Source organism: Spirosoma luteolum (assembly GCF_054778875.1).
In genome coordinates, this window is the sequence record NZ_BAAGZE010000005.1 from 171177 (window position 1) to 228847 (window position 57671).

Here is a 57671-nt window from a genome sequence, read left to right on the forward strand (position 1 = left end):
CCTACACCGAAAAGAAACCCATACCCGAACTGCCGGCCAACAAAACCACGCCCTTTACCCCCAAGCGGCTCCCCCGCCCCGACGACCCGGTCGATACGAAGCGGGGCGATCTGGCCGGTGCCATGGCCAAAGCCGAGGTCACCCTGCGCCCCAAATACACCACCCCGACTCAGACCCACAACGCCATGGAGCCCCACGCGACGCTGGCCATGTGGGAAGGCGACAAGTTAACGCTCTACACCGCCACGCAGGGCATTTTTCCGACCCGCGAGCGTGTCGCCAAATACTTTGCCCTGCCGCCCGAGCAGGTGCGCGTGGTGGCCCAGTACGTAGGGGGTGGGTTTGGCAGTAAAGGGGCCGTCTGGTCGAACGTAATGCTGGCCGCCATGGCCGCGCGTTTCGTCAAGCGGCCCGTGAAACTCGAGCTTCGGCGTAGCGACATGTTCGGTATGGTGGGCGCGCGATCGGCCACGGTGCAGGAGCTGGAGGTGGGCGCATCCCGCGATGGACAGCTGTCGGCACTGGCGCACCGTTCGCTGGTACAAACCTCCGTGTTCGACGATTTTGCCGAGCCGGTGGGCACGCTGAGCCGCATGCTCTACACCAGCCCCAACCAGGAGGTAACCCACCGGTCGGTGCGGGCCAACATCGGCACCACGGCCCCCATGCGCGCACCGGGCGAAGCACCGGGCATGTTCGGGCTCGAGTGCACGATGGACGAACTGGCCTATGCCCTCAACATGGACCCGGTGGCCCTGCGGATCAGGAATTACACCGATATGGATCAGCAGAAAGAGCTGCCCTACTCCAGCAAGTCGCTCAAGGCGTGTTACGAGCAGGCAGCCGAACGCTTTGGCTGGTCGAAACGAAACCCCGCGCCCCGCTCAAACCGCCAGGGCAAGTGGCTCGTGGGCAGCGGGATGGCCACGGCAATCTACCCCATGAACCGCGATGAAGCCACGGCCAAAGTCACGCTCAACGCCGACGGAACCCTGGTGGTCAGCACCGGTACGCAGGACATCGGCACCGGCTCGTTTACGATCATGACCCAGCTGGCGGGCGATGTGTTTGGCATTCACCCCGACCAGGTGACGCTGCAGGCCGGCGACACGACTCAGCCCAAAACGCCCGTGTCGGGGGGCTCGCGCACCACAGCCTCGACCGGATCGGCCGTCGTACAGGCCGCCGAAGCCGTCTTGCTGAAAGCCAAACAGCTGGCCCTCAACGACACCAAATCGCCCCTCCACGGCGCGAAGGAAAAAGAAATCGAGATCGGGAAAGGCAAGCTGTTTCTGAAAGACAAGCCCGCCAAAGGCGAAACGCTGGTGGCCCTGCTCAAGCGCAACGGCGGCAAGCCCCTCACCGCCACAACCAGTTCGAAACCGGGCGAAGAAAAGGAGAAATACTCGATGTATGCCCACGGCGCGCAGTTTGCCGAAGTAAAAGTCAACGAAGGCACGGGCGAGATACGCGTCACGAAGCTAACGGGTGCTTATGCCGCCGGTCGGATCGTGAATGCCAAAACGGCCCGCAGTCAGGTTATTGGCGGTATCGTGTGGGGGGTCAGTATGGCCCTGCTCGAAGACACCGTGTTCGACGATCGTACCAACCGCATCATGAACGCCAGCCTGGGCGAATACCATGTACCGGTCAATGCCGACATACCCGACATCGACGTGATTTTTGTGGAAGAAACCGACGAGCATGTGAACCCGGCCGGCGCCAAAGGCATAGGCGAAATTGGTATTACGGGGTCGGTAGCCGCCATTGCCAACGCCATCTACCACGCCACCGGCCGGCGCGTGCGGTCGCTGCCCATCACGGTCGACAAAGTGCTGTCGCTGGAAGCCTGATCCGTAACAACTGGTGACAACCGAACCGATCAACCGGCAACGGCGATCGGTTCGGTTGTTTATGCCGGTTAGGGCCGGGGCCATTCAATCACCTAATTGGTGCCACAACGCCACAGATCGTATCTTCACGGCATTTCCCGAGCCTGTACCGGGGGGTGTAACCGGATCGGACACCCCGTTGGCAGCAGCGTCGGCTCAGCGATCGGAGCCAACGGCGGGACCTCCCTATTCAGCGTTACAACTTATTCTGCATGATCCTCCTCGTCGACGACAGGCCCGAGAACCTGCTTCCGTTAAAGAAAATCCTCACCCTCCACCACTTTAACGTCGACACGGCCGGATCGGGCGAAGAAGCCCTGAGGAAGGTTCTGAAAACCGATTACTCGGTGATAATTCTGGACGTGCAGATGCCCGACATGGATGGCTTCGAGGTAGCCAGCGCCATCGCCGGATTCAGCCGCGCCAAGTACACCTCGATCGTTTTCCTGTCGGCCGTCAACACCGAGAAGCGGTTCATTACCAAAGGGTATACCTCGGGCGGCATCGACTACATGACCAAACCCGTCGACCCCGATATTCTGGTGCTGAAAGTGAAAACCCTGCATCGGCTCTACGAACAGCAGCAGGCACTCATCGCTACCCAGGAATCGCTGCGGCAGGAGGTCGAGGTGCGCAAGCAGGCCCAGGAAGCGCTGGCCGAACGCATGGGCGAACTACAAACCCTACTGGCCGCTCTGCCCCAGGCGGCTTTCAGCACCACGCCCGATGGCCGCATCGAATACGTAAACGAATACTGGCACCGCTTTGCGGCCAACCCGACCGGGTTTCCAACGGCTCACCCCGACGATGTCTCGTATGAAGACCATTGGGCCACCGCCCGCCGGGAAGGCCATGATTTTCAGAGCGAGGTGCGCCTGCGGCAGCCCGACGGTCAGTACCGGTTCTACCTGCTGCGTATTCAGCCCATCCGGCAGCAGGGTACGGTCGTGCGCTGGATCGGCACCTTCACCGACATCCACGCGCAGAAGGAAGCAGCCGACCTGCTGGAGCAGCAGGTTGAGCTGCGGACCAACGAACTGCTGCTGAAAAATACCGAGCTGGAACGGACCAACCACGAGCTGCAGCAGTTTACGTGGGTGGTGTCGCACGACCTGAAAGAGCCCCTGCGGAAAATCCAGCTGCTCAACGACATCATCAAACAGAAGTACCTGAACGACAATCCCGATGCCATCGGCTACCTCGACCGCTCCATCCGGTCGTCGGCCCGCATGTCGACGCTCATCAGCGACCTGCTGACGTATTCCCAGCTGTCGGCGCCTGAGCCGTTTCAGCCGACGGACCTGAATGCGCTGCTGACCGAGCTGCTGCTCGACTTCGACGATACCATTCAGCGCACGCAGGCGGTGGTGCAGATCCACGCCCTGCCCCTGATTGATACCATTCCGACGCGCATGCGGCAGGTATTCCAGAACCTGATCAGTAATGCCCTGAAATTTGCCCGACCCGGCACCCCGCCCGTGATTACGATCTCGGGCGAACGGGTAGGTACCAAAGCCATTGACGCCCCGGCCCAGGCCGACGGCGACTACTGCCGGATCGAGGTCAGCGACAACGGCATCGGGTTCGACGAGAAATTCCTTACCCGTATCTTTGTGATTTTTCAGCGGCTCCACAGCCGCGAACAGTACGAAGGAACCGGTATCGGCCTGGCCATTGCCCGCAAGAACATCGACAAACACAACGGACTGATCTGGGCCCGCAGCCAGGTCAACGAAGGTACCTGCTTTATCCTGGTGCTGCCGGTGCACCAGTCGTTTGCCATCAGCGCCAGTGAGCCCTCGGCCGAACCCGAAACCACGGTCGATCAGGCGCTGTAAACGCCCGGTCTCCGCTCCTTCCCGATCCGTCATTCCGCCAAGCTATGCCCAAACAGTCTACCCAATCGGTCATTACGCAGCTCCGAACCGTTTTTACGGTATCGACCGCCCTGCTGGTGATCAGCCTGATTGCTTCATTCTACAGCATTCAGAACCTGATCAGCAGTTCGAAACAAGTTAACCACACCAACGAGGTACTGATCGAGGCCGAGAACATTATCTCGTTTATGAAAGATGCCGAAACCGGGCAGCGCGGGTTTCTGGTAACCCTCGACCCCACGTTTCTGCAGCCCTTCAACGGCGCATACCAGAAAACCCAGATCAGCTTTCGCCGGATCTCGGAACTTACGCTCGACAATCCGACCCAGCAGCGTAATCTGGCCGAAGTAGAGCGGCTGTACGAGGCCAAGTTTGTGCAGATGCAGCGGGTTATCGACCTGGCTAAACGAACGGGCGAATATTCGGTACCGATTCTGGAGCGTAACGCCGAGATGCGGAAGGGCAAAGTCATCATGGACAGTTTGCGGACGGTTATCAACCATATCAAAGCCGAAGAAACGCACCGGCTCAGAACCCGTGAGGCTGCCCAGCAAACCTACATTACCTACACGCCGTTTCTGCTGCTGCTCGCGGCCCTGATTTCGATTCTGATTACGGCTTTCGCTTATTTCCGCATCAAACGCGACCTCGACGAGCGGCTGGTGCAGCAGCTGGCGGCCGAAGCCCGGTACCGTGAAACCACCGAGCGCATCAGGCAGATGGAAGATACCGCCGGGCACCTCGCCAATGGCGAATATGCCGTGCGGGTAACCGATAGCCGCGACGATGAGCTGGGCCGCATTGCCCGGGCCATCAATCACCTGGCCGAATCGCTCGAACACACCTTTACCGATCTGGCCAACGTCGACTGGATAAAAACCGGCTCGGTGCATATCAGCGATGCCATCCGGGGGCAGCGCAACGCCATGACGCTGGGCGAGCAGCTCATCACGGCCATTGCCGAATACCTGCGTGCGCCACTGGGCACCCTCTACCTCCTCGATATCGACGACCGCTATAAGCTGGCTGGTCAGTATGCCGTCCGGCAGGCGCCACCGGTCGTTTACGCCGGTCAGGGTTTGATTGGCCAGGCCATTGCCCAACAAAACGTGCTGGTTATCGATACCCTGCCGCCCGATTACACCAACCGCATCAGCTCGTCGCTGGGCGAGACAATTCCCACGGCGCTGGTGCTGGTGCCGCTGCTGCACGAAGGGCAATGCCTGGGCGTACTGGAGCTGGGCCTGCTGCGTACGCCCGATGCCCACGCCCTGGAGCTGCTCAACACCAACCGCGAAGCCATGGCAATCGGCATCAACGCAGCCCTCGACTACGTGCGGCTGCAGCACCTGCTCGAAGAAACCCAGGCCCAGTCGGAAGAGCTGCAGTCGCAGCATTCGGAACTGGAGAACCTGAATACCGAACTCGAAATGCAGGCGCAGCGGCTGCAGGCCTCCGAGGAGGAACTGCGGGTGCAGCAGGAAGAACTGCAGCAAACCAACGCCGAGCTGGAAGAGCGGGGCCTGCTGCTCGAAGAGAAAAACGATGAGATTCAGAAAAAGGCCGATGAACTGGAGCTGAGCACGCGCTACAAATCGGAGTTCCTGGCCAACATGTCGCATGAGCTGCGCACCCCCCTCAACTCCATTCTGCTGCTGAGCCGCCTGCTGGCCGAGAACAACGAGGCTAACCTGACCACCGATCAGGTCGAATATGCCACCGTCATTCAGGCCTCGGGCAATGGGCTGCTCGGCCTGATCGACGAGATTCTGGACCTTTCGAAAATCGAAGCCGGGCAAATGACGCTCGAATACCTGTCGGTATCGATTCAGGAGATCACCGCCGAGCTGCAGGGACTGTTTGGGCTGATGGCCAAAGAAAAAGGCCTCGACTTTGTGATCGATGTGCAGCCCGACGTGCCGGCTACCCTCGAAACCGACAAAGTACGGCTGGGCCAGGTCCTCAAAAACCTGATTTCCAACGCCCTGAAATTTACGGTGTCGGGCAGCATCACCCTTACCATCAGCCGGCAGACCATCCCGACCGATATGCTTCGGTTCAGCGTTAAAGACACCGGCATCGGCATTCCGGCCGACAAGCAGGCGCTGGTTTTCGAAGCGTTTCAGCAGGCCGACGGATCGACCAAACGGAAATACGGCGGCACGGGCCTGGGCCTATCGATCAGCCGTGAGCTGGCCCGGATTCTGGGGGGTGAAATCAGCCTGGTCAGTCAGGTGGGTCAGGGCAGCGAATTTACCGTTCACCTGCCCGTGACGGCCAGCCCGGCCGGTCAGCCACAACCCACGCCTACGCCTGCCCCCCCGGTTGTACCGGTTGCGCAAGCGCCCGCACCCGCCCCGGCGATCCGCGATAAATACATCAGCCCGGTTATTCCCGATGCTATTCCCGACGATCGCGATACGATCGTCGCCAATGACCGAACCATTCTGATCGTGGAAGACGACGCCCATTTTGCGAAGGCCCTGCTCGACTATGCCCGCAAGAAAGGCTACAAGGGGCTGGTGGCTGTCCGGGGCGACGAAGGGCTGCGTCTGGCCGAACACTTCCGGCCAACGGGTATCCTGCTCGATGTGCAGCTGCCCGTCATGAGCGGCTGGGAAGTGATGGATGCGCTGAAGGCCAACCCCAAAACACGCCCCATTCCGGTGCACATTATGTCGTCGCTGAAACTTAAAAACGAAAGCATGCTGAAAGGGGCCATCGACTTTGTCGATAAACCGATGGCTTTCGAGCAGATGCAGGACGTTTTCAAGAAGATCGAGTATGTCTTGAACCGGGACACCAAAAAGGTGCTCATCATTGAAGATAACCCGCGCCATGCCAAAGCACTGGCCTATTTCCTGGAGAGCTTCAACATCAACTCGGAGCTGCGCAGCGACATGAGCGAAGGGCTCGACGCGCTGAAACGCGAGGAAGTCGACTGCGTGATTCTGGATATGGGGGTGCCCGACGCCAAGGCCTACGCCATACTCGAAGAGGCCAAGAAAAACCCCGGACTCGAAAACCTGCCCATTATTATCTTCACCGGCAAAAGCCTGTCGATGTCGGAGGAGATGAAGATCAAGAAATACGCCGACTCGATTATCGTTAAAACGGCCCACTCCTACCAGCGCATGCTCGACGAGGTATCGCTGTTTCTGCACCTGGTCGAGGAGAACCGGCAGCAGCCCCTTACGCCCGATGCACCCCGTAAGCTGGGCGAGCTGAGTCAGGTGCTGGCCAATAAGACGGTCCTGGTGGCCGACGACGACGTGCGGAATATTTTCTCGCTCTCCAAAGCCCTGGAGCAGTACGACATGACCATCATTGCGGCCCTCGACGGCAAGGAGGCCATGCAGAAACTCCATGAAAACCCCGCCATCGACGTGGTGCTGCTCGATATGATGATGCCCCAGATGGACGGCTACGAAACCGCCCGCAAAATCAGGGAGCAGCCCCGTTTCCGGCAACTGCCGGTTATTGCCGTAACGGCCAAGGCCATGACTGGCGACCGCGAAAAATGCATTCAGGCCGGCGCGTCGGACTACATCACCAAACCCGTCGACATCGATCAGCTGATTTCGCTGCTGCGGGTCTGGCTCTACGACCGCGCCTGACCGCAGCCACCCCACGCACTCTTCTCTCTCTATACAACCGGAAACCGCTCTTATGGCTGCCAAACACCTGCTGATTGTCGACGATGATCCCCGCAATATTTTCGCTCTGAAAGCCCTGCTCAAGTCGCGGGCCTACAGCTGTGCGTCGTGCCAGAGCGCAGCCGAGGCCCTGGCCCTGCTCCAGACAGGGCCGCAGGCCGATGCCATTCTGCTCGATATGATGATGCCCGACATGGACGGCTACGAGGCCATACCGGTACTGCGCGGGCTGCCCGGCTATGCCGACACGCCTATCTTTGCCGTAACGGCGCAGGCCATGGTGGGCGACCGCGAACGCTGCCTGCAGGCCGGCGCCACCGATTATATTGCTAAACCAATCGACGTCGACAGGCTGTTTCAACTCCTGTCGACTATCTGAGTACACCCGTATGATCAATGAACAGGAGCTGGCGTTGCTGCTGACCGACTTGCTGGATGTTCATGGCTATGATTTCACGCATTATTCGCGGGCCTCGCTGACCCGGCGCGTCAACCGGCTGTGGAGTCTCGACAAGTTTCCGAGTTTTGCCGAGCTGCGCTACCGGGTTCGGACCGATACCGATTACCTGAAACGGTTTGTGGAGGGGATCACGGTCAATGTAACCGAGATGTTCCGCGACCCGCTTTTTTACCGGATGCTGCGCACCGACGTGCTGACCATGCTCCAGGCCAAACCCTTTATCCGAATCTGGCACGCTGGCTGCTCGACCGGCGAAGAGGTATTTTCGATGGCTATTCTGCTCAAAGAAGCGGGCCTGCTGACCAGGGCACTGCTCTATGCCACCGATCTGAACACCGAAGTGCTGGAACAGGCCCGCAAAGGTATTTTTCCACTCGGCCCCATGAAGCAGTACTCCGAAAATTACCTGCTCTCGGGTGGCCGGGCCGATTTTTCGGGCTATTACACCGCTCAGTACGGCCACGTCAAGTTCAGCGACGACCTGAGCGAGCGCATGGTCTTTTCGACCCACAACCTCGTTTCCGATCGCTCCTTCAACGAGTTCGACCTGATCCTGTGCCGTAACGTCCTGATTTACTTCGACAAGGAACTGCAGGAGCGGGTACTCAACCTGTTCGACAGCAGCCTGGGTCCCCTGGGCTATCTGGCGCTGGGTTCTAAGGAAACCCTGAAGTTCTCGTCGCTGCAGCTAACCTATAAACAACTCGCTACCGAAAAGATATGGCGGAAAATCGGCTAAGCTCGCCCCGCCGGGTGGTGGTCATTGGCGGCTCAACGGGTAGTATCGAAGTGCTGCTACAGGTGTTACCCGCCCTGCCGGCCCCACTCCCCTGCACCCTGATCATTGTGGTACACCGGCGCAACACGGCCGACTCGACGCTGGCCAGCCTGTTCACGATGCGCTCGGCCGTACCGGTCAACGAAGTCGACGACAAGGATCCCGTCGAAGCGGGTCATATCTACCTCGCCCCCGCCGACTATCACCTCCTGGTTGAAACCGATCATACGTTCTCGCTCGACGATTCGGAAAAAGTCAATTACAGCCGGCCTTCCATCGACGTCACCTTTGAATCGGCCGCAGCCGTCTACGGGCCGGCCCTGACGGGCATTCTGCTCTCGGGCGCCAACGCCGACGGCACCAGAGGACTGGCCATGATTCGGCAGCGGGGTGGCCTCACCCTGGCGCAGCAGCCCGAATCGGCTCAGGTGGGCTTCATGCCGCAACAGGCCATCCGGCAGCAGGTAGTCGACCGGGTGGTGAGCATCGACGAGATCATTGCCGAGCTGATCCGCCCGGTTTAGTCGGCGCCGGACCGCCCGACGGCCCAGACACCCAGTATTGGCCCCGGTAGCAGGGCGTAGAACACCCAGGCCGACGGACCTGTCTGCGCTACCAGCCACGCCATGCCCTGAATAGACAGAACGGTGAGCAGAAAACCAACGCTCGTCACGTAAGTCAGCGTACTGCCCCGGCTGGCCAATGGGGCATGCTGGGCCACCAGTGTCGAAAACTGGGGGGAATCGCCGGCGGCTGCCGCGCCCCATACCAGCAGAAACAGCCCGAATACCGGCGGGGAAACATCCAGCAGCCAGGGCACCAGCACGAGGCAGGCCCCCGACGTCAGCAGCAGCCCCCGCGCCACCCGCCGGCTGCCCACGCGCAGCGCCCCGAACCCGCCCAGCACACACCCCACAGCCCCCGCCCCAATGGTCATAAAGGCCCAGAGCGACACGTTGATGGACTGATCGGGATGCCGGCTGGCGTAGCGGGTCAGCAGCATCGGCAGAAAGGCCCAAAACGTGTACAGCTCCCACATGTGCCCGAAATAGCCGAGCATGGCGGGCCGAAACCCCGATGGCTGCCAGAGCGTACGCAGGGCGTGCGCCTGAAAGCGGGCGCGGGTGTCGGGCACCGGTTTCGACGGCACCAGCAGGACCAGCAGCACCCCACCCGCCAGCGCCAGCCCGCTTACCGACAGCATCAGCGAACGGTAAGGCAGACTGGTGCCGAGGCCGCGCAGCAGATGCGGAAACGCCGTTCCCAGCACCAGCGCCCCCACCAGAAACCCCATAGCCCGCCCCAGCACCGGCCGAAACCAGTCGGCCGCCAGCTTCATGCCGACGGGATACACCCCCGCCAGAAAGAAGCCCGTCAGGAACCGACTCAACAGCACCGGGCCGGCCTGCACCGGTCCCCACAGCCACAGACAGTTGGCCAGAGCCGCCAGCGCGACCGACACCAGAAAAACCCGCGTAGCCGGAAAGCGGTCGGGAATGGTCAGCAGAGCATACACGAGGGTGCCGGCAATGAAGCCGGCCTGCACGGCCGAGGTAATCCAGCTCTGCAGGCCGGGCGCGTGGAGTAGCGGCTGCAGGTCGGGCAGGATGGCGTTGCCGGCAAACCAGAGCGAAGTGCCGGCAAACTGCGCCAGCACGATGATGGGCAAACGCAGTGACGGTTGAAGCGAGGTGGGCATGGCCAAAGATACAGCGCCCCGCCCCAACCGCCCCCACAAAAAATAACCCCCGCCGATCGCCAGATCGACGGGGGGATGCCTAGAAACGACAGGGCGACAGCCTAGCGTTGATCGGCACCAGCGTGGGCCGGCCGGTTTTTGCCGCGGCCGTGGCGCATCTCGCTGCGCATCGACTCAAATTTGGCGAACTGGTCGGGCGTCAGGATGGTCTTTAGCTTCGCCTGAAACTGGTCGGCATTGGCTTTGAGCTGTTTGGCCTGTGCCCGCCGGTCGGTCGCGTTCGCCTGTAGCCCGTCGATCGCCTGTGCCCGTTCGAGGGCTGCGGCATACACTTTCTGCGCGGTAGCCTGATCGAGACTCAGTTCCTTCGTCAGCCGGTCGGTCATCCGGCGGGCGCGGGTGGCCGGGTCAGCGGCCTTATAATCGCCCCGGCGGCCCATGCGGCCGGTCTGAGCCGTGGGGTTCTGGGTTTGCGTGGCCGGCTGCTGCGCCAGAGCCGGAACGGCGAAGAGAGCAAGCATCAGCCCGCCCAAAACAAATGACTTGTTCATAATTCGGGGTTGTTTCAGTTGGGTATAAGACGGTAGTAGCCCCCGAAGGTTTAACCCTTAACCACAACTTAATCCCGACCGTTGGCGGCTCTCTGCAGGCCCTAGCCGATCGTCAGCGTGTGGGCGAAGGGCGTCAGGCCGGTGCTGTAGACGTGGATGCCCTCGGTGCGGAGGCTGCCGAAGTGGGAGCTGTAGGCCTCCCCTTCCAGTCCGCTGATTTTCGCATGCTGCACCACACCTGGTCCCAGCCGAATGGTATCGCTGCCGGCCTGGTAGGTGCCGCCGTCGGCTTCCAGCCAGTAGGTATCGGCCTGCCCCTCTACCGGGCGCAGCCCCGACACGGTACCGCCCCGCCCGAAACAAAACTCCAGCGTAATCCGCACACCTTTTGCCCCATCGACCCGAATGGTGAGCTGATTGCCCGTGTCGAGCGGCTGAACCACTACCTGAACGACCATCCGTTTCAGGTTGCTGACGGGCCGGTGACTGAAATCCATTTTGTTCCAGAACCGGCCGTCGGTGCTGGGCGACAGGCGGTAGTCGCCATCGGCCCGGCGGTAGGCTTTCGGCAGCGGCTGGTAATAAGGCGCTTCGATGACCTGTTCCAGCTGATAGCCCGATCCCACCGCCCGGATGCCCTGGCTGTGGAAATAGCCCGTGCTGAAAAAATCGGTCGAGAGCCGCAGGTAGTGCAGTACAGCCGCGCCGTTGCGGTAGCCCAAAAAGTTGGGGCTGTTCGACCGGCCCGACGCGATGATGATCGGAAAGTCGGCCCCACCAAACAGGGTTGTGGTGCGGGCGTCGCGCCGGATCCGGACGAGATTGGTCTGGGCAAACAGTTTGGTAAACCGCACCGGGGGAGCTTTAGGGGCCGGCGCCGGTTGCCGAAACAGGGGCTCTTCGGCACACACGCTGAGCAGATCGCGCCCAATCAGCGTATCGAATCCATCGATCCCTTCGGCAAATCGGGCAATGGCCGCGTAAGTCGGGTTAGTGTCCCGAATGGCGAGGTACAGAAAAACGTGGTAAAACGCCAGCAGGTTCTGGCTGCTGTAGAGATCCTGCGGCCGGGCTGTGGCAGGGGCTTTGGGAGCCAGTCCCGTTACGTCCCTGTACTGATCCTGCCGGCGCGAGCCCGTCGATACCAGTTCGCCGTTGGGCTCCGAAAGGTAGTACACCAGATCGAGGTTTTTGCGGACGTAGGTCAGCAGCGACGGCATGGGCAACAGCCGGGCCAGGGTCAGCAGCGAGTGGTCGATCACGGCGGAGTAGGTCATACTCCGTTCCAGGTAAGCCCCATCGCGATCCTGATAGATCACTTCATCCAGCCACTCCCGAATCCGGGCTACGTAGCCCGGCCGGGGATACAGCGCGTTGACCCGCGCCAGGGCCGCCGATACTACCCAGCGGTGGTTGGGTGTGTGTACCCCGCCCGTACGGAGCCCCTCGCCCGCCCGCTCGATAAACCGCTTCAGATCGGCCTTGAGGGGCGCCAGCGCGGGCGTCGACAGCCGGCCGAGTATGGTGGCCCCGCTGCACAGGGGTTCCAGAATAAAGGCCGTATCGGGCGGAGAAGCCAGATTGCCGATGTCGAGTGTACCGTCGGGGTGTTGATTGCTGAGCAGCAGGGCCACAATGGCCTGCATGGGTGGCAGCAGGGCCGCCTGCCCCGCGTAGGGCGATTCGGGGGTAGCGTAGGCGGCCGCCAGATTGGCCAGATCGTAGCCCAGCCGGCGCCGGACAACCCCCTGCGCAGCCGGCGGATTTTTCAGCAGTTCGGCCACCTCGGCGGTATTGGCGGCTACCACGGCCGGCCAGTCGAGTGTGGCGGCCGGCCGGCCCGGATGGCTGGCGTGACTCACCAGCGGAGACAGATAGCCCAGGGCCCCCAGGGCCAGGCATTGGTGCAGAAACGTTTTTCGCGAACAGGTATGCATACGTGTAACTATAAACAAGCCCCCGGCCCGGCCGAGTCGACAAGGCCGGGCCGGGGGCGCCGTGTAATGCAGGTCAGGCTAGTAACCCGGGTTCTGCGTCAGCGCCGGGTTGACCGTGAACGCCGACGTCGGAATCGGGAAGATGCGGTGGTTTACATCGGCATCCGTTTTGAAGCCCCATTTCCCTTCGTACTTGCCGAACCGGATCATGTCGTTGCGGTGCCAGGTTTCGGACGCGAACTCCCGGCAGCGCTCGGCATACAGGTCTTCGAGCGTAACGCTGCCCAGAGCAGCCGCCGTGGTGCGGTTGGCCCGCAGCTGATTCACCAGCGACAGGGCCGTGTGTCCGAGCGTGGGTGTAGCCCCCCGCAGTAAAGCCTCGGCTTTCATCAGAATGATGTCGGCATAGCGAAACACCGGCACGTCGTTGTTCTGGTTTCGCGAGGTCGAGCTGTTGTCGGGGTAGAACTTGATGTTGCGATAGCCCATGTTCCAGGCGATCTCATCGTTGCCCACGTCAAAAGTAGCCACATCCTGCCGCAGTTTGATGTCGGGCGTCAGCGTAACCTGGTAGGTATAGGGCGTCGACCCGTCGCTGCCGGTATAAAACTGGTCATACCCTTTCTTGGTCGTCGTTACGGTCAGGGGCGTAGTGCCATCGCTCATAAACTGGGGCCCTGTAAGCCACTGCCCGTTGCGGATATCGCCGGCGTCTTTGGTGAAGTTGGCGTAGAACTCGGGCAGGGTGCTGCGGGGCGCGCTGGGCGTGAAGGGCAGCCCGAATTTCTTGGTAGCCGACCGGGGCACGTCGTAGCGGGCGTGGTACATAAACCCGTTGGTGCCGGGCAGTCCGCCAGCCGCCGGATCGTAGGGGATGGCGAAGATAAACTCCCGCATCTGCGGCCCGTTGTTGGGGTAGAACTGCTGCAGGTAGGTGCTGCGGGGTTCCAGCGCATACTTACCGGAGTTGATCACACTGTCGCAGGCCACCACGGCTTCGTTATAGCGTGGGGTGCCGGTGTAGTACTCGGCATTCAGGTACATCTTGGCCAGCAGCGAATAGGCCAGGTATTTGGTGGCCCGGCCGTAGGTCAGCTGCCCCGTGGTACGGGTCAGACTAGGCAGCACCGTTTTCACTTCCGTCTCGATAAACTTGAACACCTGCGCCCGGGGCAGATTCGGGTGGGGTGTAAAATCGCCGTAGGTCGTGTCGATGGGGATGTTTCCGTACAGGTCCATCATCATGAAATACGCCAGGGCGCGCACCATCCGAAGCTCGGCCAGATTACCCGGCTTGTCGGGCGAGGTGGCCGGAATGGTCTGCCCCAGAATTGAAATGGCCTGGTTGGTGGTGCCGATCACGGTAGAGAGCCAGTACCAGGCCCCGTTGGTATTGCCGTGGTCTTTGGTCCAGTCGTGGTAGTGCAGCATCCGGTAGTTCTGGTTGTCGTACCAGTTGCCTCCGCGCGCCGGCATGATGGCTTCGTCGGTTGAAAGCGACTGCATGAACCAGTAGTCGAGCGAGAAGTTGCCCCGCAGTGCCGCGTAGGGTGGCCCCGACGCCTGAATGAACTGGGCGCTCGTTTGCGGAAACACGTCGGGCGTCAGCGAGGTAGTGATCGGCACGTCGATATCGTGACAGGCCGTGGTGAGGTACATAATCAGCAGCAGAAACGCGCTGGGAATGGCTAGATGTTTCATAGTTATCGGCTCGTAGGCTGGATTCGCGGGTTGGGCAGGTGCTCCCGTTCGGTTGTCGGCCCGACACGGTCGGACAGGACAACCGAATCCCGGAAACCAGCAACTGATTTAGAATGACACGTTTACACCCAACAGAATGGTCCGGGTTTTGGGGTAGAAGTTGTTGGCATCTACGCCCGGCGCAATACCCCCCTGGTTGATCTCGGGGTCGATGCCTTTGTAGTTGGTGATCACGAAGGCATTGTTGACGGAAGCATATACCCGCACCGCCTTCACGTAATCGCCCAGCTTCCTGAAGTTATACCCCAGCGTAGCGTTGTCGAGCCGGACGTAGCTGCCGTCTTCGATGAATCGGCTCGAATACTTGTACGAGTTGACATCGGCCGACGACTCGTTCCCCGCTTCGACCAGAATGTTGGTAAACTGGGCGGTACTCGGCCGGAACAGGTCGGCCCGGGTGGCGTTGAAAATCTTGTTGCCGAACACACCCCGGAAAAACACGTTCAGATCGAGATTGCCGTACCGCAGCGTGTTGGTCCAGCCAACCAGCAGCTTGGGCTGCGGGCTGCCCAGGTACTTGTAATCGGCACCGATCACGGGCGTGGTGGTCAGCTTCCCGCTCCGGTCGTAATACTGCGACACACCTTTCTCGTTTTTGCCGGCATACTCGAGCGTGAAGAACTGGCCCAGGGGTTTGCCGGCTTTCAGAATCTGCAGGGTGCTACCGGTCTGGCCGCCCCCCTCGGGCTGCGTGATCCGCACCGAGTCGCCCCCAACGAAGAGCGGGTTGGTCAGGCTGTTGATCACGTTGACGTTGTGGGCCAGGTTCAGCCCCGTCGACCAGCTGAAATTACCCCGCTGTACGGGCGTAGCACTCAGACTCAGCTCGATACCCCGGTTGCTCATGTCGCCCCCGTTGGCAATGATGCTGCCGACCGGCACCAGCACCGGGTTGACCCGGTACGAATAGATCATGCCGGTGGTTTTCTTGTCATACACCTCGAGGGTACCGCTCAGCCGGCCTTTCAGCAGCGCAAAGTCAATACCGACGTTGGCCGTGGCTGTGCGTTCCCAGCGCAGGTCGGGGTTGGCCGCCTGCGTGGGGCCGAGGGCCGCTATCTGCGTACCGTTGTAGTAATAGGTACCGCGGCTACCCGAAATAAACTGCGCCGTGTAGGCATTGAAGCCGGACGAGTTGCCGGTGACGCCATAGCTGGCCCGCAGTTTCAGGTCGTTGAACACCGACTGTTTCTCCATGAAGCCTTCCTGGCTCACGCGCCAGGCCACCCCGACGGCCGGAAAATAGCCCCACTGGTTGTTGGTGCCGAATACCGAGCTGCCATCGCGCCGGATCGACCCCTGTACCAGGTAGCGGTCTTTGTAGTTGTAGTTCAGACGGGCAAAATCGGAGATCAGCTTCGTTTCCTGATAGATACCGTCGGCGCCGAAGTTGACCCGGTACGACGAAATCGAATAGGGGTTGCTGAGGGCAAAGTTGCTGTAGCCGATGTTGTCGACGGGGAAGTTGGTCGTCGACGACTGGAAGCCATCGCCCGAAACCGACCCCTGGTACGAATACCCCAGTACGGCGTTGAGGCCGTGGTCGCCAAACTGCCGGTTCCAGGTCATGAACGTTTCGAGTACTTTGCGGGTGCTCTGGTAGGTGTTCCGCAGGGCCGATCCGTTCACGCCGAAGTTCAGAATGCTGTGTACGGCCGGTGGATCGGGGTTGTTGTAGAAGTTGGCGCTGTTGTACTGGGTGTAGTAGCTACCGTAAAACTCGCCGTGCAGCGACGTGTTGTTCTGGTACGACAGATTGAGATCGTAGGTCAGGTCGAAAGGAAGCGTTACGTGGGTATTGAATGAACCAACCAGGTTGTTGTAGCGCGTGTTGTCCTGCGCGTTGTTGATCATGGCCACGGGGTTGAAATAACCCGTGTTCTGGAAATTCTCGAAGTAACTGCCGTCGGGGTTGGTAACCGGCGATACGGGCAGGTGATTGATCATCTGCATCAACACGTTGTTGCGCAGGGGCGTGTTGTTGGCGTTGCTGTTGGAGTTGGTGACGTTGAGGCTGAACCGAACGCGATCGTTCAGCGCGCTCTGGTCGACCGCCAGCCGGGCAATTACCCGGCTCAGCGAGCTGCCCAGCAGAATACCCTGCTTGTCGAGGTAGTTGATGCTGGCGCTGTAGGTACTGCGCTCGGTGCCGCCGGCAATGCTCAGGTTGTGGTTGTGCGAAAACGCCGACTGTTTCTCAACGGCATCCTGCCAGTTGGTGTTGGCGCCCTTGTCGTCGATAGGCGACAGCGACTGGTTGTTGCGGCTCAGAAAATCGCGCAGCTGGCCGGCATCCATCATCTTCAGCTTGCTCGATACGTTTTCGATACCGACGTAGCCGCTGTAGCTCACCTGCATCTGCCCCGCCTTGCCGCGCTTGGTGGTCACCATAATGACCCCGTTGGCGGCCCGGTTGCCGTAGATGGCCGTAGCCGCGGCATCTTTCAGCACGTCGATCGAGGCAATATCGTCGGGCGCGATAATTGAAATATCGGCGCCGGGCACCCCGTCGATCACGTAGAACGGCCCCTGCGAGGAATTGATGGTCGAGGCTCCGCGCAGCACAATGGCGGCCGGCGCGTTGGGGTCGCCGTTGGCCGAAATGTTCAGGCCCGGCACCTTACCCTGCAGCAGCTGGCCCACGTCGCTGATGGCGCCCCGGTTCAGCTCGTCGGGCTTGATGGTGCTGATGGCGCTCGTCAGGTTCTTCCGCGACTGCGTACCGTAGCCCACCACCACCACTTCATTCAGCGTTTTGTTGTCGACGCCCAGCGCCAGATCGACCGTGCTGCGGTTGCCCACGGCCACTTCCTGGGTGAGGTAACCGATAAACGAGAAAACGAGGGTAGCCGATCCGTTGTCGTACTGCGTCGGAATGGTGAGCCGGTAGCGGCCCTCACCGTCGGTCACGGTTCCCAGGCGGGTGCCTTTCAGCACCACACTCACGCCGGGCAGGCCGGCCGCCGTGGTGCCATCCGTGATGCGCCCCGTCACGGAGCGGTCGGCCGCAGCAACCGTCGATTCGGTAGCCCCTGCCGGGTCGGTGGTTTCATCGGCCAGCGCCCGGTTGCCGGCGGCCTGCCGGAACAGGGCAATCTGTTTCCCCGATACTTCGTAATCGATGCGCAGGGGGGTCAGCAGGTCGCCGAGGGCTTCCTTGAGCGTTTCGGTACGGGGCGTCAGGGTGATGCGCTGGCCCGCCTGAATTTCGCGCGGGTTGTAGACAAAGCGTACATTGACACTTTTCTCAAGCTGGGTCAGTGCCTGCCTGAGGTTGGTCTGGCCGCCCTTGAGCAGCACGCGCTGGTCAAGAATCTCCTGCCCGATGGCCGGGCGGGCCCAGGAAGTGCTCACCAGCAGGCCCGCAAGCAGCAATTGCGTAACGGATAGGGTCATGAGCCGGGTAAGAGAGAGGTACGTTCGGTAGCGTTTATCCATGAGTCAAACGGTTATTTACTCACAGATGGCGGCCGCTTCGAGCCGATACTCAAAAATGTAGACTTATTTTTATAAATAATTAACCCGGCTACCCAACCAGCACCAATTAATTCAACAGATCATCACATCCCAGGCTGTGAATAATAATCTGCCCGTCAACGATCTCGTAGCTGGCCCGCGAAATCCGGCAGATCAGATTGAGCCGGTCGAACAGCGACTCATCGGTAAACCGCGCCGTGATATAGCAGTGCTGAACCGTGGCCGGGTCGTACAGAATGGGCAGCCCATAAGCCGCTTCGAGCTGGTCGAACACGCGGCCAATGGGTACCTCATCGAAGTCGCTGGCCGCGGGGGTCTGGGGCCGCAACAGCACTGGCTGCTGCACCACCGACTTCACCAGCCGCGACTCCCGATCCATCAGCGTTACCTGCTGGTTGGCCGTCAGCACCACCCCGACCGGTTCTTTCTGCTGGTACTGGCGCGCCAGCTGGATGTCGTGGCGGGTATAGACCGACACGCGGCCCGTGCGCACTTCTACCCGGGGTGCTTCGCCCTCGGTGGTAACCCGAAACGAGGTGCCCAGCACCTGCGTCGACAGCCGGTCGGTATGCACCCAGAAGGGCTGGCGCGGGTTGCGCCTGATCTCGAAAAACGCCTGCCCCACCAGATATACTTCGCGCTGGGTGGCCGCAAACTGCTTCGGCGCCCGCAGCCGGCTGCCCGGATCGAGCGTTACCATGCTGCCATCGGGCAGGGTAAGCCGCTGGGGCGTGTCTCCGTCGTTGCGTACGTCGGTACCCTTGCTGAGCAATACCGGACTCACTTCGGCCAGGCGGGCCGTATCGGCCGGGCGGCTCCAGTACAGGGTCAGGCCAAGGCCGAGCCCCAGCACCAGCAGTACCGAAGCCACTTTCAGATACACAGGCCACGGCCAGCGCAGACGGGTCGATGGGGGGGCCGCGCCGACAATCGACGCCGACAGCTGGGCCAGCTCATCGGGCGATACGCGCAGGTCGCGCTCCTCGAGGGCATACAGAAAGGCCCGGGCCAGCTGGATCCGGCCGGCTGCGTCAGGATGATCGAGCAGCCAGGCCGACCAGAACGCTTCGCTCTGGGGGTTCTGGTGCAGCACCCATTGGCGAAACTGCTCGTCCTGCGCAAACTCTTCGACCGTAAATGCCTGGTAATTGGGATTCATTGGGGTGGAGATTGGTCTATACCTAGATAGCCGGAAATAGGGTTACATACTGTATGCGGCTACCCTTTGTGGGAAATGCCGGGCAATACGAGCGACAGCAGCAGCGCCAGCCCGGCCCAATGCTCGCGAAAACGCCGGAACGCCGATTGCAGCAGATTGGACACCGACTGGGGGTTGACGCTCATGATTTCGGCAATTTCGTCGCGCTCCAGGTTCTGGTAATACCGCAGGTAGATCACCTCGCGCTGACGCCGGGGCATTTTGTTCAGCGCATCGGCAATGCGGTGCGTCGTTTCAACCAGACTCTCCTGCTCGATCAGCAGCGACTCGGGCGAAAACTCGACAAAATAGCCTTCGGTTTCGCGCTCGTCGGCCTCGTCATCCTGCCCGATGTGCTGGCGGTAGCTCTCGCGCAGCACCCGCCGGCGCACGCAACTGAGCAGGTACGCCCGCACACTGTCGGGCATGCTGACCCGGTCGCGCCGGTTCCAGATCTCGATGAACACCTCCTGCACGCAGTCTTTCACAAAGTCCTCATCGCGCACAAACTTGTAGCCGTAGTTCAGCAACGGATTGAAATGGCGATTGAGCAGGCCCGACAGTGCCGATTCGCTGCCGTTTTTCAATTGTTGCCAGAGCTGGCTGTCGGTTAGTGCCGGATGAGAGTGGTGGCGGGGCGTCATGACCGAGTGGGTTTATTCCCGTTAGAAGCGACTACCTGAGTGGGTTTACTTCTTTCGACTGCAGCCCGCCCGCAAAACGGCCCGATTTCTACGCACAAAAAAGGCCGGACCAGCCGCGCCCGCAAAAGACTAACACACTGACTGTCAATTATATTGAAAGAAGAACCTGTCCCTTTCATGGGCGCGCTGGTTTTGAGCCCGACGGATTTCTACCGGACGCGCCCCCAGCCGGAGCGCTGGTCGTTGCGCAGCCCGTAGGCCGACTATACCCTATTGAGTCTGTTGGCAAACTAAACAAGTTCATCAACAAGCGGTTATACGCAGTTAGCACTCCTCTCCCAACGCCATGAAGATCCTCGACACCCTCGCCACCGAATACGATCGCCTGACGGGCGACGCCACCCGCGACAAAGTATTCACCAGCCAGTTTACCTACCCCGACGACGCCACGGCCCAGCTTGCTTTCGACCGGGCCGTCCGCCGGCTGCTCGACCTCAACGCCTGGTCGGACCTGCCGGGGCTGACCACCGCGTTTCAGCGCGTCGACCCGACGGGTGAGCCGCTGCCCACCCCTACCCCGGCCGTGGGCGACTTCGTGCGGATTCAGCTTCCCGGCCCGGTGCCCGCCAACTGGGGGCAGATCACCGTTGTGCGGGTGAGCGACCCGATGGCCGAGTTGACCATCCGGCCCAGCCACGCTCCGGGTAATACGGCGGCCGACGCCCCCATCGCGCACTTCTTCGGCCCCGAATCGACCAGCACCATCCGCGTCACCCGCACCGGACCAACCCTTATGGCCCAACAGATCGGCCTCGACGAACGCATCAACAACCAGGGCGAGCAGGCCGGCGACCGCCCGGTGCTGAACACCCTGGTGGCCGAGGTTGGCTGGGCCTTTTTCCAGCACCTGCAGTGGCAAAAAATCATCGACTACCTCATAGCCCCCGAGCCAGCCGCATAAACGCAACGGGGCGGCCCAGAAAGGAACCGCCCCGTTGTATAATTCTTGCTACCTGCTAATTGCGAGGTTGATATATGGACACTCGGTGGGTTGACGCACAACACCCCATTAGGGTTGATGGATGAGGACGCAACTTCAAACCACGAACGAAACCCCAACCTTTACACCCTCATTGGGTTGGGCTGCCCCGCTCTCCCACGGGACGTGCCTCCTGTCGCCCAGCAGGGTGACAGGCTCGAAACGAACTAGCAACGCTATATTCGGAACGCGAAGCCCCGACCACATCCCCAAAGCTCTAATCCTAGCATCAAGCTACGTGTCTGTTCTACTTTTGGAAGCCAACACAGTAACTCAAGAATTTATATCTTGAACGTCATCTAAATTATTCGATGTGCCTTCTTGGTCATATTTAGAGTATTCGGTTAATTGAATTAATTTGATGTTTTTCCTAAATCTAATTTCTATTGATTGATATAAATTTACTAAAACTGATTTATCCAATTCTTCCTTAGTTCTATTTTGGGAATTATCGTCCCTAATCTCTTGACTAGCAGTACGTAAGTCGATGACTGATGCATACAAATTTAGCAAATCACTAATCTTTCGAAGGGTATAAATAGTAATAGTTTCTTCCTTAATCTCTCTAAAAATTATATTTGGCAAATCAATTTTCTTTAAAATAAATAGCGAATTGCCTATATCATTCCCATAAGGAAGCTTTACAATATTTATATCTTTATAACTTGTTTTAGTAAGATTATCTATGTTATACTTACCTATAAATCCTTCTAAATCGAAACCTATTATTACAATTACATAACTACTATCAATTTTCAACTTATCAACCGCTGAAAAAATATTTTCAGGTTCAAGAATATAGTACTTGTATTTATTTCGAGAAAAACTATATGCGATTACATTCTTTATATTCCCTGAAATACTTTCCGCAAGAATAGTATCATAGTTTAAATGGTGAACTTCTGAATTTTCTGAAAAAGTATCCTTGCTTGCTACCATTCTAGTACCATTGACAAGCAAACTATTAAAATTATCCACTATAATGTTTTTATTGTGAATAGGGCCATAATCTGACAATGTACTTTCAATAATTGACTTTGATTTATTAAAAAATTGCATTACTTTATCCTCTGAAATTGGTTGATTGATATCCGCGCTTTCGTAGGCTACTTCTAATCTAGCTTTTAATTGTGTAATAAAGGTCAAGGGGTATATTTTGTGATGTTCTATACACCATGCTTCTGTAATAAATCCATATTGTAGCTCCTTAATTAAATTTTCATTGTCAATTGCTTCTTTAACTATTATTGAGAAGTAATCTAGTGAATTTATCCATTCTTTTTTTAGTGCTTGATTTTGTGGAATTGGGGGAAATTCGAGCGGATTGCTATATGTAAAATAAGATTGTAAAGTGTATTGTCTTAAAAACAACACAGTAAAATATTTACATATCCATGTTTTCACAGCATCATCCGCCCGAATTCCAGACTGTTCAGGAAATGGATACCTTGAAGCAATCCAAACATAGTTATTATCATACTGATCTCTGAATTTGACGTACTGTTCAAATATCTGAATCATATAATCAGGCAACAGTACGTATTCTGGTGGTTGAGATTGAGTGTACTCAAATAGACGATCAAGGCATTTATATCGTTCTTTATATAAAAGTAGACCACCTAAAGCATAAGTAAATTCTAAAAATCTTTCTTTTGCCTGTCTGTTTTTCTGTACCTCTTCTTTATTTAGAACCTGAATCCTATCATCTATAAATTCTCCATATTCTTGATTGATTGTTCCAATGCTGAAACTATAAAATTTATTTGCATTTTCCCAAAATGCAAGAACCATGTCATCTTGTTCGTACTTTACAGCTATCCTTATATTGTTCCAAAGTGCAGAATAAGTCTCTTCAGATACATCATGTACTGAATATTCGCCCAAGAGCCATACACCCCCCACCGTGAAAAGGTTGAGTCGCTTTGAGTTTTTACTTTTAAAAATAGCTATTTCCTCAGAAGCTTTAGCAACTAACGAATAATAGGCTTTAGGATATATTACAGGTTTAGAATCTTGTTTAATTCTTTCGTTATTAAAAGCATCTTCAAAAATTCTAACTAAAGTATCGATTAGATAGAAATTCTGTTTTTGAAGCGCAAGTGTGAATATGTCCGATAAAGCATTAAAATATCTTATATCATCTGTTAAATCATATTTATTTTTTAAAAAATCAACAAACCTTAAAGGGGTGTAGTATACAAGTATTTTTTCCACAAATAAAAAGAAGGTAATAACTAAATTTAATGACGTAATAAACACAATATAGTCAGCTATTACTTGTACACAATACTTAACATCTTCTTGCAGTTCTAATATCGGAATTATGGATCTAATTGCAATAGAAATTAGTGAAACAATAAGAATTCCCCTAAACCACTTTTTGGGCTTTTCAGAATCAAATAATTCGACAATAACAGCTGAGGCATATTTTTCATCTAGCCTTGCAACAACTTGAAGTAGGATAGGATAAGTTATCCCTAAAATAGATGCAGTAACTCTTATATATAAATCAATATCCATCTTTTCTGGCAGCATGCTTTATTAAACTATAGTTTTCTAAAGTTTGTGAAATAGGCTTAGGTGTTTATGAACGAATGGAACGGCTTCCACAAAGAAAAGTCTTGACAGGCTAATTAAGCATCAATAAATCTCCTTTGAATCTATAATTGCAGATCATGTCATTGAAACTATTTTAAGCACACATTCTCCTAAGATACAAATACCGGAGCGTTTCTCATGTCACAAGAAAGCTGCCTAACTTGTCAAAGTCTGACTATCGAGGACTTTCTTGTGTCACTGGAAAGCTGACTAACGATCCAAAAACCGCCCTGCCGCGGGACGCGCAACCTGTCGCACATCAGTCCACCACTCCATTATTGGCTGTTGTGTGCACCCAACAAGTTAATGTACGCAAAACCGCGACATGATTCCTTTCTGCTAAAAAGCCCCTTTCTACCCCGCAATATCACCTATCCAGCCAGGCACTCCATCCACAAAGAAATGATATTGTCATCATATCGACAAGGCAGTATTTGCTGTATTGACTAAGCGGTGTTTTTCATCACCCGTATAAAGCAAAAAGGGGGCGGCTCCTGCTGGAACCACCCCCCTTTTGTCTTCTTACAAACGCTCCCTGGTTTAGGCCTGCTGGGGCTGATCGGGCTTGTCGGCTGCGTTCTGCCGGAGCTTTTCGAGACCTTTCTTACCGTAGGCCAGCCGCGTGATACCCACGTAGAGCACCGGCACTACGAAGATCGCCAGCGAGGTAGCTGCCAGCATACCGCCCAGTACGGTGCGGCCGATGGTAGCCCGCGCTACGCCCCCCGCACCCGTCGCCAGGGCCAGCGGCACCACGCCCAGAATAAAGGCCAGCGAGGTCATCAGAATGGGCCGCAGCCGGAGCCGCACGGCTTCGATGGTCGATTCGAGCAGGTCTTCGCCCTTGTCGACGCGCTCCTTGGCAAATTCCACAATCAGAATGGCGTTTTTGGCGGCCAGACCAATCAGCGTAATGAGCCCGATCTGCGCGTACACGTTGTTGGTCAGGTACGGGAACAGGATCAGGGCGATAATGGCCCCAAGCGCCCCGATGGGCACCGACAGCAGTACCGAGAACGGCACCGACCAGCTTTCGTAGAGGGCCGCCAGAAACAGGAATACAAACCCGATGCTAAGCGCAAAAATGTAGACCGAGCTGTTGCCGGCGTTGATTTCCTCGCGGCTCAGGCCTGAGAAGTCGTAGGCATAGCCGGCGGGCAGCACCTGATCGGCCACTTCGCGCAGGGCGTCGTTGGCCTGGCTGCTGCTGTAGCCGGGAGCCGCCGTACCGTTCAGCTCGACCGACCGGAACAGATTGAAGTGCGAGATGAGGGGCGCGTTTTCGATCACCGATGTTTTCACCACCGTGGTCATGGGCAGCAGCTGCCCCGCCTGGTTACGCACGTAGAACTGGCTTAGATCGCGGATGTCGGTGCGGTAGGCGGTGTCGGCCTGGGCCACCACGCGGAATTTGCGGCCGTAGATGATAAAGTCGTTGACGTACTGGCTACCCAGGTACGTCTGCATGGTTCGGTACACATCGCTGACCTGAATCCCGAGCTTCTTGGCTTTGTCGCGGTCGACCTCGACGCGGTAGGCGGGCGATTTCGCCGTGAAGTACGAGTAGGCGCGCCCGATCTCGGGGCGTTTCTGCGCGGCCGCCAGGAAGTTCTGCACTACCCCGTCGAAGGCCCGCACATCGTCGTTGGTTTCGCGCTGCTGAATCTCGAAGGTAAAACCCGACGACTGCCCCAGCCCCGGAATGGCCGGCGGTTGCAGCACCTGCACCCGGGCATCGTTGAGCCCGGCAAAGGCTTTTTGCAGCTTCACCACCAGCGAGTCGGCCTGCAGCCCCCGCTCCTTCCGTTCTTCCCAGGGCTTCAGCTGCATGAAAATGGTGCCGCTGTTCGACTTCGAGGCAAACGTGATGGCGTTGAGCCCCCCCAGCGCGGCAAAGTGGTTTACATACGGCTGCTGCTTCAGAATGCCCATCATCTTGTTGAGCACCGCCAGACTGCGGGTCGATGAGGCCGCTTCCGGAATCTCGTAGGTCACAATCAGCCGGCCTTCGTCTTCGGTCGGGATAAAGCCCGTTGGTTTGGCCCGGAACAGCAGCCCCGTGCCGATGTACGCCACGATGAGCCCGACAATGACGAGCGGAGTGGCTTTGATGAGCCGCTGAACGGCGTTCGAATACGAGTTCGTTACCCGCTCGAACCACTGGTTGAACTTGTAGAAAAACTTGTCGAGCCCTTTGGCATTCTCGTCGATGGGATGGGGCTTGAGCAGCAGCGTACAGAGCGCCGGCGTCAGCGACAGGGCCACAAAGGCCGAGATCAGTACCGATACCGCGATGGTGATGGCAAACTGCTGGTAGAGTCGGCCCACGATGCCGGGAATAAAGCCCACCGGCACGAATACGGCCGCCAGAATAAGCGCAATGGCGATAACCGGCGCTGAAATCTCGCGCATGGCCTCGATGGTGGCTTCCCTGGGCGTTTTCCCTTTGTCGATGTTAGCCTGTACGGCCTCCACCACCACAATGGCATCATCGACCACGATACCGATGGCCAGTACGAAGGCAAACAGCGTCAGCGTGTTGATGGTGAACCCGAGCGGAATAAAGAGCGCAAACGTACCGATGATGGATACCGGAATGGCCAGCAGCGTAATCAGCGTGGCGCGCCAGCTTTGCAGAAACAGGAACACCACCAGAATAACCAGCACCAGCGCTTCGAGCAGCGTTTGCACTACCTCGCCAATCGACACCTGAATCACCGATACCGACTCAAACGGCACCACGTATTCGACGTCTTTCGGAAAGGTTTTCTTCAGCGTGTTCATGGCTTCGTAGACCCCCTCGGCCGTGGCCAGAGCGTTACTGCCGGGCAGCTGATAGAGCAGCAGGTAGGATGCCCGCTTGCCATCGACAAACGAGTTGCTGGCGTAGGAGAACTTGCCCAGCTGCACCCGCGCCACATCGTCCAGATACACGAGCGAACCCCGGGCCGGATCGCTCCGCACCACAATTTTCCGGAATTCTTCTTCCTTACTGAGCCGGCTGTTGGTAAAGACCGTGTATTCGAAGGCCTGCGAGGTGGGCTGCGGGGGGCCACCCACCGAACCGCCTGCCACCTGCAGGTTCTGCTCCTGCAGGGCCAGCACCACGTCGTTGGGCGTCAGGCCCAGTTGCGCCAGCTTGTCGGGCTTGAGCCAGATTCGCATGCTGAAATCGTCGGCCCGGCTGAAAATATCACCGACCCCTTTCACCCGCAGCAGGGCGTCGCGGATGTAGATGTTGGCGTAGTTGTCGAGAAACGACACGTTGTGGGTGCCTTTGGGCGAGTAAATGGCCACCAGCATAAAAAGCGACGGGTTGCGTTTCCGCACCGTGACACCCAGCCGGGTTACTTCTTCGGGCAGCTGGGGCGAGGCAATGCCCACCCGGTTCTGCACGTCGAGAGCGGCAATGTTCACGTCGGTGCCCACGTCGAAGGTCACGTTCATGCTCATGCGGCCGTCGTTGGTGGCGTTGGTCTGCACATACGACATGCCGGGCGTACCGTTGACCTGCGTTTCGATGGGCGTAGCCACCGTTTGTTCCACCGTCTGCGCGTCGGCGCCGGTGTAGCTGCTGCTGACCTGCACCACGGGGGGCGTAATGTCGGGGTACTGACTGACCGGCAGGGTCATCAGCGCCAGAATACCCAGGGCCACAATCACAATCGAGGTGACAATGGCCGTTACGGGGCGATTAATAAATATCTCTGCAAACATGCGTCAACGGGTGAATGAGCGAAAGAGAGGAAGAATGAGAAAACGCGGTGCCGGATGGACACCCCTTTATTCGTTTGTCTGTCCGCTCGTTGAACTGTTGGTGACCTTTACCACGGCGCCTTCGCGCACTTTCTGCGTACCTTCTGTCACGACCTGTTCGCCCTCGCGGAGCCCCGCTTTCACCACTACCTTATCGTTGATGCGGGCGCCCAAGGTTACTTTCTTCTGCGAGACTTTGCTGCTGTCGCCCACCACGTAGACGAAGTATTCGCTCATCTGCTCGGTCACGGCCTGGTACGGAATCAGCAGCTGGGGCTCGCGGGTGGCGTTGCGCACGCGCACATTGCCGTTTATGCCCACTTTAAGCAAACCGGCGGGATTGGGAAACGCAATCCGGATGCGCAGCGTACCCGTCTGCGGATCGACGGCCCGGTCGACAATCTTTACCGAGCCGGGGTATTTGTAGGTACCGCCCGCCGGCGTCGTAAACAGAAAGGTGGAGTCGCTGGCGCGGTTCTGCTGTTTCTGGATGGTCAGAAACCGGCTTATCTGCGATTCGTCGACCTGGATATCGGCAGCAATGGGATCGTCGGCCGAGACGGTGTTGAGGGGCACGGCCCCCGGCGCAACGGCCGCCCCCAGCCGCACCTGCGAGATACCGATGGTCCCGTCGAGCGGGGCGTAGATGGTGGTGTATTTCAGGTTGGTCGCCACCTGCCGGATATTGGCCTGCGCGGCTGCCACCTGCATGCGGGCGCCTTCGAGCGTGGCGTTGGCGTTGTCGAGCACCTGCCGGGCAATGGCGTCCTGCTGGGCCAGCGTGTTGTAGCGGTCGGCGTCTTTCTGCGCCCGGTTCAGGTTAGCTTTCTGTACGTTGAGGTTAGCTACGGCCTGATCGTAGGTGGCGCGGTACTGCTGCGGGTCGATGGTGTAGAGCTTCTGCCCTTTCCGCACGCGCTGCCCATCCTGAAAAAAGATTCCCGTAATGTTGCCTGCCACCTGCGGCTGAATTTCCACTTCGCGCAGCGCGGTAATGGTAGCCGGAAATTCGTCGTAGTAGGTGGCGTTGCCCTTCTGCACCGTCACGACCGAAACCGCTGTAGGGGGTGGGGCGGGCTGTTTTTTAGAGTCGTCGCTGCCACCACAGGCAGCCAGCAGCGTCAGGCTGCCAAACATAAGCCACTGATTTGTAGGGATATTCATAACGTTGTTTGTCGCTGCGTTGTAAACGTATCGGTTGTGGAAATAAGGGCGTATTGACCTGCCGCCCCGGCTAGAACCGGATTTCGCCGAGGGCGCGCTGCACGTCGATCTTGCTGATCAGCACCTGATAGAGTGCGTTGAACACGTTGAGCCGCGCGGTGCGCAGGTCGGCTTCGGCTACCGTCACGTCGAGGTAAGCCCGTACGCCCGACCGGTACTGCAGGTTGATGATGCGGTAGGTATCGCGGGCCAGCTGCTCGTTCTCGAGCAGGGCGCGGTAGTTGGCCAGGTTGCCTTTGTAGGCCGACAGCGCCTGCGCATATTCGGCGTCGATGCCACTGCTCAGAGCCGCAAAGTCCCACTGCAGGCGTTTCACCTGGAGTTCGGCAATCCGCAGCTGCTGGATGCGCCGGCCCCCCTGAAAAATCGGCAACGCCACCGACAGCCCGATCAGCGAGTTGGGAAACACCTGATTGAAGAGCTGCCCGAAGGCGTTGTTCTGGTAGAGAAAATTGTAGTTGGCGAAGGCATTCACCGTGGGCAGGTAGGCCCAGCGGTTGTAGCGCACATTGGCGTCGAGCAGCTGTGCCTGGGTCTGGAGCTGCTGGTATTCGATGCGGTTGGAGGGGCTGACCAGCAGCGTGGTATCGATGTCGATGGCGCGCACCATCTGCAGCGTATCGTAGGCTACGGCCAGCTGGCTGTTGGGCGGATACCCCATCAGCTGCTTGAGCGCCTGAATCTTGGCCCCGACCAGATCGCTGTACTGTTTGCGCTGGGCCACAGCATTGTTGAGCGCGATGCGGGCCCGCTGCGGGTCGGTTTTATCGACAATGCCGCCCTGAAACTGGTTGGTGGCATCCTGCAGACTGCGTTGCAGCCGGACAATATCTTCGCCCAGGATATCGGCCTGCCGCTGGGTCAGAATCACGTCGTAATACGCTTTGCTGACATTGACGGCCACGTCGATTTTGGTACCGGCGGTTACCTGAGCCGCCTGCACGCGGTAGGCGTCGGCCGTACGGTTGGCCAGCAGCAGGTCGCGGCTGAAAATACTCTGCGACAGGGAGAATGAAGCGGTAGAGGTGTTCTGGGCGCCCAGCGTGACGGGTCGTTTTTCGCCGGTAGTCGCGTCGGGAATAAGCGTAACGGGCAGTTTCAGGTAGTGCTGGAGGTTATACCCCGCCCCGATCTGCGGGTACCAGCCCGCCAGTGAGCTGCGCACGGTGCGGTCGGCAATTTCCTGGTCGATAACCGACTGCCGGACCAGGGGCTGATGATCGAGGGCAAAGAGCACGCAGTCGGAGAGGTCGGCCCGCCGGCTGAGAGAGTCCACCGGTTTCTGGGCCATTGCCATCCCGCCGAGCAAGGCCCAGAGGAGGGTAAGTATCGTATGTTTCATAACGTGAGCAGGCTGCTGTACGTACCATTCCGGACAGTAGTCAATCAGGTGTACTATCTGTCAACCACGGAGCCTTGCCATTTTGTTCGCAGAATGCCCAAAAACTGTTGCATTCGCCCCCGGCCCCGATCGGCGCCCATTTGCCAAACCGGCTCAATCGCCGTAAATTTCGCCCTATTTACCAGTAACTAGCACTCATGACGGAAGCCACCCGAGAATCCGACGAACGTACTGAACGCTCACTGAACTTCATCGAACAGTTCGTTGAGGAAGACATCGCTGCCGGCAAAAATGGCGGCCGTATCCACACGCGCTTTCCGCCCGAACCCAATGGCTATCTGCACATTGGCCACGCCAAATCGATCTGCCTCAACTTCGGGCTGGCCGATGCCTATGGCGGGCAAACCAACCTCCGTTTCGACGATACCAACCCCGTTACCGAAGACACCGAATACGTCGACTCCATCAAGAACGACGTTCGCTGGCTGGGTTTCGAGTGGGAAAACGAGTTTTACGCGTCGGATTACTTCGACCAGATCTATGGGTTTGCCGAAACGCTGATTCAGAAAGGACTGGCGTATGTCGATGATTCGACGGCCGAGGAAATTGCCGCCCAGAAAGGCACCCCTACTGAACCGGGCCGACTGAACCAGTACCGCGACCGGAGCGTCGACGAAAACCTCGATCTGTTCCGGCGCATGAAAGCGGGCGAATTTCCGGATGGGGCCAAGGTGTTGCGGGCCAAGGTCGACATGGCCTCGCCCAACATGCAGCTGCGCGACCCTATCATCTACCGGATCAAACACGCCCATCACCACCGCACCGGCGACACCTGGTGCATCTACCCCATGTACGACTTTGCCCACGGGCAGTCGGACGCCATCGAGCACATCACCCACTCGCTCTGCACGCTGGAATTTGAGGTGCACCGCCCCCTCTACGACTGGTTCATTCAAAAGCTGGAGCTGTTCCCCACGCGGCAGATCGAGTTTGCCCGGCTCAACCTGACTTACACTGTCATGAGCAAGCGGAAACTCAAGCAGCTGGTCGAAGAAGGCCACGTGTCGGGCTGGGACGATCCGCGCATGCCGACCATTGCCGGGATTCGCCGGCGCGGCTACACACCCGCCAGTATCCGCGAGTTTGCCGACCGCATCGGCATTGCCAAGCGCGACAACCTGATCGACGTGGGGCTGCTGGAGTTCTGTATCCGCGAGGAGCTGAACAAGACCACGCCCCGCGTGATGGCCGTGCTCGACGAGCAGCCGCTTAAACTCGTCATCACCAACTACGAGGAAGGGCGCGAGGAAATCATGCACATCGAGAACAACCCCGAAGACCCCGCTGCCGGCGACCGCCCTGTGCCGTTCAGCCGGGAGGTGTATATCGAGCGCGATGACTTCCTGGAAAATCCGCCGAAGAAATTCTTCCGGCTTTTTCCGGGTGGCATGGTGCGGCTCAAGGGGGCTTACATCGTGAAGTGCGACGAGGTTGTGAAAGACGAAACCGGCACCATCACCGAACTGCGCTGTTCGTATATCCCCGAAAGCCGCAGTGGCTCCGACACCTCGGGCATCAACGTGAAAGGCACCATCCACTGGGTATCGGTGCCCCACGCCGTGGAAGCCGAGGTGCGGCTCTACGACCGGCTGTTCTCCGTCGAGAACCCGGCCGCCGACGAGCGTGCGTTCCGCGACCTGCTGAACCCCGGCTCGCTGCAGACCGTACGGGCCTTTGTCGAACCCGCACTGGTCGAAGCCGCCCGCAGTGGCTCGCTTACCAACGTGCAGTTCATGCGCAAGGGCTACTTCATTCTCGATCCGGACTCGACCGATGCGCGGCCGGTGTTCAACCGTACCGTTACGCTGAAAGACGGCTGGGCCAAAGAGCAGAAGAAAAACTAGGCACGCTTTATCAAAGCGCTGCCAACCGGGCTGGTTGCTGTCTTCCACGAACAGTAGCCAGCCTTTTTTTGGTCCCGGGCCCGAACATTGCCCGCCCCCGGCCGGTTTGCGAAGAGGCTGCGGCCCTCTCCTGACGGATGTATGACTCGACTACTGCCTCTTTCGATACTGGTGACAGGCTGTCTGGCGGCCGCGCTGGTCAGCTGCGCCCCCCGCTACCGGGGTCCCCGAACCAACCATTTTACGGGCAAAAAATTCATCAACCCCGGTCAGCCCGAACGTTCGGCGGGGAGCGTACTCGAGTGGCTCCTGCACCGCGACAAAGGCCCGTGGCCCGAGCAGCCCGATGCCTACGTGGGCCCCAAACCCCAGACCCGCGTGATGGGCGACAGTCTGGTGCTGACGTTTGTAAACCACTCGACCTTTCTGATTCAGACCAACGGCCTTAACATCCTGACCGATCCGGTCTGGTCGGAACGCGTGGGCCCCACCTCGTGGCTGGGCGTCAAACGCAAACGGCCACCCGGCCTGCGCTTCGAGGAGCTTCCCCCGATCGACGTGGTGCTGCTGAGTCATAACCACTACGACCACCTCGACCTGCCCACCATCAAACGGCTCGTAAAAGCGCATAATCCGCTGTTCGTAACCCCGCTGGGCGTGTCGTACCTGCCCGCCGGCGCGGGCGGACGCGTGAGCCGCGAACTCGACTGGGGCGATACCCTGCGCATCAACGACCGGCTCTCGCTCGCCTGTACGCAGGCGCAGCATTTCAGCAACCGGGGCCTCTTCGACCGCGACCAGACCCTGTGGGCCGGCTACCTGCTCCACACAACGTTCGGCACCATCTATTTCTGTGGCGACAGCGCCTACGGAAGCCATTTTGCCGATATCCGCCGGCAGGCCAACGGCCCCATCAAACTGGCACTGCTGCCCATTGGCTCGTACCGCCCCGAGTGGTTTATGGCCCCCGTACACATGTCGCCCGACGGCGCGGTCAAAACCTTTATCGACCTGAAGGCACAGCAGGCGGTGGGTATCCATTTCGGCACCTTTCAGCAGGGCGACGATGGGCTGGCCGAACCCGCTACCGATCTGCGCCGGGCGCTCACCACCCACGTTGTCGACCCCAGGCGGTTCATTGTGCCGCAGGAAGGCCGGGCGCTGGTGTTTCACTAGGCGGTTCTGTACTTTTGCGGCATGGAACGTACCGACCGGGAAATACGCAAGAGTGAACGACTGACCCACCTGAGATACGATATTCGGGGACCAGTGTATGAAAAAGCCCTCGAACTGGAGAGCCAGGGCTACAAGATCATCAGCCTCAACATCGGCAACCCGGCCCCTTTCGGTTTCGACGCGCCCGACGAGATCGTCCACGATATTATCCTGAACATCCGCAACGCGCAGGGCTACTCCGACTCGCGGGGGCTTTTTGCGGCCCGCAAAGCGGTGATGCACTATACCCAGACCCTGGGGCTGCCGGGCGTTACCATCAACGATGTGTATATCGGCAACGGGGTCAGCGAGCTGATTCTGCTATCGATGCAGGCGCTGATCAATGAAAACGACGAGGTACTGGTTCCCTCGCCCGATTACCCGCTCTGGACCACGTCGGTAGCCCTGTGTGGCGGCCGCCCCATTCACTACCGCTGCGACGAAGAAGCTGGCTGGAACCCCGATCTGGCCGACCTGGAAAGCAAAATCACCGACCGGACCCGGGCCATTGTGGTGATCAACCCCAACAACCCCACCGGGGCCGTCTACGACAAAAGCGTGCTCGAAGGCCTGGCCCGTATTGCCGAGCGGCATCGCCTGATCGTGTTTGCCGACGAGATTTACGACCGGATTCTGTACGATGGAGCTACCCACCACCCTATGGCCCGGTTTGTGACCGATACGCTCTGTATTTCGATGGGGGGCCTTTCCAAAAACTACCGCGCGGCCGGATTCCGGGGGGGCTGGCTCGTGCTGTCGGGTGCGCGGCATCAAGCCAAATCGTATATCGAAGGACTGACCCTGCTGGCCAGTCTGCGGCTCTGCGCCAATGTGCCGACCCAGTATGCCATTCAGACAGCACTGGGCGGTTACCAGAGTATCAATGATCTGGTGATGCCGGCCGGGCGGCTGCACAAACAGATCATGCTCGCCTACGACCGCATGGTGGCCATTCCCGGCATCAGCTGCGTGAAGCCTAAAGGCGCCCTGTACATTTTCCCGAAAATCGACCTGAGTCAGTTCCGCATCGCCAGCGACGATCAGTTCGTGTACGATCTGCTGACCGAACAGAAAGTGCTGGTTGTAGCCGGTACGGGCTTCAACTTTACCAGCAACGATCACTTCCGGATCGTGTGCCTGCCCACGGTCGATGAGCTAACCGTGGCCCTCGACCGGATCGAAGCCTTTCTGGAAAGCCGCCGGATCTGACCGTCGTTCAGCCGGGCCCACCGGCGTAAACAAACCATCGGCCGGTGCCGGGCGGGTGATTCCCAGCCCCGGCACCGGCCGATGGTCATTTAAACAGCAGGCAGCTTTCCGGGCGCCCCCCGTCAGCAGGTCATTTTATCGACCCGGCGCTGGTGGCGGCCGGCAAGGCCAATATGCCCCGGCTGGAAATGGAGCCGCCGGATTGTATTGACCTTACCGGCGGGCGCTCATGGTAGCGGCCGTACTACCATCGGTAGGCGCTGCCAATCGGAAACCGGTTGTGGGGCCGCTATTTTTATCGCCATCGATCCAGATTCGGCCCTGATCCACGCCGATGAGCACATTGTCATTGGGATCGCCCGTTTTTTCTTTCACGACAAACGCATACTGAAAGTTGCGAATGCCGGTGGTCGTTTGTTCGCCACTGATCACAACAACCGTTTTGTTGGCGATGCCACTTGATACCGCGCTCGCTTCAGCAAATATGGTAAACAGGCTACCATTGCCGGCAATAAAAGCGCCCTGCCCTTTACCAGTATCACTACCATTATTGGTGAAGTCGAACTGAATATCGCCAGCATCAGTCTGACCGTAGAACTGGTATTTGTAAGCGGCAATGACGGCTCCTTTCTGGTAGTTATCGTCTGGTCCGGTGGGGCTCAGCAACTCATAGGGAGATACAAGAAAAGCGCCCCGTAACGTTGGTGGTAATTTGCCTTCGTTTATGGTCATTCCCCGTGATCGCAGGCTGCTGATGATCCGATCAGGAACGATCTGCTGTATTTTCGGGGAGAATCCTTTGGTCGGATCGTCTTCTTTTTTTTTGCACGCACCAAACAGGAGCGCACACATGAGCACACAGGCCCAGGTTGATAAGGATAGGTTCATGTTGCGTTGAAAAATTGAGTTGAACGAAAGGGCGATCGGCTCAGCAACAAAGTATAAGCTGCTCGCCGGATGTGCTTGAGTCAATGGTCGCTGCTGACCTCGGTAGGCTTCCTGCATAGTGCATGCGCCCGTCTGTCCTATTCCCGTAACCAGACAGATGGGCGCATACAGCCTCAGCGCTCGCCGAAGAAATAGCTCACAGACAAGCCAACTGTACTATTAGTCATTTTGACCAGTCCGCTGCTAGGGGCAATGTTGGCCAGCCCGGTATTATACACGAGCTGAAAGCTTAGATTCTGCTCGGTCAGCTCATAGCCGCCCAGCAGCCGCAGCCCGGCATCGAAGGCTTTCAGATCCGTTCCCGATTCGATACGCTCGCCATCGCTGTTTCCTCCGATGAACAAGCCTATGTACGGCCCCAGGCCACCAACCAGCTTGCCCAATCCCACCTCGTATTTATACACCCCCTGCACCGGCAGTTCGATATAGGACGTGCGCAAGCGGGCCACATCACTCCCATCCGTAATAGACCCGCCCTTCATCGAAAACAGAAGTTCGGGTCTGACAGACAGATTGTCGTTGAGGCTATACTCGGCCACGGCGCCCAGGTGCACCCCTGCCAGTCCACTTGTCGACAAGCGTAGTCCCCCACCACTAAACCGTAAGGTCGATGACTGCACGCCGGCCGTTAGGCCGTAACGAACCTGCGCATTGGCCAGCCGGTGAAAACCCAAAATAAACGCGGCAATCAGTAGTACTTTTTTCATTGATTTTGTGTGGATTATTATGAATTGATTAGCGGGTGTAACGGGGTTTTACTTTCCAGATGTTGTAGTTTTTATCGGCATTGGAAAAGAAGTAGATCGTACCATCGGGGCCGAAACAGGGGTCACCTTCATCGGTATCACCCTGAGTAAGCTGGATGAGGTTGGTACCATCGGCCTTCATCACGTATAGGTGGTGATTTCTTTTTTTCGGGTTTTCCCGGTTGCTCACGAATGCGATGTACCGGCCATCGGTCGAGAACGCGCCGTCTTTGTTGTTGTAATCCCCGTTGGTGAGCTGCGCTTTTTGCCCCGTTTTGAGGTCCATCGTAAATACCTGCACAACTTTATCTACCCGTGCATTGTAGATGATTTTTGTATTGTCGTTCGGATTCAGGGCCAGGTGGCCGCCTTCGGTCAGTACCGTAAAATTGCCCCCCCGTGCATCCATCGAGCATATCATGCGGGTGTTACCCATGATTGTAGTGAAGTAAATCTTGCTCATGTCGCGCGTTATGACGGGCTCTGCATCATCTTCTCCCATTTCGCCCTGCGACACGTAATGAAGGCCAATACCTGACAGGTTCGACCGCGCAATCACTGGCCGGCTGGGCTTCACGTAGGCAAACAGTATATCCGAATTGTTAGGCATCCAGGTTGGGTAGGCGGCATCCGTGACCAGTGGGTTTGTAACAGGTGAGCCGATTTCCTTTTTAATGATGCGTAACTTTTTATCGGTTTTAGTTGTCAGGGTGCCCGTAGGCGACAGGGTGAAGTAGGTGGTTTTCGACAGACCGTTATACAGCAGATACTTGCCATCGGGGCTTACCCGGGGGTAAAATTCCTGGCCGGCATCGACCGTTTCGCGAACGAGACCATCGGCATTACCGGTGGGTGAAATTACCATCGACGATTTCTGCGCCCATACGGCACCACAGGTGAACCACACAAGGCAGTGGCTCAATAAAAGATTTTTCATAGAGCAGGGTAAGATGAATTGGGATGCGTTAACAACAAGGGAGCTATTTGCGGACGAACTCCTGGCCCGTACCAGGCAGCAAACGGGCAGGTAGGTGACAGCGGGATCAGTTCATTTTCAGACTGGCCTTACCATCTTCAAGACGCACCACCTCGAAGCGGAGCGCAGGATTTTTACCCAGCAGATCGATGAGTTCGTCGGTTTTACCCAGGTGCTCGATGTGCAGGACGCCATCCGTACCTTTAAGGTTTTTCTGAACCGCTTTCACGCTGGGATTCTTTTTCAGGCATTCGGCAACGGCCGTCAGTTTGGCATAAGTAGTATTGACCACATCGATATCTGTCACTGCAGCCGCCGGTACAGCGGTCACCGGTGCCGATGACCGGCCCGTGGCTCTGCTGGTAGTGCCCACACTGGCGAATTGGATATTCATAGCACACAGGCGGTCCAGCAGATACTGCGTCATCGACTCCGATGCGTTCCGGATGGCAACCCGATTGGCAACGGCTTCCGATACGTCGATACCGCCACCCGATACTGCGTTGGTGGCCAGAATAGACCCATCTTCGGTGGCAATGGCGCGAATTTCGAGCCGGGCCCGCGCCGACACCATCCCCCCCTGCCCGTTGGTACGCTCCGACAGGGCCTGCCCCGTTATAATGATGTTGGCTCCCATTTTGAGACCGATCGACGCCAGAGCCGCCAGGTCGGCCGATGAGTCGGCCATATGACGCATTTTGCCGTAGATTTTAGGATCGACAACCCGAAAGCCAGCTTCGACAAACTGGCGGGTCAGCTCGGTCTCGGTGGCGGTCTGCTCCACCACCACCGATTTGAAAACTGCCGAGGAAGCCGCTTGCCGGCTGTTGGGTTCGGCCGTTTTTTTGGCATCGTCGCGTTTGCGGCTGAACAGCCCCTGCACAATGTCGCGGGCAATACCCACGTTGGCTTCCCGCTCGCGCAGGGCCAGCTCGCGCTCGCGCCGGTTCAGGTCTACGGTGTTTTCATCCCGGGCCGTGCCGGCCATGGTTGCCTCCGTAACCAGGATAATTACTTTGGGCGATCCGTTGCGCAACATCTGACAGTTCTGCGCGGTAAACCGTTTGACGTCACGGGGCTTGACTGGCTCGGGTAATTCGATCTGATCGCGGGCATCGGCCATCACTTCAACTGCTTTGATAATGGCTTTCTGCATGGCATCCTGAACGGCCCGATTTTCCGTCGATCCACCAATAGCGATTCCATTTGGGCCACCCAGCCGCATTCCGCGAAACCCCGACGAGTTGCCCTTCATGTTTATGTCGCGGCTAAACAGCAGTTCAGCTGTTTGCGGATTAAGCAATTTAAGCGTGAAACCAACTGTCGCCGTGTTGCCGCCGAAGTTCAAGCCTCCTACCTGCGTCGACTTATTGCCTGCTGTGAAGTCGGTTACTTCACCCGTCACGATCAACTGAGCGCCCGCCATTTTGCCTGTTTGCGGGCCACTTCCATCGGTAAATCCATCCTGTGCAAAGGCCATTTCCCCCGTCGCATCGGCTACATTGCGATTCATCTCCATCACTCGGAAACAGTTGGTCTGTTGAATGGCCGAGGTCAGCATGGTAGCCAGTTCATCGCCAAAGGTTTCATGGGCCTGAGCCGAACGGCTCGAAACGTTAAAGCGGGCTACTTTCACGACAACCCGCTTATCGCGTGCTAACCCTTTGCATTTTTCAGCTACTTTTTCGAGGGTAATTTCAGGCGTTTTCTGTGCCGACAAATCGGCGAACAAACCCAGGGCCAGCCCAATGGTCAGCCAGCCTGTACGTAAACGGATAGACATAACGAGAAATGGTGTGGTTATAAACAGGGGTCCGAACCGAACATCGGCCCGGGGTGGCTGTCTGTTAGTGAATACCCGCGCCTGGCCTGTATGTAACAACCGACCCCACAATTATTTTATGGTACCGGTAGCCGGCCCGGCCTGAGCGACCTGACGCTTACCAGCGTGCCAATGCACTGGTAAGCGTCAGGTCGAGGTTGTGTGAAACTACCGTCGGCCTGGGCGTTGCATCGAACCGAATCCATGTAGGCTCGTAACTCAGCGCCAGACGCACAGCCCGTGGGCGGATTGTTTCTTTCAATAGCGCCACGCCTACCGATACCCGCGGTTGTAGCGACGGCAGAACCTGGGGCAGCGTGGTTGTGAGCGCTCCTGCTGCATAGTTCTGGTACGAAAGCCCCAGTGGCCAGCGTAACATGGGTCCAACGCTCACAAACCCGCTTACCTGGTGCGCCAACAACCGGTTTATGCGGGATGCGCCCGACTGCCAGGTTAGCTTGGGGGCCAGCGTAAGCCAGCGCACCGTGAGAGACTCGAGCAGGCGGGTGACCTTGCCATCCCAAACGGTGGTTCCGTAGCGTTGCGTCGAGTAAGCCAGTTCGGCTTCGTATTGCCAGGGAGTAAACCACCGGAAGCGCCTTACCGAGAGCCCCCCATACCAATTCAGGGCTTGTGGCATGGTGTAGAGCAGCCCGCCCACCGGCATACCATCGACCGAAAAAGCGGGTTTACCCACCACTGTCAGGCCACCCACTACGCCCACATCCCAGAACAGGCGTTCGGGATGCCGCTCGACATAGGCTGCGCTGGCCGCATCTGAAAAGTAACTGGCTTTGGCCAGTGTGGACCGTTCCGTGTGCAGCTTCTGCCAAAATCGCGTCATGGCCCAGATTCTGTCGCTGAAGAACGGATGCGCAGCCGATTCGGCAGGCGCTCGTCGTGCTGTATGCGGGCCGGTGTCTTTCATACCACCCAGATACGGATCGGCCCCGGCCGTTTGGATGTAGGTAGTATCGAAACTGTTGATGAAGGCCGGAAACGAGAATCGCTCGCTGGTCCGGCTTAACAGCCATAATCCAAAAAAATCAGCTTCGAACTCGCGGGCCTGCAGCCCATCGATGGCAGATGACTTCCGGACTTGCTTTTTGCTGTCGGTCTCCTGGCGGTACAGCCTGTCGATAGGCAAAATGGGGCTGCCTCCATCCAGATGCCCCAGCACATGATGACCAATCTCATGAGCCAGTACGTGCCAGTCGATCCAGGTTGCAGGCCCCTTCTGTTTGCTGATCCGCCTAAGGTATGTGTTGTTATAGCTGATGAGTCGCTCCCGGCGCAGGAGCCGTCCGTTCAGGCGAACCCCACAAATCAGCGCACTGGGAACAGCACAACTGGTTTCCCGAACCTGAATGGTTTCGTTGAAGCGGAACCGCCCGTAGCGGCTTATGTCGGCCAGCAACCCATTGACCATCGCCACCGCTTTTTCTTCGCTGTCGAGATAGCCCCTTCCGTCGGCCGACACAATATCAGCACAGTCGCAGCGGCCGCGCAACAACTGCCCCGAAGCCGGGCCGGTCAATAACAGGGTGGCCAGTAACAGGCCTACGGTACGATAGGTTGCGGTTCGTCGGCACATTCGAGGAGCGGAAAAAGGGGTTTGCCTGGCTGAGCCAGGTACAAGCGTTGCTGATTGGGATCAAATCGAAACACGGTGGCGCGCCACGCTACGGTGTCCTGAGCCGCACGCAGGTAGATACGCAGTGTGTCCTGACAGAACCGGTAGGCTGTCTTACCCGCAGGCCGATTGGTCTGCTGCCAGATAAGCCAGATCGAGCCAGCGTAATTATCGTATCCGAGTCGCGTCCGGTCATCGCGGCCAACGAGCAGAAACACATCCTGCTTTTTAACCTTTAGAACCGACGATGCGGGGGTCTGCCGGAGCCACCAGACCAGCCACACACCGGCCAGCAGCAGGGTCAGACACGCAGCCAGAGCATAGGAACGCCAGACCGGCCGGACCGGCTGACGCGACTGCAGAGGGCCATGACCTACTGTTTTCCAGGCTACTCGTCCGGCTTCTTCCCAGGCTGCTTCGGCCAGTGTTTGCTCCAGCATCAGATCGGTGTAAAACGCCGGATCAGACTGTAAGAGATGCTGCACCTGCCGCATCTCGTCGTCGGTCAGCGTTCCCTGCCGATATTTGGCAATTAGTTCCTGTCGTTGTAAAGGGGTCATGCAGGGAAAGCGCTTACCGCACGGTTTAAGCTAATTTACTGGCCATTTCTTTCAATTCTTCCAGGCACGCATTCACTTTCCCCTCGAGCGTTTTCTGATTTTGCTTATAGGCAATACTGAGCGTAAAAAAGGGGACCAGATCACTGTATTCATTGTTATACCGGCTACGGATAAGTTTCTCACAATCGCCTGGCAGTCGAGCCAGTAAGCGGTCGAGCCAGCGCTTCTGCTCATCCAGATAATCATCGCCAGCGTCGTCGGCCGTTTCGGGCAACCCGGTCACAGGGTCAGTCTGAACCATCCATTCGTCAAACTCGGCCGCTGTTTGCGGGCTGCTACTGCTCACCGACTCCAGCAGCTTATCAATGGCGTGGCTTACTTTGACAAATGCATACAGGAACGTTGTTAGCCGGGCGTCGAGCATAAACTCCTCAGGCTGGCTGGCGTATCGATCACACTTACGTATAAAGTCAAACTTCACCTTACTAATCATGTCTTCGATACCGGCACTCAGTCTGTCGGTGAGTGCCCCGACCTGTCGACGTATTTTCTGCCTGACCCAGCCTGAGACAATCAGCGTTGCCGTTTCAATAAAATAGGCCTCCTCTCGGGAATGAAACAGGTAGACCCGCAGGGCGATCTGATCAGTCAGATACTCTTTGAACAGCTGAGGCCGCAGTTCAATGCCATTGTTACGCAGCCAGAATACGGGTGCAGTTTCCAGGGTAGACGACTCTTTGCACCAGCCTGTCAGTAAGGCGCGCATGGTTCGGTAGACCACCGCGTCAACGTCGCTGTCGGTCAGCAGGCTGGCCAGCCGTTTCAGCTGGTTGGCAGGCGGGCCCTGTCGAAGCTGGGTCAGCACCTGCTCGATGGCCACCTGCCAGTGTCGGCTTTGTTGCACCAGGGCGTCGATTGAAAACCGGGCGGCTTTGGGGTCTTGCCGCCGAATCAGCCCCCGCCATCGACAGGCATCCACGAGCTGAGCCACCACCAGTCGGTGCTGATCGGCTGCGAACATGCCTGGGTCAGGCAGCCCTGTGAGCAGACTGAAGAGCTCGACCCGTACCATACCCACCAGCCAGGCATCAGCCTGTTCGGCCTGCGTTAGCCGCTCACGGATAAGTGGATCGAACAGGGCCTGAAACTGCGCACCGAAGGCGGGCGATGTGGTATCAGGCCACCCGGCTAACGCTGTTTCGCGCTGTTCGGCGCCTTGTTTTTCGCCACGATTGCGACGCGGGAACAACCTCATGGTAGCTACAACTAGTTACGGTTTGGGCAGCCATTTTGCCCACTTGATCTGCCACCAAAGCCGGACACGATTGACCGTACCAATGGGGTATTCGCAATCGACGCATTGCGCAAACTGCCTGTAAATACGTTCGGCTTTATCTGGCTGATTGCTTCTGAGATAAGCGATAGCCAGGTGCCACTGGGCTGCCTCCCGAAAAAACGGACGAATGTCGGGTGCCCTGGCTACGCGCTCAAAATTTGGCACCGCCAGTGCGTATTGCCCCTCCAGCAGGTTGGCCTGCCCTTCCAGAAATTGTCGATAAACGGTATCATTCCGAACGCCCGGTACGCTGTCAGAATCGGTGAGACTACGCGTTACCTCGACATCATTCTCCGAACTAGGCAGTACGATGGACGATGTTGACAGATAGACTATCAATACCAGCCCTGTCGCGGCTGCCCAGGCCAGCGTTCGGCGAGCCAGACGCAGGCGCTGCTGCCGCCATCGGTGCTGCTGCTGGCACCGCCGGAGGGTTTCCAGGGCCTGCTGCTGAGCAAAGGCGTCATCCAGCAATGTATGTGCCTGACCAAGCCATTCCACGTCAGCATTTAGCGCCGGGTCGCGTCTTCGCTCGGCATCGACCACTGCCTGCAGGTCGCTATTCTGTGGTTCATGTAGATACTGTTCAAGCCAGTGGTGTTCCTGTTGTTTATCGGATGGTCGTTTCATCACTTGTTCATTAGCTGTTTCAATCTAAGCATACATCGATACTTCCTGGTCTTTGTGTTCTCTTCATTTCGCAGCTGCAGCTCGGCGGCCAGTTGACGCATCGTTTTTTTATCGCGGTAGAATCCTTCGAGTAGTTGCTGACACAGGGGGCACAGCTGACTGAATATGGTCAGTGCCCATCTATCTTCTTCGTGCTGAATGATATCCTGTTCCGGACTGCTATAGTGCGATTGACCGGTAATCGACTGATCGGTGTAGACTATTTCCCGCCTGACGGTTCGATTGCGCTGTCGTAGTTCCTTGAGCCATCGCCGATGGGCAATACCATATATATAAGTCGTCACGCGGACATCTTGCTGGGGCTGATACGTCCCATCCCAGGTGTTCTTTAGAAAATCCAGAATCACCCGCTGAAACAAGTCGTCGGCATCGGCCGAATTTCCGCTATTACTGACAACCATGTGCGTGATGCTACGCTGGCACTGACTGTACAGAAAGCAGGTAATGGTGTCGATCAACCGCACATCTTTCGTACGTAGACCATCATAAATCTGTTGATCTGTAAACGATTTCGGCATGGTGTAGAGGAAAGCAGCTTTGTGTATTGATGCCCGCCAATACCGCGGAGGTAACAGCAGCGAACTCCAAAAAAAAAACGCGCCCTGTCAGGAAACTTAATCCGGTCTGCCATTAAGAGGGGAATTCGGCCGAATTCGTCGTTTCCACTCTCAATCTTTTACGACTATGGCTACCCGTACCAAGTATCTCCTTTCGTTGGTGTTTTTAGCGGTATCGACCACCCTGTTATCATGCCAGCCTGACTCGATTACCCCTCGTACCAAGGCAACTACCCTGACTCGGTCGAGCGAAACGGCCGAACAGCCACCCAAAACAGGATGGCCTAACTAAGTGGTACTACACCTGTTTCGACCCCTGCTAGCGGGCAACCGTGGGCAGGGGTCGATGACGTTTCCAGACCCAGCCGGCCAGAACCGATGTTGCCAGCCCAACAACCCACCAGTCCGATAACCAGGGCGATGGCTGGGCCATCACAGGTCGATAATTCCCCAACAGAATATAGTTGGCCCAGTAATATGGATGGTCGAACTTGGCGGCCAGGGGCGAGGCAAAAAAATCGAGCCGCGCCTGTTGCAAGGCCCGGTCTATGGTGTAACCCTGTTTCAGATATCGATGGAGCCGCAACGTCAGAAAAGATGTCGTTCGGCTGTTGGCCTTCCAGAGTGTCGTTACCACGGCCGGGCAGCCGGCATACAAAAAGGCGCGGGCAATCGATAGTATTCCATCCCCCTTCACGGTCCGGCCTGAGCCGGCCTCGCAGGCGCCCAGCACCGCCAGACCTGTTGCAGCCAGAGGCAGGTTACAAATATCATCGGCATAGAGCCGGTCGGCTGTTTTTCCCGGATACAGCACCAGGTAGGCGTTTGCGGGGTCGCTGTCATCGGCCTGAGCGTGTGTGGCAAAGTACACAACCGGTCGATCAAGTGGTGTCTCCAGCAGAGCCGGCAGACTGGCCCGGGGGCCCAGCAATAACTCACCCCCGATCTGACGGGCTTCGGCTTCACTCGAGGGGAGGGCGCCCCACTCGCCAGCGCTCCCCCCTTCCACGCCGGCCTGTCCAAACGGAGCAACAACCAGCGTAGGGCGGGAACCAGATAGTTGCTCACGGGCGGCAAAAAAAGACTGCGCCGACGATGCGTAAGCAATGGATACCCGGCGCGCCAGATAATCGCGCGCGCGCCACCCGGTTTCAAGCACCTCGAAGGGCAATGCCTGCAAGCTCAGGTCGCGGCTGATGACGAGTCGTGTTTTATCGACCAGGTAGGCCCGAACAGGTTCGATGCAGGCAGCATAGAGAAATGTCGCGTATGGAGCACCTTTATATTGTCTCAGTAGCGGATCTTGGTATAACTCCCCTTTGAGCGCGGTCAGTGCCTGCTCAAATCGACTTGAGTCGATAGGCTGTCGAACCACGGCTACCTGCTGCGCTGTTACTACCAGTATAAACAGCGATGTGGCCTGCCTGACATAAGCCAGGTAGGCAGTCTGCTCGCCCAGTTGTTTTTGTAATGAACGGGTACTGATGACGTTGGGCTGGTAGCTGAGCTGGTAATAAGCCGGAAAATCCTGTCGGAATGTTTCGATCAGACGATGCCGCTGCAGTTCAAGCGCGTTCAGTTCGGCGGCACCAAGACTTTCGGCGGGCATACGTCTTTGCAGCGCCCTAATCTGCTGGTTCAGCCGGTGTTCCTGCTCCAGCAACCGGGTCGGAATGGCTCGTGCCTGGCTCATCTGCTGCTGGAGTGCTTCCCGAAGACTGGCTGCCTGTGATTGTTCGAACAGGCTGAACAACGTTTCGCGAAGACTCGAACTGCGGTGTAGCTCATAGAGTTCCATTGTTGTTGCCAGCGCATCGGGCACCAGTCTGTGCTGCTGCTCGGAAAACACAAGCTGCGCCTGATCAGCATCGATGCCATGCCTGATGCGTTGCTGAAGCTCTACGCAGTACCGATACGTAGCCGCCGAGGCCTGTAAGTGCGCCCGGTTATGCGTAAGGACATACAATTGTTTCAACGCCCGTGCTTTGCGAACTGCCGCCGACAGCAGTATGGTTTCGTCGGTTGCGCTGGCCAAGGGCGGATTGTACGCCAGCACACCGGGCCGGGCTGTATCCTGGCAAACGGCCAGTATAGCGTCCTGGTAGGATTGCAATGCCGGGCTAAGCTGGCGTCGGTATTCGTAGTTCTGCCCTACCTCAAGCAGGGCCTGAGCCAGCCCCCCCCCATGCCGGCCTAAATACCGACGGTGCAGGTCGACGGCCCGGCTGGCATACTGCTCGGCCTTGTCGGGGCGATTGGCCAGCCGGTAGCAGTTACTCATCATGCGCCAAACCATGATCTGATCAGGTACGTGATCGGCCGCTTGCCGGCGGAGCCGTACCAGCTGCCTATCTGCCTGCCGCAGGTACTGTAGCGCTTCGGCAGGGCGGTCGAGGGCGTGCAGTGTCCAGCCAATACCCAGCGTATAGCGCCAGCGTACGCGATCGGTTATGTTTAGTGCGGCCGCCCTGCGCATATGAATGAGCGCTTTCTCATGCTGCCCCATGGTATTGTAGCACCCGGCCACGTTGCTTTCGATATACGCAACTTCGTCGGTCAGCGCAAAACGATTGGCGATGGTCTGAGCCTTCGTTAGCACAACCAGGCTTCGGGTGTAGTTGCCAAGCCGGAAAAACCAGTTTCCCTGATTGTTGAAGTGGTACAGTACATACAGCGGTATTTCCGTTTCGATGCGTGGATTCTGGATTAGTAATGCATCGGCCCGCCGAAAGCAATACTGCGCTGAATCGGGGCGGTAGCGGGCCGAATAGAAGGTTGCCAGACTTGACAACAGCTTGAATATTACCGAGTCGGGCCGAGTTTCTTGAGTGTGGAAAAGGCTTAGCCCCAACCGGCACCGGTCAATTGCACTGTTCAGCCGCTGATCCATATAGTCTAGGCTACTCAGATCAACACAAAGGTTAGCGGCCCGCACCGGATCGGTGCGATAGACCAGCCGGAAAGCCCTGGTATACCAGTGTCGGGCTGCTTGAAACTGGCCTTTGGCATAACTAGCTTCGGCTTGCTGCCGATACTGGTCGGCCAGCACCGATTGTGTCCTGCCCTGTTGCGGACTTATAAGCAAAAGGAAGAGCAGCCCACCAGCAAGTCGGATGGTCATAGGATCAGGCTCTAGTGGGTTACTCCCGATAACTAACTACTACATTGTAGCCACCAGCATTATCAGTCAGATCGCGGTCGTTTACGCCCAGAATCAGGTCGGCATAACTCTGGCCATTACTGGTAAAGCTGCACGCACGGCCGCAAAGTCGCCACTGGGTATCCGTGTTCAGTTTATAGATCAGGGCAGCATGATTCAGAGTCCGATCGATGCTATAGTCGGCCAGCGAAAACCCCAGCACACCAAACTCCCTGCCTTCAGGCCCACTGTTGCCGACCAGTTCACCGACTTTCATCTGGCCCGATGCACTGATCGAAACCACACCATCTTTACTGAAGCGAATTGTTTTAGAAACGGGACCGCCAACCGTCAGTGTAAAAGGTAGATCAACAGCCGTAAGATCTTTGCAGGGCGTCGTATAATACGCATTGATGGCCAGCGAATCGGCTTTAGATGCCCGAACCACTCCCCCACTGGCAACCAGCGACATAAGCGACATCGGATCCGACGATGTCGCCATACCCAGCAACAGACCGGCATGGTAGGCCACGGTTCGCGTTAGTTCCGACCGGGTCCAGTCGTGGCCATTACTCAGCAACAGCATATGCCTGCCACCGGCTTCTGATCGAAGACCGGCCAGCACGGGCACTGTTCCCGGCAACAGGCCAATGCCTACCGGCGTTGTTGGATGAGGAAGCTCGGTCGGGGCAACAAACGAGACGATCAGTGAAGCCTCGGCGCTGAGTTCCAGAAATCCGATCCGGGGATTCAGGCGCTGCCACACGTCGAGCCCGGCCCGAATGGCCTGGCGTTGCCCGTCTGTATCCATTCGGGGAAATGTGTTGGCGATTCGATAGCGAACTGCACATGGCACTGTCGGCGCCCCTGCCTTGTCATTTCGATCAGCGCTGATGTAGAGCAGCCGATCGGCTTCGGGCGGCACAGCTTCGCAACGCCAGCATAGGGCGGCCAGCGTACAAAAGAATGTAATTGTTGGTGTGGAGTAATATCTCATTTTATACCTGATGAGCTGACAGTATTACTGGGTGCCGCGTCTGGCGTATAGACAGTCCGTAGCGTTTCAATGCAGTTTAGCCGCTTGACACAGATAGGTGCAAGTTACAGACCTCGTTCGAAAAACAAACACCTTACCGTCTGGCTAACAGCAACGTTAGCAAACAAACCATCGGCCGGTGCCGGGCGGGTGATTCCCAGCCCCGGCACCGGCCGATGGTCATTTAAACAGCAGGCAGCTTTCCGGGCGCCCCCCGTCAGCAGGTCATTTTATCGACCCGGCGCTGGTGGCGGCCGCCTTCAAATTCGGTGGTCAGAAACGCGTCGACGCAGGCCAGGGCCGTGTCGAGGTCGATGAAGCGCTCGGGCAGGCACAGCACGTTGGCGTTGTTGTGCTGCCGGGTTACCTGCGCCAGTTCGGGTAGCCAGACCAGCGCGGCCCGGATGCCCTGGTGTTTGTTGGCTGTCATCGAGACCCCCTGCCCACTCCCACAGATCAGAATGCCCCGCCCGGCCCGGCCCTCTTCGACAGCCGTGGCTACCGGGTGGGCAAAATCGGCGTAATCGGCCGAATCAGCGCTGTAGGTACCAAAATCCTCAACGGTATACTGGTGATCGATCAGCCACGACTTGATGGCTTCCTTGTAGGCAAAACCGGCGTGGTCGGCACCGAGGGCAATGTGCTGAAGCATAAGCGTAAACACGCAATTAGTGGCGGATATAAAAACGTTTTTGCAAAAATATCCGTTATTGTATTCCGCCCTACGAAAAAGCGGGCCCGTTTGACCCTGCATCAGCCCCGGCCAACGGGCGAATTTCACGATAACCGGTTACGTGCCTACCCGACACGCCCATTACCTTTTTTAGTTAACTAGTTCATGGAATCAACAAAAGAAAACGTTCAACGCTCTGAAACCCAGAGCACCGAACGCATCACCACCGACCTACCGAAACGCGACGAACTGCTACTCACCCCCGACGAGCAACGAATTAAGGAAGCGTTTCAGGATCACAACTGGAACGAAATTAAAACGGCCGACTCCTGGGTTATTTTCAAAGTGATGGCTGAGTTTGTCGAAGGCTTCGACAAGCTGGCCAAGATTGGCCCTTGTGTGTCGATCTTCGGCTCGGCCCGTACCAAGCCCGACAACCCGTACTACAAGATGACCGAGGAGATTGCCGCCAAACTGGTTCGGCATGGCTACGGCGTCATCACCGGCGGTGGACCGGGGATTATGGAAGCCGGCAACAAAGGGGCTTTCGAGCAGGGCGGCAAATCGGTCGGTCTGAATATCAAACTGCCTTTCGAGCAGCACAGCAACATTTACATCGACCCCGACAAGAGCATCAACTTCGACTTCTTCTTCGTACGCAAGGTGATGTTTGTTAAGTATGCACAGGGTTTTGTGGTCATGCCCGGCGGTATGGGCACGCTCGATGAGCTGTTCGAAGCCATTACGCTGATTCAGACCCGCAAGATCGCCCGCTTCCCCATCGTGCTGGTTGGCCGGGATTACTGGAAAGGCCTCATCGACTGGATTACCGAGGTGATGCTGAACCAGGAACACAACATCAACCCCGAAGACATGAAGCTCATTACCATTGTCGACACGCCTACCGAGGCTGTTAAAGCCATCGATGATTTCTACAGCAAATACCTGCTGAAGCCGAACTTCTGAGTCGACACTTACCCTGCCAGACGAGCGCAGCACCCCACCAGCCGGGGGCTTCTGCGCTCGTTTGCTGTTTCAGAAGGTCAGGTACGGGCTGATCTTTTCGAGGGTGGCCGCATCGAGCATCCGGATGGGCCGGAGCGATTCGATCGACGTGTAGGCACCGTGTTGCTCGCGGTAGCGAACAATGAGTTCGGCCTGCCGCCGGCTGATAAACGGATGCCGGTCGAGATCGGCCGCACTGGCCGTGTTGATGGGTATCCGGCGCGGGGCCGACCGCACCTGGGCGTAGTGCGTCAGCTCGCCCAGCGCCAGCGAGTCGAGGCCGTAGATGGTGGCAAACTGCGCCGGACTGACAAAGCCACCCAGCGCATCGCGGTATTTGACGATGCGTCCCGCCAGTGCCGACCCAATGCCTTTGAGCGCCACCAGCTGGGCAGTATCGGCCGTGTTGATGTCGAACGGCTGCAGAACGGGTTTCACGTAGCGGGGGCGGTCGGCCCCGCGCGGCTCACCACTGGGGCCCGGTGTCCGGTCGGGGTAGCGGGTACTGGCACCGGCGTAGCGTTCCTGACCGGGTCGGCGCTCGGGCAGTGTAATGTAGGGGGCCAGTTCGCGGTAGAGATCGGGCGGAAAGGAGTAGATACGCTGCAAATCTTCGGGCCGCCGAAACTGCCCGCCCTTGCTGCGGTACTTGTCGATTCGTTCAGCCAGCCAGCGCGGTAACCCCAGCCGCTGCCAGTCGGCGACACTGATGGTATTGGGATCGAAGGCAAACCGCTCAGCCGACCGGCGGGGCGTTCCGCCCGACCGTTCGGCAGCCACCCGGTCGGCATCGTCGCCCCGCCGGTAGTGGGACTGTCGGGCGGCATCCGTTTTCATGAGGGCCAGCAAACTATCGAGCGTACGCTGGTCTGTAGCCAGGGTGTCGGTGGGCGCCGGGCGGGCCAGGTGTTTGTAAAGCAGCGACCCCAGCAGGGTCAGACTGATCAGTCCGATCAGGACCAGCAAACCACGGCCTTCCGGCTGCGGCAGGCGAAAAAAGTCGCTCAGGAGCGACGTAATACGACGGAACATAGACGGTGGGCAGACGACTTCTTGTCGACGGTCACCAACCTATGCGTTACTTATCAAAAACACAAGCGGGCCACCCCGATGCATGGATCAGGGTGGCCCGTCTTGCCGGTTCAGTGAGCGAGTTTTTAGTTAGCGGTCAGTTTCAGAATCTTACCCGACCCCAGATCGCACAGGTAGAGTTCGTGCCGCTGATCTTCCCCAAAAGCCGATATCGACCCGGCTCTAGGCAACAGCTCGCGGTTGGTGGCCCTTTTGCCGTCGGTGCTGGCGAGGGCCCACACCTTGCCGCTGGCGTAGTCGGCATAGATATACTGGCCTTTCAGCGCCGGCAGCTGACTGCCCCGGTACACCTGCCCGCCCGTTATCGACACGTCGCCGTTCTGGTGGCTGTACTGCCAGATGGGACCAATCAGGTTACTGGCCGGTGGATTGCCTTTGTCGTTGTAAGGGTCGCGGCCTTCGCGGATGCGCCAGCCGTAGTTACCCCCTTTCGTAACGATATCGACTTCTTCCGTTTCGTTCTGCCCCACGTCACCGGCCCACAGTCGTTTCTGATCGTCGAAACTGATTCGCCACGGGTTGCGCAGGCCGTAGGCGAAAATTTCTTCGCGCACACCGTTGCCCTGCCCTCTGAACGGGTTATCGGCCGGGATACCGTACTGACCCTTGTCCGTAGCATTGACGTCGATACGCAGGATTTTTCCGAGCCAGCTTTTGCGATTCTGGGCGTTGTTTTGCGGGTCGCCCCCGCTGCCGCCGTCGCCGGTCGACACATACAGGTAGCCATCGGGGCCAAACAGCACTTTGCCGCCGTTGTGATTGGCGTAAGGCTGGGGAAATGTAAACAGCACGACCTCGGTAGCCGGGTCGATGGTGGGGGCCGTGGCTGAACTGGCCTTGAACCGACTCACCACCGTTTCGCGGGGGCTGTCTTTGGTGTAGTTGACGTAGACGTAGCCGTTTTCACGAAACCTGGGGTGAAACGCCAGCCCGAGCAAACCCATCTCCCCGCCCGATGCGACGCGCTTGTGAATGTCGAGGTAGGTACCGGCCGTGGCTACGTCGGGCCGGTTGTCGAGCACCCGGATACGGCCCGCCTGCTCCACCACAAATACCCGGTTGGTGCCGTCGTTGGCGTAGGTGTATTCGACGGGCGAATCGAAGGTCAGTCTGGGGTACGCGTTTTGCACCCGAACGGCTGCTTTTGGCGCATCGGAACGGGTAAAATCGGGCAGCAGCGATGCTTCCGACACAGGGCTGGTCTGGCCATCGGTTCGGGGCTCGATCGCGGCCGACATGAGCCACGAAACCCCGGCCGTCATGGCCAGCGATATACTGAGTGCAGTTAGTGCTTTATAGAACATGATCCGGAAATCGAAACGATACGGAGCCCCATCCTGCAAATGAGGCACCAAACCCGGGGCCCGAACTTAACAGGGCCGTATGGAGTTGAAATTGGGGGTTCTAACCCAGTCGGACGGGGCTTTTCGGTCATACCGCCCGCCACCGGGTGTTGGCGCCCTTCCTCACACCGAGGTATGTTTTCTACTATCAACCGCCGGTTAGCCGGGTCCTTCGTTCAGTCATGACCGTTGCCAATTCGCCTTTTCTCGACCACCTGCTGGCTCAGCGTAGTCAGTATCGTTACAAGCTGCCGTCGCGGCCCGCAGCCGGTCAGTTTATCGATCAGCTCATGCGGCTGCTGTTTCCCGTTACGCAGGACTGCCAGTCGGTTTCCCAGCATATCGAAGAAACCTACCAGTCGCTTAACGACCAGCTCATCAACCTGCTGTGCCCCCTAGCCGATAACCTGCCCGATACGCCGGAAGTACTGACCGCGCATATGTTCGACCGGCTGCCGGCTATTTACGACAACCTGCTGTTCGATGCCCACGCCATTGCCGACAACGATCCGGCGGCAGTCGGGGTCGAAGAGGTGGTAGCCGTGTATCCGGGCTTCTACGCCATTGCCGTTTACCGCATTGCCCACGAGCTGCTGCTGCTCAACGTGCCCCTGCTGCCCCGGATGCTCACCGAGTATGCCCACGGGCAGACGGGTATCGATATCCACCCCGGCGCCCGCATCGGCCGGTCGTTTTTTATCGACCACGGTACGGGCGTGGTTGTCGGCGAAACAACCGTTATCGGCGACAACGTCAAGATTTACCAGGGCGTGACGCTGGGCGCTACCTACGTGGCCAAGTCGATGGCCCAGAAGAAACGGCACCCGACCATCGAAAACAACGTGGTGATCTACGCCAACGCCACCATTCTGGGCGGGCACACCGTGGTAGGCCACGACTCGATCATTGGCGGTAACGTCTGGCTGACCCAGAGCGTCGAACCCCACTCGCTGGTCTTTCATCAGCATCAGACCGACGTCCGGCTCAAATCGCTGGATGCGCCGGAGCCCATCAATTTCGTTATCTGACCGGCGCCGATTCGGCCGTTGTGCCCGTTTCCGCTGCGAGAATACCTTACCCCAACCACTACACCCTATGAAAGCAAACTCCATACTGGACACCATCGGGCAAACGCCCCACGTTCGACTGAGCCGGCTGTTTCCCGACTACGAAGTCTGGATGAAACTCGAACGCAGCAACCCCGGCGCCAGCATCAAAGACCGGATTGCACTGGCCATGATCGACGATGCCGAAGCGAGTGGCCTGCTCACCCCCGACAGCACCATCATCGAACCAACATCGGGCAATACCGGCATCGGCCTGGCCATGGTGTGCGCCGTGAAAGGCTACAAACTGATTCTGGTCATGCCCGAGTCGATGAGTATCGAACGGCGCCGGATTATGGCGGCCTACGGGGCGCAGTTCGACCTGACGCCCCGCGAGAAAGGCATGCGGGGCGCCATTGAGCGGGCACAGGAGCTGGTAGCGGCCACACCAGGCGCCTGGATGCCGCAGCAGTTCGAGAACCCCGCCAACGTGGCGATCCACCGCGCCACCACGGCTCAGGAAATTCTGGCCGACTTCCCCGAAGGCTTCGACGCCCTCATTACCGGTGTCGGCACGGGCGGACACATCACCGGTGTATCCGAAATCCTGAAAGACCATTTCCCGGCCCTGCGTACGTTCGCGGTCGAACCCGAACTGTCGCCCGTGATCAGCGGGGGCGCGCCGGGCCCCCACCCCATTCAGGGTATCGGTGCGGGTTTTATTCCTAAAAACCTGAACCCCGACGCGATCGACGGCACCATCAGTGTCAGCAAAGACGATGCGTTTGCCTGGGCGCAGCGCGTGGCCCGCGAAGAAGGCATTTTTGTCGGTATTTCGTCGGGGGCTTCGCTGGCCGCGGTCGCGCAGAAGCTGCCGCAGTTCCGGCCCGGGGCCCGCATCCTGACCTTCTGCTACGATACCGGCGAGCGGTATCTCTCGGTCGATGGCCTCTACTAAGGTAGCCGGGTCGGTAGCGGAGGACTGAGCACCCGTCACCGACCCGGTTCTGTTTTCTCACGTTTCACTAAACCCACTCAACGCACTTATGGCAACCCGTTCGTCAACGTCCCGACTTATTAAAGACATCATACTGATCGTGGCCGGCGTGCTGAGCGCCGGTATGGGTCTGAAAGGGTTTTTACTATCCAGTCACTTTATCGACGGGGGCGTAACGGGGGTATCCATGCTGATTGCCAACCTGTCGGGTATTCCGCTGGCTATTCTGCTGCTGGTCATCAACCTGCCCTTTATTGCTTTGGGCTACAGGCAGTTTGGCCGCCGGTTCGCCCTGCGCAGTACGCTGGCTATGGCGGGGCTCTCGCTGGCCCTGACGGTGATCCCCTACCCCGACGTGACGCCCGATCTACTCCTTACCTCGGTATTCGGCGGTTTCTTTATCGGAGCCGGTATTGGGCTGGCCATGCGGGGTGGCGCCGTGCTCGACGGTACCGAGATTGCGGCCCTGCTGATCTCGCGCAGCAAACCCATCCTGAAAGTAAGCGACGTGATTCTGGTGATGAACGTGCTGATTTTCGGCGCGGCCGCCTTCTTCCTCAGCATCGATCTGGCGCTGTATTCGATGATTACGTACTTCGCAGCCTCCAAAACCATCGACTTCGTCCTGCACGGCATCGAGGAATACACGGCCGTACTCATCGTCTCGAAAGAGTATGCAGCGGTGCGGCAGGGCATTATCGACAATGGCTGGGGCGTAACGGTGCTGACCGGCGAACAGGGCTACGGCAAGCAGGGGCTCCGCGAGAAAAACTCGACCGTACTCTACGTGGTGCTGACCCGACTCGAATTGAGCCGGCTACGCTCGCTTATCTACGGTATCGACGAGCACGCCTTCGTGATTCAGCATAGCGTAGATGATGTGGCTGGAGGGAAAATCAAACCGCGCCCGCTTCACTGATCGACCGCCTTAATCGCGAGTTTGTTGTCCATGACCCGGTCGAGCACCAGCTGGTAGGCATCGGCTGGCACGCTCACTTCACCCCAGTACGGGTGGTCGAGAGCCGCAATCAGAAACACCAGCAGCCCGATCATACCGGCCAGAATACCCGTTAGCAGCGCATGGAGCCGCAGGTTTTCGACCTGAAACAGGTAGGAGAAGACGATGGTAGCCAGGGCACCCAGCAACACCACGCTCCAGAGCACACCCGGCACACTCCCCTTGACCGATTCGATGCGCTGCCGGCGGACGTCGACCAGGCGGTTGAACGCCTGAATCGTTTCGCCATGCAGCACCTGCTGTCCCGTTGTCTGCGGCTCGAACGTCAGCAGTCCCTGCTGGAAGCGGGTCAGGTAGTTGTTTTCGTAGATAAAACCCAGCCGCTGCGCGGGCCACGCTTTCCGGATGATGAAGTCGGTATGCGCCCGCAGTTCGCCCTGCAGCCTGGTTTTCAGCGGCTGCGGGTATCCGCCCAGATCCCGATAGAGCACGGCAATCGACGATGCTTCCTGCGAGGCCAGACTGCTGGCCTGCGTGAAACTGCCCCAGGTAGCCACTGTCAGCAGACCCAGCAGCAGCCCGTAGAGCAGCGAAACGCCCGAAAAAAACCAGCCCACCGTACCATTGTCGATTAAACTGGCAATGGCGCTTTTGTGGATCCGGCTGTGGGAGAGCCGCAGCCCCAGCAGCGATACCAGCACAAAAACGCTCACTACCAACAGGCCGAACAGCCAGGTTGGCAGATCATACATCCAACGCATAAACAGAAGATCGTCATCAACCAGACGTGCCGTTTCGTCGGCACCCACTGACTGCATCATGGGCGAGAAAAATAAGCAGCAGCCGGTCAAACCTGCCCGGCTGCTGCTTACTACCGGCTGTACCGGTCAAGTGTTCAAAAAAGTGAGTCAATGCGGGGCTGGGTTTCAGCGCAGCTCCCGAACGAACCGACGCATCGACTCGCGGTAGGTTTGTTCCGACTGATCGATAGGTTGTTCTTCCTGCAGCATCATGCCCAGCGAGATCATACCGTGCGACAGCGCCCACCACTGGTAGTACAGCCGGCGAATGCTTTCTTTCGACTTGGGAATAAACGACGTAATGATCTCGCAGACCGTATCGCTCAGGCTTTGCAGGGCTTCGGACTGGTACACGGGCAGCGCACAGTAGGCCCCTTCCATGTTATACATCACCTGATACACCTCGGGCTCCTGCCGGGCAAAGGCCCACTGAATCAGTGATATCTCGAACAAGCGTTTTTCCGGATCACGGTAGAGCTTCATGATGCGGTGATACTGTTCGTTGAGCTGCGCAAACCCTTCGTCCCGAATCGTACTCAGCAGCACATCGCGGCCGTCGAAGTATTCGTAGACCACGGGGGCGCTGTACTCGATCGCATCGGCAATTTTTCGGATCGATACAGCCTGCCAGCCATCGCGTCGGGCAATGGTTTTAGCCGTTTGTATAATGCCCGAACGAATTTGCTCACGCGATCGCGGCTTACGTTCCAAGGTTTCCATACAAGTCAGAGTGGGGCGTTCAGGGTTGAACACGTTTAAGGTGCCTGAAAACTACGTATTTAGCAGCAGATGAACTACATCTGGTTGCAGATGCCGGGAAAAAGTTAAAAAAAAGACAACTTTTTCTCCTGAAAGACGGATTGACCGCTACTAAGTCACTCTCTTCCGATCAGTAAGTGCCACGTCTACGCCGAATCTATCCCTGTTCCACCTGTTCGTTATCAGCCCGTTCGGCCAGCAGCCAGGCCCCCGCATCGCCAACCGCATAATCGTCGCCCAGTTCAGTGCCATACACGGCCACCACCGGCAATTCGGCTTCGGCCAGCAGGGCTACCAGTTCGGCCAGCGTGTACACATAATGCTGCGCCGTTCGGGTCTGGGTTTCGTGCCGGTGCACATACGTGAGCTGCGACTCGATTCGACCCTCGAGCGGGTGGTAGGTATTGTCGACCATAAACCGGAGGGTAGTTCCATCGGGCAGGTCGATCGGCTGCCAGTTGCGATCCTGATAATCGGGCAGCACCGACTCGGCAATCATTTCTGAATGCACCAGCAGCCGCGCCCCCGGCCGCAGCAAGTCTGCGAGCCGCTTAAGAAACAGCCTCAGGTCGTTACGGGGGAAAAAGCTGAAGCTGTTGCCCAGGCAATAGGCCGCATCGAACCGGTCGCCCGCCGGGTCGATGGCTGCCAGCGGCAGAGTCAATAAATCGCCTTCGACTACCGTAACCGGCAGGTGCCCGGCTTCGGCGGCCGACCGCAGTTCGGCCGCATAATCGGCCGCGATATCGACACCCGTTACCTGAGCCCCCATGCGGGCCAGTGGCAGGGCATGCCGGCCATAGCCACAGAAAATATCCAGCAGCCGATCGTCGGGGCCAAACGAGAGCGTGTCGACCAGTAGTTCGAGTTCAAGCTGGGTCTGCTCGTCCGACTGAGCTGCTTTCCAGGCTACCTGGGGCAGGCCATGAAAAAATTGGGTGTACCACATATAAAAAAAGACGGCCTGCGCCACCGCTGCCTGAGTCGCAGCAGCCGCGCAGGCCTGTTATGCATCATCGATCACCGATAATCAGATGGCTTTGAGCGCGTCGTCCAGCGCCTTGAAATCGGGCATCATACCGGCGTTCTCGAGTACTTCGGCATGGCGGATAATGCCTTCGCCATCGACCACAAACGCAGCCCGCTTGCTAACCCCCTCCATACCCAACACAAAGGTATCGTAAAGACAGTCATAGGCTTTCGACACGCCCTTGTTGAAGTCAGACAGCAGATCAAACGACAGCCCCTGTTCTTCGCGGAAACGCTCGAGCGCAAAGGGTGAATCGACCGAAATGCCCACCACCTTCGCGTTGAGCTTGGTGTACATGTTCATGTTGT

General features: G+C 57.9%; 43 protein-coding genes (2 of these 43 cut by a window edge). 14 read left to right on the forward strand and 29 right to left on the reverse strand.

Translation table 11 applies throughout. The features are described from left to right. From ACYVAC_RS08415 to ACYVAC_RS08440, 6 genes are all read left to right on the forward strand, one after another. Positions 1-1853, forward strand: partial view of a xanthine dehydrogenase family protein molybdopterin-binding subunit gene (locus ACYVAC_RS08415; RefSeq protein ID WP_461097170.1) — the 3' portion only. 382 nt of this gene lie to the left of the window's left edge; the window shows 1853 of its 2235 coding nt (coding positions 383-2235); its start codon lies beyond the left edge, outside the window; the stop codon is at positions 1851-1853. Between the two features lie 251 nt (positions 1854-2104). Further along, positions 2105-3730 carry a hybrid sensor histidine kinase/response regulator gene (locus tag ACYVAC_RS08420; protein WP_461097171.1) on the forward strand — a complete coding sequence of 542 codons (1626 nt, stop codon included), beginning with the start codon at positions 2105-2107 and terminating at the stop codon, positions 3728-3730. Between the two features lie 44 nt (positions 3731-3774). Further along, entirely contained in the window at positions 3775-7386 is a 3612-nt protein-coding gene (locus ACYVAC_RS08425) for a response regulator (RefSeq protein ID WP_461097172.1), read from the forward strand. Positions 7387-7438: 52 nt separating this feature from the next. Further along, positions 7439-7804, forward strand: coding sequence for a response regulator (locus ACYVAC_RS08430; protein WP_461097173.1), 366 nt, complete (start codon positions 7439-7441; stop codon positions 7802-7804). A 10-nt stretch (positions 7805-7814) separates the two neighbouring features. Further along, positions 7815-8624, forward strand: coding sequence for a CheR family methyltransferase (locus ACYVAC_RS08435; protein WP_461097174.1), 810 nt, complete (start codon positions 7815-7817; stop codon positions 8622-8624). Next, positions 8606-9187, forward strand: a complete 582-nt coding sequence (locus ACYVAC_RS08440; protein ID WP_461097175.1) for a chemotaxis protein CheB — start codon at positions 8606-8608, stop codon at positions 9185-9187. Before ACYVAC_RS08435 ends, ACYVAC_RS08440 begins: the two co-directional genes overlap by 19 nt. Here ACYVAC_RS08440 and ACYVAC_RS08445 read toward each other — a convergent pair. The 7 genes from ACYVAC_RS08445 to ACYVAC_RS08475 all read right to left on the reverse strand — a co-directional run bounded on the left by ACYVAC_RS08445 (position 9184) and on the right by ACYVAC_RS08475 (position 19930). After that, the gene (locus ACYVAC_RS08445; RefSeq protein ID WP_461097176.1) at positions 9184-10362 is read right to left on the reverse strand and encodes an MFS transporter; all 1179 of its coding nucleotides are present in this window, start codon (positions 10360-10362) and stop codon (positions 9184-9186) included. The genes ACYVAC_RS08440 and ACYVAC_RS08445 overlap by 4 nt on opposite strands. A 101-nt stretch (positions 10363-10463) precedes the next feature. Continuing rightward, positions 10464-10913 (reverse strand): DUF4890 domain-containing protein, encoded by a 450-nt coding sequence (locus ACYVAC_RS08450; protein WP_461097177.1) that lies wholly within the window; start codon positions 10911-10913, stop codon positions 10464-10466. A gap of 101 nt (positions 10914-11014) precedes the next feature. Then, entirely contained in the window at positions 11015-12850 is a 1836-nt protein-coding gene (locus ACYVAC_RS08455; RefSeq protein ID WP_461097178.1) for a hypothetical protein, read from the reverse strand. A 78-nt stretch (positions 12851-12928) separates the two neighbouring features. Further along, entirely contained in the window at positions 12929-14551 is a 1623-nt protein-coding gene (locus ACYVAC_RS08460; protein WP_461097179.1) for a RagB/SusD family nutrient uptake outer membrane protein, read from the reverse strand. A 108-nt stretch (positions 14552-14659) separates the two neighbouring features. Beyond that, a complete protein-coding gene (locus ACYVAC_RS08465) occupies positions 14660-18049 on the reverse strand; it encodes a TonB-dependent receptor (RefSeq protein ID WP_461097180.1) in 3390 nt (1129 codons plus the stop codon). A 106-nt stretch (positions 18050-18155) separates the two neighbouring features. Beyond that, positions 18156-19247 carry a FecR family protein gene (locus tag ACYVAC_RS08470; protein ID WP_461097181.1) on the reverse strand — a complete coding sequence of 364 codons (1092 nt, stop codon included), beginning with the start codon at positions 19245-19247 and terminating at the stop codon, positions 18156-18158. A 59-nt stretch (positions 19248-19306) separates the two neighbouring features. After that, positions 19307-19930, reverse strand: a complete 624-nt coding sequence (locus ACYVAC_RS08475; RefSeq protein WP_461097182.1) for an RNA polymerase sigma factor — start codon at positions 19928-19930, stop codon at positions 19307-19309. Positions 19931-20276: 346 nt separating this feature from the next. On the opposite strand from ACYVAC_RS08475, the gene ACYVAC_RS08480 reads away from it, so the two are divergent. Then, on the forward strand, positions 20277-20891 hold the full coding sequence (locus tag ACYVAC_RS08480) for a hypothetical protein (protein WP_461097183.1): 615 nt from the start codon (positions 20277-20279) through the stop codon (positions 20889-20891). Between the two features lie 351 nt (positions 20892-21242). Here ACYVAC_RS08480 and ACYVAC_RS08485 read toward each other — a convergent pair whose 3' ends face one another. The 4 genes from ACYVAC_RS08485 to ACYVAC_RS08500 form a co-directional block, all read right to left on the reverse strand. Next, a complete protein-coding gene (locus tag ACYVAC_RS08485) occupies positions 21243-23504 on the reverse strand; it encodes a hypothetical protein (protein WP_461097184.1) in 2262 nt (753 codons plus the stop codon). Positions 23505-24107: 603 nt separating this feature from the next. Further along, positions 24108-27284 carry an efflux RND transporter permease subunit gene (locus ACYVAC_RS08490; protein WP_461097185.1) on the reverse strand — a complete coding sequence of 1059 codons (3177 nt, stop codon included), beginning with the start codon at positions 27282-27284 and terminating at the stop codon, positions 24108-24110. A gap of 66 nt (positions 27285-27350) precedes the next feature. Next, entirely contained in the window at positions 27351-28487 is a 1137-nt protein-coding gene (locus ACYVAC_RS08495) for an efflux RND transporter periplasmic adaptor subunit (RefSeq protein WP_461097186.1), read from the reverse strand. Between the two features lie 70 nt (positions 28488-28557). Next, positions 28558-29889 carry a TolC family protein gene (locus ACYVAC_RS08500; RefSeq protein WP_461097187.1) on the reverse strand — a complete coding sequence of 444 codons (1332 nt, stop codon included), beginning with the start codon at positions 29887-29889 and terminating at the stop codon, positions 28558-28560. A gap of 197 nt (positions 29890-30086) precedes the next feature. Here ACYVAC_RS08500 and ACYVAC_RS08505 point away from each other — a divergent pair, with 197 nt between their 5' ends. The 3 genes from ACYVAC_RS08505 to ACYVAC_RS08515 all read left to right on the forward strand — a co-directional run bounded on the left by ACYVAC_RS08505 (position 30087) and on the right by ACYVAC_RS08515 (position 34217). Then, a complete protein-coding gene (locus ACYVAC_RS08505) occupies positions 30087-31793 on the forward strand; it encodes a glutamine--tRNA ligase/YqeY domain fusion protein (RefSeq protein ID WP_461097188.1) in 1707 nt (568 codons plus the stop codon). A 141-nt stretch (positions 31794-31934) separates the two neighbouring features. After that, entirely contained in the window at positions 31935-32969 is a 1035-nt protein-coding gene (locus tag ACYVAC_RS08510; RefSeq protein ID WP_461097189.1) for an MBL fold metallo-hydrolase, read from the forward strand. A gap of 21 nt (positions 32970-32990) precedes the next feature. Then, the gene (locus ACYVAC_RS08515; protein WP_461097190.1) at positions 32991-34217 is read left to right on the forward strand and encodes a pyridoxal phosphate-dependent aminotransferase; all 1227 of its coding nucleotides are present in this window, start codon (positions 32991-32993) and stop codon (positions 34215-34217) included. Between the two features lie 213 nt (positions 34218-34430). Here the strand turns inward: ACYVAC_RS08515 and ACYVAC_RS08520 are convergent, their stop codons facing one another. From ACYVAC_RS08520 to rpiB, 12 genes are all read right to left on the reverse strand, one after another. Continuing rightward, a complete protein-coding gene (locus tag ACYVAC_RS08520; protein WP_461097191.1) occupies positions 34431-35222 on the reverse strand; it encodes a hypothetical protein in 792 nt (263 codons plus the stop codon). 56 nt (positions 35223-35278) lie between these two features. Then, the gene (locus tag ACYVAC_RS08525) at positions 35279-35872 is read right to left on the reverse strand and encodes a porin family protein (protein WP_461097192.1); all 594 of its coding nucleotides are present in this window, start codon (positions 35870-35872) and stop codon (positions 35279-35281) included. A gap of 28 nt (positions 35873-35900) precedes the next feature. Continuing rightward, positions 35901-36848 (reverse strand): TolB family protein, encoded by a 948-nt coding sequence (locus ACYVAC_RS08530; protein ID WP_461097193.1) that lies wholly within the window; start codon positions 36846-36848, stop codon positions 35901-35903. Between the two features lie 106 nt (positions 36849-36954). Next, positions 36955-38670 (reverse strand): CsgG/HfaB family protein, encoded by a 1716-nt coding sequence (locus ACYVAC_RS08535; protein WP_461097194.1) that lies wholly within the window; start codon positions 38668-38670, stop codon positions 36955-36957. 157 nt (positions 38671-38827) lie between these two features. Beyond that, positions 38828-40303 (reverse strand): M48 family metalloprotease, encoded by a 1476-nt coding sequence (locus ACYVAC_RS08540; RefSeq protein ID WP_461097195.1) that lies wholly within the window; start codon positions 40301-40303, stop codon positions 38828-38830. Next, positions 40270-40902, reverse strand: coding sequence for a hypothetical protein (locus ACYVAC_RS08545; RefSeq protein WP_461097196.1), 633 nt, complete (start codon positions 40900-40902; stop codon positions 40270-40272). The genes ACYVAC_RS08540 and ACYVAC_RS08545 overlap by 34 nt, the downstream gene beginning before the upstream one ends. Positions 40903-40927: 25 nt before the next feature. After that, positions 40928-42157, reverse strand: a complete 1230-nt coding sequence (locus ACYVAC_RS08550) for a hypothetical protein (RefSeq protein WP_461097197.1) — start codon at positions 42155-42157, stop codon at positions 40928-40930. 15 nt (positions 42158-42172) lie between these two features. Continuing rightward, positions 42173-42868: a tetratricopeptide repeat protein gene (locus tag ACYVAC_RS08555; RefSeq protein WP_461097198.1), complete on the reverse strand. Its 696-nt coding sequence runs from the start codon at positions 42866-42868 to the stop codon at positions 42173-42175. Beyond that, positions 42868-43446 (reverse strand): RNA polymerase sigma factor, encoded by a 579-nt coding sequence (locus ACYVAC_RS08560; protein WP_461097199.1) that lies wholly within the window; start codon positions 43444-43446, stop codon positions 42868-42870. Before ACYVAC_RS08560 ends, ACYVAC_RS08555 begins: the two co-directional genes overlap by 1 nt. Positions 43447-43804: 358 nt before the next feature. Then, positions 43805-46276, reverse strand: coding sequence for a CHAT domain-containing protein (locus tag ACYVAC_RS08565; RefSeq protein ID WP_461097201.1), 2472 nt, complete (start codon positions 46274-46276; stop codon positions 43805-43807). Between the two features lie 349 nt (positions 46277-46625). Then, positions 46626-47435, reverse strand: coding sequence for a hypothetical protein (locus ACYVAC_RS08570; RefSeq protein WP_461097202.1), 810 nt, complete (start codon positions 47433-47435; stop codon positions 46626-46628). Positions 47436-47877: 442 nt separating this feature from the next. Beyond that, positions 47878-48312, reverse strand: a complete 435-nt coding sequence (gene rpiB / locus ACYVAC_RS08575) for a ribose 5-phosphate isomerase B (protein WP_461097203.1) — start codon at positions 48310-48312, stop codon at positions 47878-47880. A gap of 186 nt (positions 48313-48498) precedes the next feature. On the opposite strand from rpiB, the gene ACYVAC_RS08580 reads away from it, so the two are divergent. Further along, positions 48499-49299 carry an LOG family protein gene (locus tag ACYVAC_RS08580; RefSeq protein WP_461097204.1) on the forward strand — a complete coding sequence of 267 codons (801 nt, stop codon included), beginning with the start codon at positions 48499-48501 and terminating at the stop codon, positions 49297-49299. Positions 49300-49368: 69 nt separating this feature from the next. Here ACYVAC_RS08580 and ACYVAC_RS08585 read toward each other — a convergent pair whose 3' ends face one another. Beyond that, complete coding sequence (locus tag ACYVAC_RS08585) at positions 49369-50370, reverse strand: helix-hairpin-helix domain-containing protein (RefSeq protein WP_461097205.1); 1002 nt, start codon at positions 50368-50370, stop codon at positions 49369-49371. A 125-nt stretch (positions 50371-50495) separates the two neighbouring features. Then, positions 50496-51734 carry a PQQ-dependent sugar dehydrogenase gene (locus ACYVAC_RS08590; protein ID WP_461097206.1) on the reverse strand — a complete coding sequence of 413 codons (1239 nt, stop codon included), beginning with the start codon at positions 51732-51734 and terminating at the stop codon, positions 50496-50498. Positions 51735-51955: 221 nt separating this feature from the next. Between ACYVAC_RS08590 and epsC the strand changes: the two genes are divergently transcribed. The 3 genes from epsC to ACYVAC_RS08605 all read left to right on the forward strand — a co-directional run bounded on the left by epsC (position 51956) and on the right by ACYVAC_RS08605 (position 54735). Continuing rightward, positions 51956-52801 carry a serine O-acetyltransferase EpsC gene (epsC, locus tag ACYVAC_RS08595; RefSeq protein ID WP_461097207.1) on the forward strand — a complete coding sequence of 282 codons (846 nt, stop codon included), beginning with the start codon at positions 51956-51958 and terminating at the stop codon, positions 52799-52801. 67 nt (positions 52802-52868) lie between these two features. Beyond that, on the forward strand, positions 52869-53777 hold the full coding sequence (gene cysK / locus ACYVAC_RS08600) for a cysteine synthase A (RefSeq protein ID WP_461097208.1): 909 nt from the start codon (positions 52869-52871) through the stop codon (positions 53775-53777). 88 nt (positions 53778-53865) lie between these two features. After that, positions 53866-54735 carry a YitT family protein gene (locus ACYVAC_RS08605; protein WP_461097209.1) on the forward strand — a complete coding sequence of 290 codons (870 nt, stop codon included), beginning with the start codon at positions 53866-53868 and terminating at the stop codon, positions 54733-54735. Here ACYVAC_RS08605 and ACYVAC_RS08610 read toward each other — a convergent pair. The 4 genes from ACYVAC_RS08610 to ACYVAC_RS08625 all read right to left on the reverse strand — a co-directional run. After that, complete coding sequence (locus tag ACYVAC_RS08610; RefSeq protein ID WP_461097210.1) at positions 54729-55595, reverse strand: bestrophin-like domain; 867 nt, start codon at positions 55593-55595, stop codon at positions 54729-54731. The two genes, ACYVAC_RS08605 and ACYVAC_RS08610, sit on opposite strands and share 7 nt — an antisense overlap. A gap of 105 nt (positions 55596-55700) precedes the next feature. Next, positions 55701-56294, reverse strand: coding sequence for a TetR/AcrR family transcriptional regulator (locus ACYVAC_RS08615; protein ID WP_461097211.1), 594 nt, complete (start codon positions 56292-56294; stop codon positions 55701-55703). A 196-nt stretch (positions 56295-56490) separates the two neighbouring features. Further along, positions 56491-57282: a class I SAM-dependent methyltransferase gene (locus ACYVAC_RS08620; protein WP_461097212.1), complete on the reverse strand. Its 792-nt coding sequence runs from the start codon at positions 57280-57282 to the stop codon at positions 56491-56493. A gap of 81 nt (positions 57283-57363) precedes the next feature. Then, positions 57364-57671, reverse strand: partial view of a redoxin domain-containing protein gene (locus tag ACYVAC_RS08625; protein ID WP_461097213.1) — the 3' portion only. 157 nt of this gene lie beyond the right edge of the window; the window shows 308 of its 465 coding nt (coding positions 158-465); the start codon falls outside the window, past its right edge — the gene reads right to left on this strand; it ends in the stop codon at positions 57364-57366.

What these genes read in the sequence shown, in the direction of transcription:
- ACYVAC_RS08420 (WP_461097171.1), top strand. Translation starts at nt 2,105, where the DNA reads ATGATCCTCCTCGTCGACGACAGGCCCGAGAACCTGCTTCCGTTAAAG.
- ACYVAC_RS08425 (WP_461097172.1), top strand. Translation starts at nt 3,775, where the DNA reads ATGCCCAAACAGTCTACCCAATCGGTCATTACGCAGCTCCGAACCGTT.
- ACYVAC_RS08430 (WP_461097173.1), top strand. Translation starts at nt 7,439, where the DNA reads ATGGCTGCCAAACACCTGCTGATTGTCGACGATGATCCCCGCAATATT.
- ACYVAC_RS08435 (WP_461097174.1), top strand. Translation starts at nt 7,815, where the DNA reads ATGATCAATGAACAGGAGCTGGCGTTGCTGCTGACCGACTTGCTGGAT.
- ACYVAC_RS08440 (WP_461097175.1), top strand. Translation starts at nt 8,606, where the DNA reads ATGGCGGAAAATCGGCTAAGCTCGCCCCGCCGGGTGGTGGTCATTGGC.
- ACYVAC_RS08445 (WP_461097176.1), bottom strand. Translation starts at nt 10,362, where the DNA reads ATGCCCACCTCGCTTCAACCGTCACTGCGTTTGCCCATCATCGTGCTG.
- ACYVAC_RS08450 (WP_461097177.1), bottom strand. Translation starts at nt 10,913, where the DNA reads ATGAACAAGTCATTTGTTTTGGGCGGGCTGATGCTTGCTCTCTTCGCC.
- ACYVAC_RS08455 (WP_461097178.1), bottom strand. Translation starts at nt 12,850, where the DNA reads ATGCATACCTGTTCGCGAAAAACGTTTCTGCACCAATGCCTGGCCCTG.
- ACYVAC_RS08460 (WP_461097179.1), bottom strand. Translation starts at nt 14,551, where the DNA reads ATGAAACATCTAGCCATTCCCAGCGCGTTTCTGCTGCTGATTATGTAC.
- ACYVAC_RS08465 (WP_461097180.1), bottom strand. Translation starts at nt 18,049, where the DNA reads ATGGATAAACGCTACCGAACGTACCTCTCTCTTACCCGGCTCATGACC.
- ACYVAC_RS08470 (WP_461097181.1), bottom strand. Translation starts at nt 19,247, where the DNA reads ATGAATCCCAATTACCAGGCATTTACGGTCGAAGAGTTTGCGCAGGAC.
- ACYVAC_RS08475 (WP_461097182.1), bottom strand. Translation starts at nt 19,930, where the DNA reads ATGACGCCCCGCCACCACTCTCATCCGGCACTAACCGACAGCCAGCTC.
- ACYVAC_RS08480 (WP_461097183.1), top strand. Translation starts at nt 20,277, where the DNA reads ATGAAGATCCTCGACACCCTCGCCACCGAATACGATCGCCTGACGGGC.
- ACYVAC_RS08485 (WP_461097184.1), bottom strand. Translation starts at nt 23,504, where the DNA reads ATGCTGCCAGAAAAGATGGATATTGATTTATATATAAGAGTTACTGCA.
- ACYVAC_RS08490 (WP_461097185.1), bottom strand. Translation starts at nt 27,284, where the DNA reads ATGTTTGCAGAGATATTTATTAATCGCCCCGTAACGGCCATTGTCACC.
- ACYVAC_RS08495 (WP_461097186.1), bottom strand. Translation starts at nt 28,487, where the DNA reads ATGAATATCCCTACAAATCAGTGGCTTATGTTTGGCAGCCTGACGCTG.
- ACYVAC_RS08500 (WP_461097187.1), bottom strand. Translation starts at nt 29,889, where the DNA reads ATGAAACATACGATACTTACCCTCCTCTGGGCCTTGCTCGGCGGGATG.
- ACYVAC_RS08505 (WP_461097188.1), top strand. Translation starts at nt 30,087, where the DNA reads ATGACGGAAGCCACCCGAGAATCCGACGAACGTACTGAACGCTCACTG.
- ACYVAC_RS08510 (WP_461097189.1), top strand. Translation starts at nt 31,935, where the DNA reads ATGACTCGACTACTGCCTCTTTCGATACTGGTGACAGGCTGTCTGGCG.
- ACYVAC_RS08515 (WP_461097190.1), top strand. Translation starts at nt 32,991, where the DNA reads ATGGAACGTACCGACCGGGAAATACGCAAGAGTGAACGACTGACCCAC.
- ACYVAC_RS08520 (WP_461097191.1), bottom strand. Translation starts at nt 35,222, where the DNA reads ATGCAGGAAGCCTACCGAGGTCAGCAGCGACCATTGACTCAAGCACAT.
- ACYVAC_RS08525 (WP_461097192.1), bottom strand. Translation starts at nt 35,872, where the DNA reads ATGAAAAAAGTACTACTGATTGCCGCGTTTATTTTGGGTTTTCACCGG.
- ACYVAC_RS08530 (WP_461097193.1), bottom strand. Translation starts at nt 36,848, where the DNA reads ATGAAAAATCTTTTATTGAGCCACTGCCTTGTGTGGTTCACCTGTGGT.
- ACYVAC_RS08535 (WP_461097194.1), bottom strand. Translation starts at nt 38,670, where the DNA reads ATGTCTATCCGTTTACGTACAGGCTGGCTGACCATTGGGCTGGCCCTG.
- ACYVAC_RS08540 (WP_461097195.1), bottom strand. Translation starts at nt 40,303, where the DNA reads ATGTGCCGACGAACCGCAACCTATCGTACCGTAGGCCTGTTACTGGCC.
- ACYVAC_RS08545 (WP_461097196.1), bottom strand. Translation starts at nt 40,902, where the DNA reads ATGACCCCTTTACAACGACAGGAACTAATTGCCAAATATCGGCAGGGA.
- ACYVAC_RS08550 (WP_461097197.1), bottom strand. Translation starts at nt 42,157, where the DNA reads ATGAGGTTGTTCCCGCGTCGCAATCGTGGCGAAAAACAAGGCGCCGAA.
- ACYVAC_RS08555 (WP_461097198.1), bottom strand. Translation starts at nt 42,868, where the DNA reads ATGAAACGACCATCCGATAAACAACAGGAACACCACTGGCTTGAACAG.
- ACYVAC_RS08560 (WP_461097199.1), bottom strand. Translation starts at nt 43,446, where the DNA reads ATGCCGAAATCGTTTACAGATCAACAGATTTATGATGGTCTACGTACG.
- ACYVAC_RS08570 (WP_461097202.1), bottom strand. Translation starts at nt 47,435, where the DNA reads ATGGATACAGACGGGCAACGCCAGGCCATTCGGGCCGGGCTCGACGTG.
- rpiB (WP_461097203.1), bottom strand. Translation starts at nt 48,312, where the DNA reads ATGCTTCAGCACATTGCCCTCGGTGCCGACCACGCCGGTTTTGCCTAC.
- ACYVAC_RS08580 (WP_461097204.1), top strand. Translation starts at nt 48,499, where the DNA reads ATGGAATCAACAAAAGAAAACGTTCAACGCTCTGAAACCCAGAGCACC.
- ACYVAC_RS08585 (WP_461097205.1), bottom strand. Translation starts at nt 50,370, where the DNA reads ATGTTCCGTCGTATTACGTCGCTCCTGAGCGACTTTTTTCGCCTGCCG.
- ACYVAC_RS08590 (WP_461097206.1), bottom strand. Translation starts at nt 51,734, where the DNA reads ATGTTCTATAAAGCACTAACTGCACTCAGTATATCGCTGGCCATGACG.
- epsC (WP_461097207.1), top strand. Translation starts at nt 51,956, where the DNA reads ATGACCGTTGCCAATTCGCCTTTTCTCGACCACCTGCTGGCTCAGCGT.
- cysK (WP_461097208.1), top strand. Translation starts at nt 52,869, where the DNA reads ATGAAAGCAAACTCCATACTGGACACCATCGGGCAAACGCCCCACGTT.
- ACYVAC_RS08605 (WP_461097209.1), top strand. Translation starts at nt 53,866, where the DNA reads ATGGCAACCCGTTCGTCAACGTCCCGACTTATTAAAGACATCATACTG.
- ACYVAC_RS08610 (WP_461097210.1), bottom strand. Translation starts at nt 55,595, where the DNA reads ATGATGCAGTCAGTGGGTGCCGACGAAACGGCACGTCTGGTTGATGAC.
- ACYVAC_RS08615 (WP_461097211.1), bottom strand. Translation starts at nt 56,294, where the DNA reads ATGGAAACCTTGGAACGTAAGCCGCGATCGCGTGAGCAAATTCGTTCG.
- ACYVAC_RS08620 (WP_461097212.1), bottom strand. Translation starts at nt 57,282, where the DNA reads ATGTGGTACACCCAATTTTTTCATGGCCTGCCCCAGGTAGCCTGGAAA.